This window comes from Metabacillus litoralis (genome assembly GCF_003667825.1).
In the GTDB taxonomy this organism is placed as follows: Bacteria; Bacillota; Bacilli; order Bacillales; family Bacillaceae; genus Metabacillus; species Metabacillus litoralis_B.
In genome coordinates this window covers 3,869,045-3,926,715 of record NZ_CP033043.1, presented here as the reverse complement: position 1 = coordinate 3,926,715, position 57,671 = coordinate 3,869,045, and the positions used below count along the sequence as shown (strand labels likewise).

56 protein-coding genes (2 of these 56 running past the window's edge) are annotated in these 57,671 nt (G+C 38.7%); 47 read left to right on the top strand and 9 right to left on the bottom strand.

All coding sequences use genetic code 11. The features are described from left to right. From D9842_RS19220 to D9842_RS19190, 7 genes are all read left to right on the top strand, one after another. On the top strand, positions 1–53 hold the end of the coding sequence (locus D9842_RS19220; RefSeq protein WP_098795412.1) for a carbohydrate ABC transporter permease. 892 nt of this gene lie to the left of the window's left edge; only the last 53 of its 945 coding nucleotides appear in the window; its start codon lies beyond the left edge, outside the window; the stop codon is at positions 51–53. After that, a complete protein-coding gene (locus D9842_RS19215) occupies positions 53–895 on the top strand; it encodes a carbohydrate ABC transporter permease (protein ID WP_121663911.1) in 843 nt (280 codons plus the stop codon). Before D9842_RS19220 ends, D9842_RS19215 begins: the two co-directional genes overlap by 1 nt. A gap of 124 nt (positions 896–1,019) precedes the next feature. Next, a complete protein-coding gene (locus D9842_RS19210) occupies positions 1,020–2,021 on the top strand; it encodes a LacI family DNA-binding transcriptional regulator (protein ID WP_121663910.1) in 1,002 nt (333 codons plus the stop codon). Positions 2,022–2,047: 26 nt separating this feature from the next. Next, on the top strand, positions 2,048–3,397 hold the full coding sequence (locus D9842_RS19205) for a GH1 family beta-glucosidase (protein ID WP_121663909.1): 1,350 nt from the start codon (positions 2,048–2,050) through the stop codon (positions 3,395–3,397). Positions 3,398–3,513: 116 nt separating this feature from the next. Further along, on the top strand, positions 3,514–5,292 hold the full coding sequence (locus D9842_RS19200) for a methyl-accepting chemotaxis protein (protein ID WP_162987513.1): 1,779 nt from the start codon (positions 3,514–3,516) through the stop codon (positions 5,290–5,292). Between the two features lie 198 nt (positions 5,293–5,490). Continuing rightward, entirely contained in the window at positions 5,491–8,028 is a 2,538-nt protein-coding gene (locus D9842_RS19195) for a carbohydrate-binding domain-containing protein (protein ID WP_257535909.1), read from the top strand. A gap of 280 nt (positions 8,029–8,308) precedes the next feature. Then, a complete protein-coding gene (locus tag D9842_RS19190; RefSeq protein ID WP_121663907.1) occupies positions 8,309–9,421 on the top strand; it encodes an IS110 family RNA-guided transposase in 1,113 nt (370 codons plus the stop codon). A gap of 646 nt (positions 9,422–10,067) precedes the next feature. Here D9842_RS19190 and D9842_RS19185 read toward each other — a convergent pair. After that, the gene (locus tag D9842_RS19185) at positions 10,068–11,249 is read right to left on the bottom strand and encodes an NRAMP family divalent metal transporter (protein WP_121665135.1); all 1,182 of its coding nucleotides are present in this window, start codon (positions 11,247–11,249) and stop codon (positions 10,068–10,070) included. 221 nt (positions 11,250–11,470) lie between these two features. After that, positions 11,471–12,229, bottom strand: coding sequence for a LamB/YcsF family protein (locus tag D9842_RS19180; protein WP_121663906.1), 759 nt, complete (start codon positions 12,227–12,229; stop codon positions 11,471–11,473). A 306-nt stretch (positions 12,230–12,535) separates the two neighbouring features. On the opposite strand from D9842_RS19180, the gene D9842_RS26055 reads away from it, so the two are divergent. The 6 genes from D9842_RS26055 (at position 12,536) to D9842_RS19155 (ending at position 17,234) form a co-directional block, all read left to right on the top strand. After that, entirely contained in the window at positions 12,536–12,679 is a 144-nt protein-coding gene (locus D9842_RS26055; protein ID WP_162987512.1) for a hypothetical protein, read from the top strand. Between the two features lie 97 nt (positions 12,680–12,776). Continuing rightward, positions 12,777–13,493: a 5-oxoprolinase subunit PxpB gene (pxpB, locus tag D9842_RS19175; RefSeq protein WP_121665134.1), complete on the top strand. Its 717-nt coding sequence runs from the start codon at positions 12,777–12,779 to the stop codon at positions 13,491–13,493. Beyond that, positions 13,490–14,497 carry a 5-oxoprolinase subunit C family protein gene (locus D9842_RS19170; RefSeq protein ID WP_121663905.1) on the top strand — a complete coding sequence of 336 codons (1,008 nt, stop codon included), beginning with the start codon at positions 13,490–13,492 and terminating at the stop codon, positions 14,495–14,497. The genes pxpB and D9842_RS19170 overlap by 4 nt, the downstream gene beginning before the upstream one ends. A 15-nt stretch (positions 14,498–14,512) precedes the next feature. Continuing rightward, positions 14,513–14,983 (top strand): acetyl-CoA carboxylase biotin carboxyl carrier protein, encoded by a 471-nt coding sequence (accB, locus tag D9842_RS19165; protein ID WP_121663904.1) that lies wholly within the window; start codon positions 14,513–14,515, stop codon positions 14,981–14,983. Positions 14,984–15,005: 22 nt separating this feature from the next. After that, the gene (gene accC, locus D9842_RS19160; RefSeq protein ID WP_121663903.1) at positions 15,006–16,358 is read left to right on the top strand and encodes an acetyl-CoA carboxylase biotin carboxylase subunit; all 1,353 of its coding nucleotides are present in this window, start codon (positions 15,006–15,008) and stop codon (positions 16,356–16,358) included. Between the two features lie 111 nt (positions 16,359–16,469). Further along, positions 16,470–17,234 carry an IclR family transcriptional regulator gene (locus D9842_RS19155; RefSeq protein WP_121663902.1) on the top strand — a complete coding sequence of 255 codons (765 nt, stop codon included), beginning with the start codon at positions 16,470–16,472 and terminating at the stop codon, positions 17,232–17,234. A gap of 36 nt (positions 17,235–17,270) precedes the next feature. On the opposite strand, the gene D9842_RS19150 is transcribed toward D9842_RS19155, so the two are convergent. Then, complete coding sequence (locus D9842_RS19150) at positions 17,271–17,816, bottom strand: DUF2529 domain-containing protein (RefSeq protein ID WP_121663901.1); 546 nt, start codon at positions 17,814–17,816, stop codon at positions 17,271–17,273. Positions 17,817–18,137: 321 nt separating this feature from the next. Here D9842_RS19150 and D9842_RS19145 point away from each other — a divergent pair, with 321 nt between their 5' ends. The 7 genes from D9842_RS19145 to D9842_RS19115 all read left to right on the top strand — a co-directional run bounded on the left by D9842_RS19145 (position 18,138) and on the right by D9842_RS19115 (position 25,589). Continuing rightward, the gene (locus D9842_RS19145) at positions 18,138–18,512 is read left to right on the top strand and encodes a response regulator (protein WP_098795424.1); all 375 of its coding nucleotides are present in this window, start codon (positions 18,138–18,140) and stop codon (positions 18,510–18,512) included. Between the two features lie 388 nt (positions 18,513–18,900). Then, positions 18,901–19,758: a class II fructose-bisphosphate aldolase gene (locus tag D9842_RS19140; protein WP_121663900.1), complete on the top strand. Its 858-nt coding sequence runs from the start codon at positions 18,901–18,903 to the stop codon at positions 19,756–19,758. Positions 19,759–20,373: 615 nt separating this feature from the next. Then, positions 20,374–21,663: a UDP-N-acetylglucosamine 1-carboxyvinyltransferase gene (locus tag D9842_RS19135; RefSeq protein ID WP_121663899.1), complete on the top strand. Its 1,290-nt coding sequence runs from the start codon at positions 20,374–20,376 to the stop codon at positions 21,661–21,663. A gap of 353 nt (positions 21,664–22,016) precedes the next feature. Continuing rightward, positions 22,017–23,288: a transcription termination factor Rho gene (rho, locus tag D9842_RS19130; protein ID WP_121663898.1), complete on the top strand. Its 1,272-nt coding sequence runs from the start codon at positions 22,017–22,019 to the stop codon at positions 23,286–23,288. A gap of 162 nt (positions 23,289–23,450) precedes the next feature. Further along, positions 23,451–23,663, top strand: a complete 213-nt coding sequence (gene rpmE / locus D9842_RS19125) for a 50S ribosomal protein L31 (RefSeq protein ID WP_121663897.1) — start codon at positions 23,451–23,453, stop codon at positions 23,661–23,663. A gap of 214 nt (positions 23,664–23,877) precedes the next feature. Continuing rightward, on the top strand, positions 23,878–24,495 hold the full coding sequence (locus D9842_RS19120; RefSeq protein ID WP_121663896.1) for a thymidine kinase: 618 nt from the start codon (positions 23,878–23,880) through the stop codon (positions 24,493–24,495). Between the two features lie 659 nt (positions 24,496–25,154). After that, positions 25,155–25,589 carry a hypothetical protein gene (locus D9842_RS19115; RefSeq protein ID WP_121663895.1) on the top strand — a complete coding sequence of 145 codons (435 nt, stop codon included), beginning with the start codon at positions 25,155–25,157 and terminating at the stop codon, positions 25,587–25,589. 17 nt (positions 25,590–25,606) lie between these two features. Here D9842_RS19115 and D9842_RS19110 read toward each other — a convergent pair whose 3' ends face one another. Further along, the gene (locus D9842_RS19110; RefSeq protein WP_121663894.1) at positions 25,607–26,122 is read right to left on the bottom strand and encodes a MerR family transcriptional regulator; all 516 of its coding nucleotides are present in this window, start codon (positions 26,120–26,122) and stop codon (positions 25,607–25,609) included. A 358-nt stretch (positions 26,123–26,480) separates the two neighbouring features. Between D9842_RS19110 and nikA the strand changes: the two genes are divergently transcribed. Genes nikA through nikE form a run of 5 tightly spaced genes read left to right on the top strand, consistent with a single transcriptional unit; the run spans position 26,481 to position 31,645 of the window. Continuing rightward, positions 26,481–28,097, top strand: a complete 1,617-nt coding sequence (gene nikA, locus D9842_RS19105; RefSeq protein ID WP_373995128.1) for a nickel ABC transporter substrate-binding protein — start codon at positions 26,481–26,483, stop codon at positions 28,095–28,097. A 25-nt stretch (positions 28,098–28,122) separates the two neighbouring features. Beyond that, positions 28,123–29,067 (top strand): nickel ABC transporter permease subunit NikB, encoded by a 945-nt coding sequence (gene nikB / locus D9842_RS19100; RefSeq protein ID WP_121663893.1) that lies wholly within the window; start codon positions 28,123–28,125, stop codon positions 29,065–29,067. Beyond that, entirely contained in the window at positions 29,064–29,897 is an 834-nt protein-coding gene (gene nikC / locus D9842_RS19095) for a nickel ABC transporter permease subunit NikC (RefSeq protein WP_121663892.1), read from the top strand. Before nikB ends, nikC begins: the two co-directional genes overlap by 4 nt. A gap of 6 nt (positions 29,898–29,903) precedes the next feature. After that, the gene (nikD, locus tag D9842_RS19090; RefSeq protein ID WP_373995078.1) at positions 29,904–30,731 is read left to right on the top strand and encodes a nickel import ATP-binding protein NikD; all 828 of its coding nucleotides are present in this window, start codon (positions 29,904–29,906) and stop codon (positions 30,729–30,731) included. 17 nt (positions 30,732–30,748) lie between these two features. After that, positions 30,749–31,645, top strand: coding sequence for a nickel import ATP-binding protein NikE (nikE, locus tag D9842_RS19085; RefSeq protein ID WP_121663890.1), 897 nt, complete (start codon positions 30,749–30,751; stop codon positions 31,643–31,645). Positions 31,646–31,789: 144 nt separating this feature from the next. On the opposite strand, the gene gloA2 is transcribed toward nikE, so the two are convergent. Beyond that, positions 31,790–32,176 carry an SMU1112c/YaeR family gloxylase I-like metalloprotein gene (gloA2, locus tag D9842_RS19080; protein WP_121663889.1) on the bottom strand — a complete coding sequence of 129 codons (387 nt, stop codon included), beginning with the start codon at positions 32,174–32,176 and terminating at the stop codon, positions 31,790–31,792. A gap of 150 nt (positions 32,177–32,326) precedes the next feature. Between gloA2 and prfA the strand changes: the two genes are divergently transcribed. From prfA to spoIIR, 3 genes are all read left to right on the top strand, one after another. Further along, a complete protein-coding gene (gene prfA / locus D9842_RS19075; RefSeq protein WP_121663888.1) occupies positions 32,327–33,397 on the top strand; it encodes a peptide chain release factor 1 in 1,071 nt (356 codons plus the stop codon). Positions 33,398–33,404: 7 nt separating this feature from the next. Then, entirely contained in the window at positions 33,405–34,253 is an 849-nt protein-coding gene (gene prmC, locus D9842_RS19070) for a peptide chain release factor N(5)-glutamine methyltransferase (RefSeq protein WP_121663887.1), read from the top strand. 128 nt (positions 34,254–34,381) lie between these two features. Next, entirely contained in the window at positions 34,382–35,035 is a 654-nt protein-coding gene (gene spoIIR, locus D9842_RS19065; RefSeq protein WP_121663886.1) for a stage II sporulation protein R, read from the top strand. 89 nt (positions 35,036–35,124) lie between these two features. On the opposite strand, the gene D9842_RS19060 is transcribed toward spoIIR, so the two are convergent. Then, complete coding sequence (locus D9842_RS19060) at positions 35,125–36,153, bottom strand: hypothetical protein (RefSeq protein ID WP_121663885.1); 1,029 nt, start codon at positions 36,151–36,153, stop codon at positions 35,125–35,127. 44 nt (positions 36,154–36,197) lie between these two features. Then, a complete protein-coding gene (locus tag D9842_RS19055; RefSeq protein ID WP_121663884.1) occupies positions 36,198–37,052 on the bottom strand; it encodes a hypothetical protein in 855 nt (284 codons plus the stop codon). 170 nt (positions 37,053–37,222) lie between these two features. On the opposite strand from D9842_RS19055, the gene D9842_RS19050 reads away from it, so the two are divergent. From D9842_RS19050 to D9842_RS19035, 4 genes are all read left to right on the top strand, one after another. Then, positions 37,223–37,666, top strand: coding sequence for a GNAT family N-acetyltransferase (locus D9842_RS19050; protein WP_121663883.1), 444 nt, complete (start codon positions 37,223–37,225; stop codon positions 37,664–37,666). A gap of 166 nt (positions 37,667–37,832) precedes the next feature. Continuing rightward, positions 37,833–38,879, top strand: coding sequence for an L-threonylcarbamoyladenylate synthase (locus D9842_RS19045; RefSeq protein ID WP_121663882.1), 1,047 nt, complete (start codon positions 37,833–37,835; stop codon positions 38,877–38,879). Positions 38,880–38,955: 76 nt separating this feature from the next. Continuing rightward, on the top strand, positions 38,956–39,516 hold the full coding sequence (locus tag D9842_RS19040; protein WP_121663881.1) for a manganese efflux pump MntP: 561 nt from the start codon (positions 38,956–38,958) through the stop codon (positions 39,514–39,516). A 77-nt stretch (positions 39,517–39,593) separates the two neighbouring features. Beyond that, positions 39,594–40,352: an alpha/beta hydrolase gene (locus D9842_RS19035; protein ID WP_121663880.1), complete on the top strand. Its 759-nt coding sequence runs from the start codon at positions 39,594–39,596 to the stop codon at positions 40,350–40,352. 27 nt (positions 40,353–40,379) lie between these two features. Here the strand turns inward: D9842_RS19035 and D9842_RS19030 are convergent, their stop codons facing one another. After that, positions 40,380–41,348: a CobW family GTP-binding protein gene (locus D9842_RS19030; RefSeq protein ID WP_162987511.1), complete on the bottom strand. Its 969-nt coding sequence runs from the start codon at positions 41,346–41,348 to the stop codon at positions 40,380–40,382. Between the two features lie 230 nt (positions 41,349–41,578). On the opposite strand from D9842_RS19030, the gene D9842_RS19025 reads away from it, so the two are divergent. From D9842_RS19025 to glyA, 7 genes are all read left to right on the top strand, one after another. Beyond that, a complete protein-coding gene (locus D9842_RS19025; protein WP_121663878.1) occupies positions 41,579–42,595 on the top strand; it encodes a permease in 1,017 nt (338 codons plus the stop codon). A gap of 14 nt (positions 42,596–42,609) precedes the next feature. Next, a complete protein-coding gene (locus D9842_RS19020) occupies positions 42,610–43,473 on the top strand; it encodes a TIGR03943 family putative permease subunit (protein ID WP_121663877.1) in 864 nt (287 codons plus the stop codon). A gap of 141 nt (positions 43,474–43,614) precedes the next feature. Further along, the gene (locus D9842_RS19015) at positions 43,615–44,064 is read left to right on the top strand and encodes a low molecular weight protein arginine phosphatase (protein ID WP_121663876.1); all 450 of its coding nucleotides are present in this window, start codon (positions 43,615–43,617) and stop codon (positions 44,062–44,064) included. 24 nt (positions 44,065–44,088) lie between these two features. Further along, the gene (locus D9842_RS19010) at positions 44,089–45,375 is read left to right on the top strand and encodes a methyl-accepting chemotaxis protein (protein WP_121663875.1); all 1,287 of its coding nucleotides are present in this window, start codon (positions 44,089–44,091) and stop codon (positions 45,373–45,375) included. Positions 45,376–45,421: 46 nt separating this feature from the next. Further along, positions 45,422–45,868, top strand: a complete 447-nt coding sequence (gene rpiB / locus D9842_RS19005) for a ribose 5-phosphate isomerase B (RefSeq protein WP_098795452.1) — start codon at positions 45,422–45,424, stop codon at positions 45,866–45,868. Positions 45,869–45,885: 17 nt separating this feature from the next. Next, positions 45,886–46,458, top strand: coding sequence for a TIGR01440 family protein (locus tag D9842_RS19000; RefSeq protein ID WP_121663874.1), 573 nt, complete (start codon positions 45,886–45,888; stop codon positions 46,456–46,458). A 1,815-nt stretch (positions 46,459–48,273) separates the two neighbouring features. Then, positions 48,274–49,515 (top strand): serine hydroxymethyltransferase, encoded by a 1,242-nt coding sequence (gene glyA, locus D9842_RS18995; RefSeq protein WP_121663873.1) that lies wholly within the window; start codon positions 48,274–48,276, stop codon positions 49,513–49,515. Between the two features lie 46 nt (positions 49,516–49,561). On the opposite strand, the gene D9842_RS18990 is transcribed toward glyA, so the two are convergent. Beyond that, positions 49,562–51,787 carry an MASE3 domain-containing protein gene (locus D9842_RS18990; RefSeq protein ID WP_162987510.1) on the bottom strand — a complete coding sequence of 742 codons (2,226 nt, stop codon included), beginning with the start codon at positions 51,785–51,787 and terminating at the stop codon, positions 49,562–49,564. A gap of 184 nt (positions 51,788–51,971) precedes the next feature. Here D9842_RS18990 and upp point away from each other — a divergent pair, with 184 nt between their 5' ends. From upp to D9842_RS18950, 8 genes are all read left to right on the top strand, one after another. Next, positions 51,972–52,601: a uracil phosphoribosyltransferase gene (upp, locus tag D9842_RS18985; RefSeq protein ID WP_121663871.1), complete on the top strand. Its 630-nt coding sequence runs from the start codon at positions 51,972–51,974 to the stop codon at positions 52,599–52,601. A gap of 100 nt (positions 52,602–52,701) precedes the next feature. After that, positions 52,702–54,924, top strand: coding sequence for a S8 family serine peptidase (locus D9842_RS18980; protein ID WP_121663870.1), 2,223 nt, complete (start codon positions 52,702–52,704; stop codon positions 54,922–54,924). A 216-nt stretch (positions 54,925–55,140) separates the two neighbouring features. Continuing rightward, entirely contained in the window at positions 55,141–55,362 is a 222-nt protein-coding gene (locus D9842_RS18975) for an AtpZ/AtpI family protein (protein WP_098795458.1), read from the top strand. Positions 55,363–55,369: 7 nt separating this feature from the next. Then, positions 55,370–55,738 carry an ATP synthase subunit I gene (locus tag D9842_RS18970; protein ID WP_121663869.1) on the top strand — a complete coding sequence of 123 codons (369 nt, stop codon included), beginning with the start codon at positions 55,370–55,372 and terminating at the stop codon, positions 55,736–55,738. Between the two features lie 21 nt (positions 55,739–55,759). Then, positions 55,760–56,494 (top strand): F0F1 ATP synthase subunit A, encoded by a 735-nt coding sequence (atpB, locus tag D9842_RS18965; RefSeq protein ID WP_121663868.1) that lies wholly within the window; start codon positions 55,760–55,762, stop codon positions 56,492–56,494. Positions 56,495–56,571: 77 nt separating this feature from the next. After that, a complete protein-coding gene (atpE, locus tag D9842_RS18960; RefSeq protein ID WP_066230901.1) occupies positions 56,572–56,784 on the top strand; it encodes a F0F1 ATP synthase subunit C in 213 nt (70 codons plus the stop codon). A gap of 295 nt (positions 56,785–57,079) precedes the next feature. Next, a complete protein-coding gene (gene atpF / locus D9842_RS18955) occupies positions 57,080–57,601 on the top strand; it encodes a F0F1 ATP synthase subunit B (RefSeq protein WP_121663867.1) in 522 nt (173 codons plus the stop codon). Next, positions 57,598–57,671, top strand: partial view of a F0F1 ATP synthase subunit delta gene (locus D9842_RS18950; protein WP_121663866.1) — the start only. It continues 472 nt past the right edge of the window; 74 of the gene's 546 nt are visible here — the first part of the coding sequence; the start codon lies at positions 57,598–57,600; the stop codon falls past the right edge of the window. The genes atpF and D9842_RS18950 overlap by 4 nt, the downstream gene beginning before the upstream one ends.

Here is a 57,671-nt window from a genome sequence, read left to right as displayed (position 1 = left end):
ATACGTTAATAACATCTGGGAAGATTGGTAGAAAAAAGGAGGGAGCTAAATAATGGGTGACGTAGCAGGAACAAAAAAGTTTTCAAAAGGTAGAATATTCATCTATGCATTTCTTACTCTAGCATCACTTTTTTCATTGTTTCCGTTTTATTGGATGTTTGTGATGGCAACAAGCCCAAGTTCAGCTTACAACTCCATTCCGCCAACGATCACCCCGGGTAATTTGTTAGTGGAAAACTTCCAAAAGGTGTTGGGTGCCATTGATTTCTTCCAGGCAATGATCAATACTGTAATTCTTTGTACATCAGTAACTATCGTTGTATTGATTATTAGCTCATTAGCAGGATTTGCTTTTGCAAAATTTAAATTTCCTGGGAAAAATGCGTTGTTTGTTTCCATTCTTTTAACAATGGTTATCCCACCGCAATTAGGATTAATTCCGCAATACTACTTAATTTCAAAAGCAGGTTTGCTTGATACATTACAAGGTGTTGCGATTCTATTTTTCTTAAATCCATTAGGAATCTTCCTGATGAGACAATATGTAAGCAATTCGGTACCTGATGAATTAATTGAAGCTGCAAAGCTTGATGGGTGTTCGAATTTCAGAATCTACCGCAGCATTGTGTTACCGATTATTTTACCAGCTTTCGCAACATTAGGTATTATCGTCTTCACAGCTGTATGGGGAGAATTCTTATGGCAATTTACAATTCTAAGAGATCCAGAAATGTATACAATTCAAGTTGCCTTGGCGACATTAAGTAACACATTCAACATTGACTTCGGTATGATTTTATCTGGTGTATTCTGGGCTACAGTACCTTTACTAATTATTTTCCTACTGTTTAACAGATTATTTATTTCTAGTATTACTGATGGTGCGGTTAAATAAAAAATTTCAATTTATTACCTTCCTTTTTCGCCCATTATCAAATTGTAAATTGCTTCAAATAATAGTAATCTAAACAGTAAATAAGCAATCTATTATGAAGGCGAAAGGCAATTGAGGGACCGCTATGAATTTAACGATTAAAGATATTGCGAAGATGGCTGGAGTATCTCCAGGAACTGTATCAAAAATTATTAATAACTATGGTGGCATTAGTGAAAAAACGAAGAAAAAGGTAATGGATATTATCCAGGAAACAGGATATCAGCCTACCTTTTCTGCTAAAGCACTTGCCACCAAAAAATCGAATTTAATTGGGTTAATTTATGCCGGTAAAGTAAATGTTGATTTTACACATCCTTTCTTTAATGAGGTTGTTACTTCGTTTAAAAAAACAATTGGTTCGCTAGGCTATGACATTATCATGTTCTCAAACGAACAATTCTACAAAGATAATGGTAGTTATTTAGCAAGATGTCGCCATTTTCATGTAGATGGCTGTGTCATCATTGCTGGTGAAGAAGTAGAGGATGCGATCTATGAGCTTGTGCGCGAGGAAATTCCTTGTATGGGAATTGACCTTGAGCTTAGCGGACCAAAAGCAAGCTTTGTGATGAGTGATAATGTAAATTTATCAAGAAAAGTGATTCAACACTTTTATTTGCAAGGAACTAGAGACATTGGGTTTATTGGTGGTCAAGAAGATTCTGCGATCACGATGTTTCGCGAAAAAGGTGTAAGAGAAACAATGGATCAGCTTGGCCTTGAGATTCATCAAGAGTGGTTTCAATATGGGGATTTCCATGAAGAAAGTGGATATCAAGCCATGAATAAAATATTAGAAACAAAAGCTTATCCGCGAGCTGTTTTTGCAGTATCGGATATGATGGCTTTTGGTGCAATTGATGCGATTAGAGATAAGGGACTAAGGGTTCCTGAAGATATATCTGTGATTGGCTGTGATGATATTGATGCATGTCGACATAGCAGTCCAAAGCTATCGACTGTAAGGCAGGATAAAGAACAGCTTGGGAAGCTAGCTGCGTATATGCTAAATGACATCATCAATGGAAAATCAGAATTAAAGCCTGTTTTTATCGATTCTAATTTAGTAGTAAGAGAATCATAACAAAAGAATTTGGTGGAGGTACAACAATGGCAATTATACAATTTCCAAAAGAGATGAGATGGGGAGCTGCAACAGCAGCATACCAAATCGAAGGAGCAGCAACTGAAGATGGAAGAGGTCTTTCCATTTGGGATACCTTTGCCAAAACACCTGGTAAAGTATTAAATGGCGATAACGGAGATGTAGCGTGTGACAGCTATCACCGCTATGAAGAAGATATTGCATTAATGAAAGAACTTGGAATTGATATTTATCGTTTTTCTGTATCATGGCCACGTATTTTTCCTAATGGAACTGGTGAAATCAATGAAAAAGGTCTTCAATATTATCATGATTTTGTAGATGCACTGCTAGCAAATGGAATTGAGCCAATGTGTACGCTATATCACTGGGATCTGCCACAAGCTCTTCAAGATAAAGGTGGCTGGGAAAACCGTGAAACAGTAGATGCATTTGCTGATTATGCAGAGCTTATGTTTAAAGAGTTTAACGGAAAAATAAAAAAATGGATTACAATCAATGAACCATGGTGTGTATCATTTCTATCAAACTTTATCGGACTTCATGCACCTGGATTCCAAAATTTACAATTAGCAACAACGATTTCACATCATTTACTACTTGCACATGGTAAAGCAGTATCCCGCCTAAGAGACGGAGGATACGAAGGTGAGATTGGTTATGCACCTAATACAGAATGGAATGAGCCGTTTAGCAACAAACAAGAAGATATCGATGCTTGTAACAGAGCAACAGGCTGGTTTGTTGAGTGGTTCTTTGATCCTGTATTCAAAGGTAGCTATCCACAATTTATGGTAGAGTGGTTTGAGAAAAAAGGTGTAACAGTGCCAATTCAAGAAGGCGACATGAACATCATTAACCAAGAAATTGATTTTGTTGGAATCAACTACTACACAGGCAGTGTGACTAGATACAAAGAAAATGATGGTTTACTAGATACTGAAAAAGTAGATATTGGCTATGAAAAAACTGATTTTGATTGGAATATCTACCCTGAAGGATTTTATAAGGTGTTAACAAAAATAAATGAGCAATACGGGTCAGTACCAATTTATATTACTGAAAATGGTGCCTGCTACAATGATGGAGTTGAAAACGGCAGAGTGAAAGACCAAAGACGTATTGACTATTTAAAACAACATTTAACATCATTAAAACGAGCAATTGACAGTGGTGTAAATATTAAAGGCTATCTTACGTGGTCACTGCTTGATAACTTTGAATGGGCAGAAGGCTATGATAAGCGCTTTGGAATCATTCATGTTGATTTCAACACATTAGAAAGAACAAAGAAAGATAGTTACTATTGGTATAAGCAAACAATTAAAAATGGTTTCTTTGACATGTTTTATTAAGAAAGACGCCCCTTTCGGAAACCGATTTCGGTTAAGGAAGGGGATTTTTATCATTAAGGGGTAAAGAAAAATAGATAAATAGACAATATTATATGGCTGCGGGATGGGGGATCTTTATGCAGAAGCTCTTACATAAATTCAGAAAGAAGAAGAGTAGTACTAGTAATCATCGAAGAACTGTTGTGAAATTACCCTTAAAGCTTACTGTTGGACGAAAAATTTTTACTGTATTTGCTATCATTTTTATCTTAATTGCAGCTCTTAGTGTTTCTACTCTTACTGGATTAAACACAATGAACAAAAAATCCAGTGAAGTAGAGGATGTGTGGCTTCCATCAGTAGAAAGACTCGGTGAAATGAGGTATCTCGTCGAGCAGGTGGCTGCGTTTCAATTGTTTTATGCTAGTGCGGAAACAATTGGGGAAATGAACCACTTTGATGGACGGTTTGACACGATTTTTAGTAGATTAGATGAGCTGTTCGAACAGTTTGAGAATACTATCTCAACTAAAGAGGAAGAAACTATTTATTCAGGATTCCAAGCAGAATGGGATAAATACCTTGTTGTTCATGAAGAAATTCTTGCTCTATCAAGAGCTAATCAAGATGACGAAGCAAGTCAAATGATCAAACAATCCCGACAACAAATTGAAACGGTTGAAGGTTATCTAACGAAGCTTGTTGAGTTAAATCAATCAAAGGCAAAGAAAGCAGCAGAAGATAGACATACTATAACAACAATCGTTTTATCTATTACAGCTATTTTGATTGTCGTTGTATTAGTTATCTCCATTATTATGGGACTTCTTCTTTCAAGAAGCATTTCTCGTCCGTTGATAGAGATGTCAAGAAGTGTGAAGCAGGTAGCTCAAGGAAATTTAATGTTAGAGCCTATTTCGATTAAAAATAGAGATGAAATTGGTAAACTAGCAACAGATTTTAACACAATGACAGACAATCTGAAGAAATTAATCGTAGAAGTAATGAAAAACTCTGAGAGAGTGGCAGCAACATCTGAAGAGCTCACAGTTAGTGCTGAACAAACACAACAAGGAAACAATTCAATCTCTGCTGCTATAAAAGAGGTAGCTGGCGGTGCGGAGAATCAGGTAACACGTGCTTCTGAGGCAAACCGTGTGATTCAAGAAATTTCAAAAGGAATGACACAGGCTGCACATTCTATTCAAGCTGTTTCCGATCTCACATTAGCAACAAATGAAAAGGCAACAACTGGACAGGGAATTGTTTCGCAAACTGTTGTTCAAATGAATGAAGTGCAGCATAAGGTTCAACATACCTCTTCTGCCATGAATTCGTTAAGTAACAAATCAAACCAAATTGGTCAAATTCTTTCTTTAATAACGAGTGTTGCAGATCAAACTAATTTATTAGCTCTAAATGCAGCTATTGAAGCAGCAAGAGCCGGTGAGCATGGAAAAGGATTTGCTGTTGTAGCTGATGAGGTCAGAAAGCTTGCGGAGCAATCTGGACAAGCGGCTGAGGAAATTAAAAAAGTGATCTTTGAAATGCAAGCAGAAGTTGCTCATGCGCTAGAGTCAATGACAGGTGGAATCAACGCTGTTGATGAAGGAATCGTGATGGTCAATAAAACCGGAGATTCTTTTGGGAATATTGTAGATATGGTAGCTGAGGTTGCATCACAATCACAGGAAGTATCAGCTATAGTGGAGCAAGTAAATGCTAGCACACAAAGCATGGTTCATTTAATAGAGGAGATTTCGAACATATCTGTGTTTTCAGCAGGAAATACAGAAGAAGTGGCTGCATCAGTTGAACAGCAAAACACAATTATGGCAAATGTTACTGCATCATCTGAAGAGTTAAGTCAAAAAGCATTGGCACTTCAGGAGCTAGTAAAGAAGTTTAGTGTATAAAATGAGTGAAAAATTAGAATTATTTTACTGTACTGCTTTTCATTAGCAGATAACCATAGTATACTAGATTTGTTGTTAACGTTTTCAAAGGGTGTATATTTTTTTAAGTGAGAAAGAAAACGGTTTCCTAACATCTTTTGTTCTCTTTTAGGAAACCGGTTTCTATATAAGATTCACATCAAACAAGGGGGATTTATTTTGAAGCACAGATTTTTAAAAAGGTTTATGGCACTAATAATGGTTCTTGGGTTATTAACATCATTACTACCTAATTTTGCTTCAGCAGCAGAAGCTGATTACAACAACTTGCTTGTTGGACCAGGGAAAAAACCGTCTCAAGGTGGGGCATTAAGCCTTAAGGTGGTTAATGGTCAAAAAACATTGGTTGATAAAAATGGCCAACCAATCCAACTCCGTGGGATGAGTACTCATGGTTTACAATGGTTCCCAGGAATTTTAAATGAAAATGCGTTTTCGGCTCTTTCAAATGACTGGGGTTCAAACCTTATTCGTCTTGCGATGTATGTTGGTGAAGGTGGATATGCAACAGATCCAAAACTGATGAAGCAACGAGTTATTGATGGAATTGAATTAGCAAAAGCAAACGATATGTATGTGATTGTCGACTGGCATGTCCATGCTCCGGGAGACCCAAATGCAGATGTTTATAAAGGGGCAATGAATTTCTTTAAAGAAATTTCAAGTCTATATCCGAACGATCCTCACATTATCTATGAATTAGCAAATGAACCAAGCAGTAATAGTAATGATGGACCAGGATTAACAAATGATGCAGAAGGCTGGGCAAAAGTAAAATCATATGCTGAGCCGATTATTAAAATGCTACGTGATAGTGGAAATCAAAACATTGTGATAGTTGGTAGCCCAAACTGGAGCCAACGTGCTGATTTAGCTGCTGATAATCCAATTGATGATGCAAATACAATGTATACTGTTCACTTTTATACTGGTTCACATCCAGCAGCATCAGACAGCTCAAATCGCGAAAATGTCATGAGTAATGCTAGATATGCGCTAGAAAAAGGACAAGCTGTTTTTGCAACAGAATGGGGCACAAGTGAAGCAAATGGAAACAACGGTCCATATTTGGAAGAAGCAAATCAATGGATCAACTTCTTAAATGAAAATAATATTAGCTGGGCTAACTGGTCTCTAACTAATAAAAATGAAACATCTGCAGCGTTTACTCCGTTTCAATTGGGGAAAACAGAGGCAACTGATTTAGATCCAGGTGCTGATCAAGTGTGGGCGCCGAAAGAATTAAGCTTATCAGGTGAATATGTTCGTGCTCGTATTAAAGGAGTTTCTTATGAGCCGATCGATCGTACGAAATATTCGAAAGTACTTTTTGACTTTACAGATTCTACACAAGGCTTTGGCGTAAATAGTGATAGTCCAGTAAAAGATGTAACGTTAAAGAGTGTTAATGGAGCTCTACAAATTTCAGGATTAAATGCAAGCAGTGATGTTTCGGCAGACAACTATTGGGCAAATGTACGCCTATCTGCTGATAACTGGGGTGAGTCGGTAGATGTTTTAGGTGCGCAAGAACTATCAATGGATGTGATTGTGGACAAGCCAACAACTGTTTCTGTTGCAGCCATTCCACAAGGACCTTCAGCAGGATGGGCTAATCCGACACGTGCCATCCAAGTAAAAGCGGAGGATTTTGTACCATTCGGAAATCAATACAAAGCAGTATTAACCATTTCAAAAGAAGATGCTCCATCATTAGCAACAATTGCAGAAAGCCCAGACAATAATAATTTAGAAAATATCATATTATTTGTTGGAGCTGAAAATACAGATGTTGTTTCTTTAGATAATGTAACTGTAACTGGAAAAGAAGTTGAGATTGAAGTCATTAATGATCCAGAAGGAACAGCAACACTTCCATCTACTTTTGAGGATGATACTCGTCAAGGCTGGAAATGGAGTGGCGACTCAGGAGTTAAAACAGCATTAACAATTGAAGAAGCAAACGGTTCTAAAGCATTGTCATGGGAATTTGCTTATCCTGAAGTGAAACCAACTGACAACTGGGCATCAGCTCCACGTCTAGACTTCTGGTCAGAAGATTTAAAACGCGGTGACAATGAATATGTTGCATTTGATTTATACCTTGACCCAACACGTGCAACAGAAGGTGGAATTTCCATTAACTTAGTTTTCCAACCAGAATCACTAGGTTTCTGGCAACAATCTTCTGAAACATTTGATATTGATTTAACAGCATTAGATTCTGCAGAAAAAACAGCAGATGGCCTTTATCATTATGAAGCGAAAATTGATGTTACAAATCTTGAAAACGTAAAGCCAGATACAGCATTACGTAACATGCTACTCATTTTTGCGGATGATAACAGTGACTTTGCAGGAAGAATGTTTGTTGATAATGTAAGATTCGATAAAGCCTCTGCACCTGGTACAGGTGACGGAGACGAAGAAACACCAGCTCAACCAGGCACTGGTGAAAACGACGGACAAACACCAACCGACCCTGCTGACGGTGACGAATCAAGCAAAGACCCAGTAGCAACACCTGTAAAAGATAAAGAAAAAGCGAAAGAAAAAGATAAAAACAAAAATGGCGAAAAGCTACCAAAAACAGCTACAAACTCATTTAATACGCTATTAATTGGAGCAATTGTGTTACTTGCTGGTGCTGGAGCTTACTTTTATATAAGAAGAAGAGCTAAATTAGAACAAGAATAATAAATTAAAAAGCTTGTAGAGATGTGATTTCTCTACAAGCTTTTTGTTTAGGTTTTGATTTTGCTTTTAGATAAATTAAAAAGAACAATAGTGTAATGGAGCGGAAGAAACTTGACTCCTGCGGGAGCAGCGGGACAGGTGAGACCCCGCAGGCTGAAAGCCGAGTTATCATGAACGAAACTAGCTCCTTACTCGTAAATTCGTAGGTTAATTTGGTAAGAATGTTTATTGTGAAAAAACAAACCAAATCAGAGCTACATTACGGAAGGAGCTAGTTATTATGAAGGATACCATAAAATATGTGGGTTTAGACGTATCAAAAGAAAAAATTGCTGTCGCTATTGCTGAAGAGGGTCGTGAAGAACCTAGATACTACGGAATGATTCCTCATACAACAGAAGCTATTAGGAAATTAGTGAAGAAACTTGGAGAAGTACACACTCTTCGAATGTGTTATGAAGCTGGGCCAACTGGATACTCATTATATAGATTATTAACTACAATGGGTGTTCATTGTGAAGTAATAGCTCCATCATTGATTCCACAAAAAGCTGGTGAGCGTATAAAAACAGATCGACGAGATTCTATTCGCCTTGCTCGTTTATATCGTTCAGGTGAATTAACTTCTATCTATGTTCCTACAAAAGAAGATGAAGCTCTCCGAGATTTAGTTAGAGCACGAGAAGACGCAAAAGAAGATGAGTTAAGGGCTAAGCATCGGTTAACTAAGTTTTTATTGCGCAATGATATTAAACAGCCAAAAGGAGTAAATAAGTGGACTAAAAGGTATCGTGATTGGTTAGATACATTAAAATTTGAAAGTTCTTCTTTACGAGTTGTGTTTCAGGAATATTATCACCAAATAAAAGAGTTGGAACAACGGATCCGAAGATTCGAAGAGGAAATTAGAGTACAAGCAAATGAAGGTGTTCATGCACCAATTATTCAAGCCCTACAATCATTAAGAGGTGTGGCCCTTATTACCTCTACAAGTCTTGCGGCCGAAATTGGTTCCTTTAAGCGTTTCCCAACACCTAAAAAATTCATGTCCTATATTGGCTTAATTCCGAGTGAACACTCTAGTGGTGAAAAAAGAAGACAGGGGGAAACAACAAAAACAGGAAACCGACATGTTCGACGTTTATTAGTTGAGGCTGCCTGGAGTTATCGATATCAGCCCGCAGTAAAAGGAGAATTAAAAAGGCGGCAAGACGGTCAATCCCCAACAGTTCAGGCGATATCTTGGAAAGCACAAAATAGGCTTCACAAGAAATATTTCAGATTATTATCTAGAGGAAAAGAAAATGGCAAAGCAATTACTGCAGTTGCGAGAGAATTGGCTGGCTTTATTTGGGCTATTGCACAGGAAGTAGATGAGCCTTCAAAAGTTTGATTTATTAGTTAGTTGTTGAATGCAGGTAAGCAGTTTAAAGTGTATTAAAAATAGATAGATGAGAATAGGGCTCGAAGGCAAAGAGAAATACCGGAAAGGAAAATCCACGTGCCTCCTCTGTGCTAGTCTTAAATTAGATAAACGCACGCGGCGAGTTAGTGGATAAGTCCTTTATACGGAAAGATAAAATGTGAAAACCCACGAATATCAGGATGCTAACCGCAGTAGAGATTTTTGCCTTCGTGCCGTGTTCTTAATTATCTATCAAATAAGTAGTTATTAAGGAGGTCACAATATTAAGCCTTCCCTCTTTAGCTTTAAGTAGCTTCTCATCTCCTAAAATAGCAGTCAAGGAGAGCACTTGACAGCCATTCTAGGAGATGAGATTGGGTTAGTAAGCTAAAGAAGGAGATACTCTAGCCAAAAAGGCTAATAGAACAACATAGTAAAGAAGCCGAAAATAGCTTCTCTTCTTAAAGTTGCCAAAAAATATGCATATTACTTATTTTGAGTGGGGGCATTGACAGTTTCGTTCATATCAGGAGGCTCAGCGCACGCCCCGCGGAAAGCAAGTGTCTGCAGTGCAATGGAACGAACTCATTTCTACGCTTTTCTCACAAGCAAACATTAATGTATAAATAGCAAATCAAAACAACTGAGGAAGCGACTTAATAATCGTATAACCACCCATCAACGCCATCACAATCACCACAAGCGCACCTGAAATCGTTAACCATAACGGATGCTTATAATCCCCAACAATACTCTTCTTATAAGCCGCAACAAGTAAGGTTCCAAGCGCTAACGGCAAAATCAAACCATTTAAAGCACCAACCAAAACTAACACTTTAACAGGCTTTCCAATCAACACAAAAGCAAGAGTTGAAACCACAATAAAACCAATTGTAATGACCTTATTATTTCTCTCTAATTTATCACTGAATGTACGAATAAACGAAACAGACGTATACGCTGCACCAACTACTGAAGTAATAGCAGCAGAAAACATAATAATCCCAAAAATTTTATACCCAATATCTCCAGCTGCAAGCTGAAACACAGATGCAGGCGGGTTCGTTGGATCAATTTGTGAACTTAACCCTTTTGAAACAACTCCTAGCACAGCTAGGAAAAGGGCAATACGCATAACAGATGTAAATAATATCCCGACAACAGAGCTTCTTGTTACTTCTGGGATTGCGGCTTTCCCTTTTATACCTGCTTCTAAAAGACGATGTCCACCAGCAAAGGTAATATAGCCACCAACTGTACCACCAACTAATGTTACAATCGCCAAAACATCAATTTGGGCTGGCGCTACCGATCGGATAATCGCTTCACCAACTGGAGGGGCTGTTGTAATCGCAACGTAGATCATTAACCCGATCATGACAAATCCAGCTATTTGTGTGAACCGATCCATTGCTTTCCCTGCTTCCTTCACAACGAAGATAAAGATTGCAATTATTGCCCCAATCACGGCACCAACCTCTGGTGATACACCAGTTATCGCGTTTAGACCAAGACCGGCACCAGCAATATTCCCAATATTAAAGGCAAGACCCCCAAGGACAATCAAGAAAGAAAGGATATACCCGAGTCCGGGAAAAACCATATTGGCAATATCTTGTCCTCTTTTTTCAGAAACAGCAATGATTCGCCATATATTTGTTTGAGCGAAAATGTCTAAAATAATAGAAACTAAAATAACAAAACCAAAACTTGCTGCTAAGGTTTGAGTAAACACAGTTGTTTGTGTTAAGAAACCAGGTCCAATTGCTGAGGTTGCCATTAAAAAGGCAGCACCCATTAATAGCGACCAATTCATTTTTGGTAAAGATGATTTGCTTTTATCATCCTTTTTTGGTGAAACATTAAGTGGCTCCATCTATTTTCCTCCTAACTGAATCAACTCATAATTTATAGTTTGTTACCAAAAAACGTATAAAAACCTTCTTACATCTCATTTCTTCGTATTGTTTAACACTGAGTGATGACGGAGGAAGAATATTCGTTTTTTGATTTAATAGAAATCTTTTTAAATTTAACTCAACTAAATGCGTTGACTTGTATACCTTCAGATTGCATCGACTCTCTTAGCTGCTTAGCGAATACAAGAGCCTCAGGACCATCTCCATGAATACAAACCGTTTGAGCTAAAACAGATACATCAACACCTTGCGTTGAACGAACTTTTCCTTCCTTGATCATTCGAATAACCTGTGAAACAGAATCCTCGTAGCTATGTATAAGTGCATCAGGTTGAGTTCGTGGTGTTAATGACCCGTCTTGCTGATACGTTCGATCAGAGAAGACTTCATTTGCTGTTTTAAGTCCGATTTTTTCACCGGCTTTTACTAACTCACTTCCGGCAAGACCGAAAAGAATCAGCTGTGGATCTACCTTATAAACAGCCTCTGCAATCGCTTCAGATAATTCTCTGTTTTTTGCCGCCATATTATACAAAGCACCATGTGGTTTCACATGCTGCATTTTTTCTCCTTCTGCTTTTAAAAAGCCGGAAAGAGCTCCTATTTGGTAAACAACGAGGTCATAGGCTTCTTGAGGTGAAATGTTCATGTTGCGTCGACCAAAGCCTGCTAAATCAGGTAAACCAGGGTGTGCTCCAATTTTTACGTTATTCTTAAGAGCCAGTTGCACGGTTTTTCGCATCACCGATGGATCTCCAGCATGAAATCCACATGCAACATTTGCTGATGTAATAAATTGAAGAACCTCTTCATCCATCCCAATCTTATAAGCACCAAAACTTTCCCCCAAATCACAATTCAAATCAATTTGATACAAGTAAGATTCCCCCTTTTAAATGAATAAGTATACAAACTAGTGAATTTGATTTTGTTCCCGAATTTAGGAACTGCAGTTTCAATTATTGTAACATGAAATGATGATAATGTATCTCTATAAATTTTTTAACTATTTTGTCATTGAATCTAACAGGGAAAATTAAATACAAGTTTTTTGGTTATTTTCAGTTGTTTTTTAAAGAAACTAAAATTATAATAGCCTCTAAGTCCGATATTAGGAATTAATATTCCGTTTAATGGAACAAGAAAAATAGATTTTAATGAAAATAGCATAGGAGGCTTTCTAATGTGGATCATCACTGTTTATTCAGAGCAAAATCATCCGAAAATGTTTGAGTTTAATAACGAAAAAGAGGCAAAAGAAGCTTATGATAAAATAAAAGGAAGTAAATTTCTTTCTCAAATTGTTTACTATAATGATTTCCAATAGTCATTAAGGAAAATCCCCAAAAGGAAATCTTCTTATTAAAAGATGCCAAGAGGATGTGAGAGGATTGACAAAGACTAATAGATTTGAAGCAAACATAATGATAGAACCTGTTGGAGATGCTGCGATTGTGATTCGGTTTGGCTCTGAAATCGAATATCGTACACATCGTAAGGTACAGATGCTGTCCAATTACCTAACACAAAACAGCTTTAATGGGTTTATTGAATGTATCCCATCTTATACGGGTGTGACCGTTTTTTATGATCCACTTTTAGTAGAAAAAAGTCATGCTTATAAAGCAGGGCAAATTTTCTCTCCATACAAAATTGTCCGTTCCATCATTGAGGATCTTTTAGCAAACCTAAAAGGTGAAGAAGCAGAAGCACACCGGATTGTTGAAATTCCCGTTTGTTATGGTGGTGAATGCGGTCCGGACCTGGAGTTTGTAGCGAAACAAAACAACTTAACAACAGATGAAGTGATCAGCCTGCATTCAGGTGGAGAATATCTTGTTTATATGCTCGGGTTTGCCCCTGGTTTTCCGTTTTTAGGGGGAATGTCAGAGAAAATTGCAACACCGCGACGTTCTACACCAAGAACTAGTATCCCGGCTGGTTCTGTTGGTATTGCGGGAAAACAAACCGGTGTTTACCCAATTTCCACTCCGGGCGGCTGGCAGCTGATTGGTCAAACTCCTCTTCGTCTTTTTTTATCAGAAAAAGAACCCCCAAGTCTACTCCAGGCTGGAGATGTAGTGAAGTTCTATCCTATTTCCTACAAAGACTTTTTGGAATGGAAGGAGGAAAGTAAATGACTATAACCACTCTACGTTCAGGGCTGCTTACAACAATTCAGGATTTAGGAAGATATGGATACCAAAAATACGGAGTCATTGTTAGTGGTGCGATGGACTCCTATTCTTTAAGAATTGCAAATTTATTAGTTGGCAATTCAGAAGGAGAAGCTGCGTTAGAAATCACTCTAATGGGACCAACGTTGCTATTTGAAAAAGATATGCTCATTGCGATCACAGGAGGCGATTTATCTCCAACAATTGAAGGGGCTTCTGTGCCATTATGGCGTCCAGTTTTCGTGAAAAAAGGAAGTAAACTTCAATTCGGATTACAAAAATCTGGCTGCAGGGCTTATTTGGCAGTAGCTGGTGGCTTTGCGGTTAACGAAATAATGAAGAGCAAAAGCACATATTTAAGAGCGGAAATAGGCGGGTATCAAGGAAGAGCGATTCAAGAGGGGGATATTTTAGAAGTAAATTCGATGTCTGAAGGAGCTTTCTCGCAGATTGAAAAACTCAAAAACAAGCAAAATAAAAGACCGTTTCAACCTGCTAATTGGTCTGTTCGTTGGAACGAGTTTTTACCTCTTATAAAAAATCCGAATATTCGTGTTTTACCAGGAGCACAGTACGAAAAATTTACATCACATAGCAAAGAGCAGTTTTTCATCCAATCCTTTAGAGTTTCACCACAATCTGATCGAATGGGTTACCGATTATCAGGACCTGCTATTGAATTAGAAGAAAAATTGGAAATGCTTTCAGAAGCTGTTGCTCATGGAACCATTCAAATCCCTCCCGATGGAAATCCAATTATCCTGCTTGCTGACCGTCAAACAACAGGGGGATATCCGAAAATTGGTCAAGTTGCAACTGTTGACCTACCAGTTGTAGCGCAGGTTATGCCTGGTCAATCCATTTCTTTTACTGAAATAACATTAGAGGATGCAGAAAGACTGTATCTGGAAAAAGAAAAAAACTTAAAGCAACTAGCGGTGAGTATTACCTATAAATTAAAGCAATAAAAGGAGCGACAACTCATGTTTAATATTAATGATATTAAAGAAATGATTAAAGCAATTGATTCTTCATCCATTCAAAAGTTTAAGGTAGAGCACGAGGGAACAAAGGTTGTGATTGAAAAAATCTCTGAAACTGAAGTAAAACCTGTTATCGAGACAGTATCCAGTTCACCTTCACCAGCAGCACCGGCTGTAGCGGAGGCGCCTTTCGTTGAGAAAAAGGAAAAGGTAGAAGAGGTGAAGGAAGATCTTCATAACGTGCTGTCTCCGATGGTTGGCACATTCTACTCTCGTTCAAATCCAGATGCTGATCCTTTTGTGCAAGTAGGCTCAAAGGTTCAGAAGGACACCGTTATTTGTATAGTAGAAGCTATGAAACTATTCAATGAGATTGAAGCTGAGGTTAATGGGGAAATTGTTGAGATTTTAGTAGAAGAAGGTCAGCTTATTGAATTTGGCCAGCCTTTGTTTGCCATTAGAAAATCTTAACTTTTTTAAGGGGGAACATCTTATGTTTAAGAAAGTGTTAATCGCTAACCGCGGAGAAATTGCTGTTCGAATAATAAGAGCATGTAAAGAATTAAAAATTAAAACAGTAGCTGTTTTTTCTGAGGCCGATCGAGAAGCGCTTCACGTAAAGTTAGCTGATGAAGCGTATTGTATTGGAAAAACAGCTTCAAAGGAAAGTTATTTACATATCCCAAATATTCTAAGTGCGGCAACGATGACAGGGGCTGACGCGATTCATCCAGGGTATGGCTTTCTTGCTGAAAATGCTGATTTTGCTGAAGCATGCGAAAAATGCCGTATCACATTTATTGGCCCTGACTCAGAGGCCATTCAAAAAATGGGTACAAAAGACATAGCCCGGGAAACAATGGGCAAAGCAGGAGTACCGACTGTACCAGGAACAGATGGGTTGATCAAAGATGAAGCACAGGCGTTGCTTGTTGCGACTGAAATTGGTTATCCAGTGATCGTAAAAGCAACAGCAGGCGGTGGCGGTAAAGGAATGAGAGTCGCGTACGGTCCAGAAGAATTGAAAAAAGCAATCCGTCAAGCACAGCAAGAAGCAGAAACAGCCTTCGGAAATCCGGGTGTTTATTTAGAAAAATATTTAGAAGAACCACGTCATATTGAGATTCAAATCATCGCCGACCGATTCGGAAACGTTGTTCATCTTGGTGAAAGAGATTGCTCCATTCAACGCCGCCACCAAAAACTGATTGAAGAGGCTCCGTCACCAGCTCTAGATGAAGTGCTACGTAACAAAATGGGTGAAGCGGCTGTAAAGGCAGCTCAATCTGTAAAATACCATGGCGCAGGAACGGTAGAGTTTTTACTAGATAAGCATGGTCATTTTTATTTTATGGAAATGAACACGCGTATCCAAGTCGAGCATCCTGTAACAGAGCTTGTCACAGGAATTGATCTTATTAAAGAGCAAATAGCAGTAGCTGCTGGGTATGAACTATCTTTTAAACAAGAAGAAGTTAAAATTAACGGCTGGGCCATTGAATGTAGGATCAATGCTGAAAATCCTGCCAAAAACTTTATGCCATCTCCTGGCCTTGTAGAAGGATATCTTCCACCAGGTGGCTTTGGCGTTAGGGTAGATAGTGCTGTTTATCCGGGATACACTGTTTCTCCTTTTTATGATTCAATGGTCGCCAAATTAATTGTGTGGGGTAAAGATCGTGAAGATGCCTTGCAAAGAATGAAAAGAGCTCTGGATGAATTTATCATTACTGGGATTAAAACAACGATTCCATTTCACCTTGAACTACTAGAGCATGACGCGTTTGTTTCGGGTGAGTTTAATACGAAGTTTCTAGAAACCTATCATATTTCGATAAAAGAATAGATTCTCTGCGGATCTCCTGGTCTTATACAAATCTTGTAAAAAACAAGAAAAAATATATAATGAATGAAAGACGATTTTTTGTTAGATTGTATCGACTAAGGGGGAGAATTTTTGCAAAATAAGAATAAAACCGTGATTAAATCGATGGACCTCCTTAACCTTTTTTTAACGTATCCTAAACTATCTTTTAATGAAATGATCAAAGTTTCCGGCATGCCAAAAACATCTGTGCATCGTATGCTCGGATCACTCGAGGATATGGGGTTTCTTGATAAAGATGAAGACGGGAAATATTCCCTTGGCTTATTATTTTTACAATACGGTCAATTGGTAGCGGACAGGCTAGACATCCGCCAAATTGCATTACCTTATATGAAATCACTTCGAGATGAAATGGGAGAGGCCGTAAACCTGACGATTCGAGATCAACATGAAGCAATGTATGTTGAAAAGGTGGATACAACCCAACCAGTTAGGCTGTATACTGCAATTGGCAGAAAGTCTCCTCTTTATGCTGGAGCATGCTCAAGAGTTCTTCTTGCTTTTTTACCTGAAGATGAACTAGAGCAATATTTACAAGATGTTGAGCTAAGGGCAATTGGTTCAGGAACGATTACTGACCAAGAAAAGCTCCGTAAAGTATTAAAGGAAACAAAGAGGAATGGCTATACAATTAGTAACTCGGAGCTAGAAGACTATACCACATCAATCGCTGCGCCCATTTTTAATCATAAAAGAGAAGTGGTTGCAGGTATAAGTGTGGCAGGTCCGAATGTTCGTTTCCAAGCAGAAACAATTCCGGTTATTATTGATAAAGTAAAAGAGGTGGCTGAACATATTTCAGCTAAATTAGGATACGATGATAAAAAAGAATGAACTCGCTATAGAGGGTTCATTCTTTTTTGTTGGGAATTAAAGCTCATCATCCTCAAATTCATCTAAAATTTCTTTTAGGATAAAAGTTAGGTTGTAGTACACATATAATGATGTCATTAACGCAGGAAAGCCGTATCTTTCACCATCTTCACCAGGAATGAGCGGCTGCCTTAGCTTTGAATCAATATGTAGGTCTGTAATTTTGTTGAGCCCTGTTTCTTCACCTTTCATCACGGCAGAAACGCCAACTGTTTGAATACCTTTAGAGGACAATTCTTGAGCAAGCTTGATCGCTTCTTCATCTGTTGATCGATATGTAAAAAGTAGAACGCGGTCGGCAGGGGTTAGTTCCTTCATTTCACCTTTTTGATTCAACAACGCTTCTGAACGGATAAGAGGCTCACTGCTATGAACCGCCTCTAACACAATGCCATGTAACTCTTGAAAACCATATATATAAATCTTCCCTTCACCAACTAAAGCCTGGGCAAGCAAGCGCGCACTATCCTCAATACTCAGCTCCTCTTGCTCTACTATCCGGTTAAAATGACCCGTTAACTGTGTGGAGAAAATCTTCATCATAGTATCGAACCTCCTAATGTGACAAACTTCGGGGCGTGCCTGTCACCACCCGAAGTTTCTGCGACAAAATTCGGGAAGTGACAGGCACTACCCAACAAGTTTACCATAACAAACCTTATTATGATAAACTTAACCCAAGCAGAATTTGTCGAGAAAAGAAAATGAAAAAATGAAGGAAATATCAAGGGGGAAACGAATTACTTAGGTGATCGTTTATTTATGCTTAAAGCGCTTTAGGTTAGCGTGAAAATAAATGCAAATTTTTTAATGAAAAGTTCGATATATGTCACAAAAAACAAAAATAACTCAAGAGGTGTAGACATGTTAAAAGAAAAAATCTTAATTGTTGATGATCAATACGGAATTCGCATTTTACTAAATGAAGTGTTTCAAAAAGAAGGATATCAAACATTTCAAGCCGCAAATGGCTTCCAAGCACTTGAAATCGTAGAAAACCACTCTCCTGACCTTGTATTACTTGATATGAAAATCCCGGGAATGGATGGAATCGAAATTTTAAAAAGAATGAAAGTAATCGACCAAGACATCCGTGTGATCATCATGACAGCTTACGGCGAACTTGATATGATCCAAGAAGCAAAAGACCTAGGCGCACTAACACACTTCGCAAAACCATTTGACATCGATGAAATTCGTGAAGCAGTAAAAAAGTATTTACCACTTAAGGCGAATTAATTATCCAATGTTAAAGTGATGAGTTAGTTTTTAGCACATTGTTGATTGGAGCGGAAGACATGAGAGACTCCTGCGGGAGAAGCGTGTCAAAGGGAGACCCTGCAGGCGCACGCCAAGGAGGCTCCCGGACCGCCCGCGGAAAGCGAATGTCTGGAGCGGAAATCAACAACTATTTTTCAAAGCACACATTTTTATCTTGCAAGCACCCTGTAATATTATATTACCCTAATATATGTCGAATTGTTGCCGAAATCTTCATATATTGGTATGCTAGAAGATGTGAAAAGTGATCATGCGAAGTTACATATAAGGAAATTATTTGGTCATGCTAGGTATGATATACTTTTCTGTATAAGAAAAATAAGGTCTATATAGGAGGATTTTTCACATGCCTTTAGTTTCAATGACAGAAATGCTTAACAAAGCAAAAGACGAAGGATATGCAGTAGGTCAATTCAACCTCAACAACCTTGAGTTCACTCAAGCGATCCTGCAAGCAGCTCAAGAAGAAAGCTCACCAGTTATTCTTGGTGTATCTGAAGGTGCTGCTCGTTACATCGGTGGATTCAAAACAGTTGTAAAAATGGTTGAAGGTCTTATCGAAGACTACAGCATCACTGTACCAGTAGCTATTCACCTTGATCACGGTTCAAGCTTTGACAAATGTAAAGAAGCAATCGATGCAGGCTTCACATCTGTTATGATTGATGCTTCACATGATCCATTTGAAGAGAACATTGCAACAACTTCTAAAGTTGTAGAATATGCTCATTCAAAAGGTGTATCAGTTGAAGCTGAGCTTGGAACTGTTGGTGGGCAAGAAGATGACGTTGTAGCAGAAGGCGTAATCTATGCAGATCCAAAAGAGTGTGAAGAACTTGTTAAACGCACTGGTATTGATTGCCTAGCACCAGCACTTGGTTCTGTTCACGGACCATACAAAGGTGAGCCTAACTTAGGCTACAAAGAAATGGAAGAAATCGCTGGCTTAACAAACATGCCATTAGTACTTCACGGTGGTACTGGAATCCCAACTAAGGATATCCAAAAAGCTATTTCTTTCGGAACAGCTAAAATCAACGTTAACACTGAAAACCAAATTGCATCTGCAAAAACAGTTCGTGAAGTGTTAGCTGCGAAGCCAGATGAATATGATCCACGTAAATATTTAGGACCAGCTCGTGACGCAATTAAAGAAACAGTTATCGGCAAAATGCGTGAATTTGGTTCTTCTAATAAAGCGTAATATTATTTTAGGGATAAACCGCCTTGATAAAAGGCGGTTATATTCCGAAAATTAAGAAAGCGCTAACAATTATTGGTGAAATCCTTCCAAACCTTTACCTAGCTGACCATAATTGATAGAATAATAGAAAACGGACTTGCCTTAGCTAGTCCGTTTTCATTTGTCATCTCGAGAATCTCATTCTTTTTCCGCAAATTGTAACCTACAAAACCTTTCGATTCTCCTATGAAAAATCATCATTTTTCACTAAACTCTCAAAAACTCATAGAAAAACAGATTCTTTTACAGTAAATCATTGTTGTCCAACACAATAGATGGTTTAATAATAAGAGGATCTGAAAAAATGATCGCTTCTTTTTTCAGGCGAATAAGTTTTACATATGTAAGAATGTCATGTATTGACTAAGGAATATAAGGCAATAAAATAGATAAACACTTGTAAATGGTCATAGTCGTCTAACATGGTTGCTAATTTTTTTAATTATGTTGACTAGATGTTTTTACTTCGGAAAACATGATGGTCGTGTGATTTTATACATAGCTATGCTTAAAACAGAGCCTAGCTCACCCTTAATGTTCTTTCCGGAAAGTCAACTTCATAGAAGGGAGACTAACATGGAAAAATTAAAAGTTGCCGGTGGAGATTTACTAAAAGGTACAGTATCAATTAGTGGAGCAAAAAATAGTGCGGTTGCACTGATCCCAGCGACGATTCTCGCTGAATCTCCTGTTACAATTGAGGGTTTACCAAACATTTCAGATGTGAATATATTAGGTGATTTATTAGAAGAAATCGGTGGTAAGGTAGAGTTGAAAAACAACGAAATGGTTGTTGATCCTTCTGCAATGATTTCGATGCCTTTACCAAATGGAAAAGTGAAAAAGCTTAGAGCTTCTTATTATTTAATGGGAGCTATGCTTGGGCGCTTCAAAAAGGCTGTAATCGGCCTTCCGGGCGGCTGTCACTTAGGTCCACGCCCGATTGATCAGCATATTAAGGGGTTTGAGGCACTAGGTGCTCAAATTACAAATGAACAGGGTGCAATTTATCTTCGTGCTGATGAGCTAAAAGGAGCTCGTATCTATCTTGATGTTGTTAGTGTTGGTGCAACTATTAACATTATGCTAGCAGCTGTTTTAGCTAAAGGCAGAACCATCATTGAAAATGCAGCAAAAGAACCGGAAATCATTGATGTTGCGACATTACTAACAAGTATGGGTGCGAAAATTAAAGGTGCTGGTACAGATGTAATCCGCATCGATGGTGTTGAAAAGCTCCATGGCTGCCGTCATTCCATTATTCCTGACCGCATTGAAGCCGGAACATATATGATCATTGGTGCAGCAATGGGGAAAGAGGTTATGATCGACAATGTTATTCCTTTACATCTTGAATCCTTAATTGCGAAGCTAAGAGAAATGGGAATGCATATCGAAACAAGCAATGACCAGATTTTAATCGTTGGTGGACAAAAGGAACTTAAAGCTGTTGATATAAAGACGCTTGTCTATCCAGGCTTCCCAACAGATTTGCAGCAGCCGTTTACTTCTTTTTTAACAAGAGCAACCGGAACAAGTATGGTAACAGATACAATTTATTCTGCACGCTTTAAGCATATTGATGAACTAAGAAGAATGGGTGCAACCATTAAGGTTGAAGGCAGATCAGCAATCGTCTCTGGTCCTACGAAGCTTCAAGGTGCAAAAGTAAAAGCGAGTGACTTGCGCGCGGGGGCTGCCTTAGTCTGCGCAGGCTTAATGGCAGATGGAGTAACTGAGATTACAGGTTTAGAGCATATCGATCGTGGGTACAGTCAGTTAGAAGAAAAACTAACAGGCCTTGGTGCAACAATTTGGCGTGAAAAATTAACAGAAAAAGAAATCGAACAACTTCAAAATTCGTAAGCTGTAAAATATATTTGACAAGGATAGGGGGAACCTTTATCCTTGTCAATCTAATAAAACTTTCTTCGTTAATGCTCTATTTTAATGGAAAATTCCAAAAATGATTGATTAAATCTAAGAAATAGGGTAAAAATAAAGAGTGCTGCATTGAATGAATACTACAAAATCTACTTCAAGCTCACCTTCATTTCCTTCTCTATCCTAAAGTGATATGTTTATTCTTCTTTTACAACATAGAGCAAATCATCTTCATCCTAATTTGCTATTAGACAAGTTCTCACATATGAAATGAGTTTGAATGATGAACGTTTGAAAGTATGATGTATTGAAAATTGAAAAAGAGTGGTGTTTTTATGAATCAGGTTTCAATTTCTTCATTGGAACATATGAAATTGAAAGAATTATACGAGCTTGCACGTCACTATAAAGTGTCCTACTATAGCAAGCTAACGAAAAAAGAATTAATTTTTGCGATCTTAAAAGCAAATGCAGAGCAAGAAGATCTACTGTTTATGGAAGGTGTTTTGGAAATTATTCAGTCTGAAGGATTTGGTTTCTTAAGGCCGATTAATTACTCACCAAGCTCTGAGGATATTTATATCTCAGCATCCCAAATCAGACGCTTTGACTTACGTAATGGAGACAAAGTTTCAGGTAAAGTTCGACCTCCTAAAGAAAACGAACGCTATTACGGGTTACTTCATGTAGAAGCTGTAAACGGTGAAGACCCTGAAACAGCCAAGGAACGTGTTCACTTCCCAGCACTAACTCCTCTATACCCAGATAGACAAATATATCTTGAAACAAAACCTAATCACCTATCTACAAGAATTATGGACCTTATTGCACCAGTTGGATTCGGGCAACGTGGTTTAATTGTGGCACCACCTAAAGCAGGTAAAACGATGCTTTTAAAGGAAATTGCCAACAGCATCACAACAAACAACCCTGAAGCGGAGCTAATTGTCCTGTTAATCGATGAAAGACCAGAGGAAGTAACTGACATCGAACGTTCAGTAGCCGGCGATGTTGTAAGCTCTACATTTGATGAGGTTCCAGAAAATCATATTAAAGTGGCCGAGCTTGTTCTTGAAAGAGCGATGCGTTTAGTTGAGCATAAAAAAGACGTAATCATCTTAATGGACAGCATCACACGTCTAGCTCGTGCTTATAACTTAGTCATTCCGCCAAGTGGACGTACATTATCAGGTGGTATCGACCCGGCAGCATTCCACCGTCCAAAAAGATTCTTCGGTGCTGCTCGTAATATCGAAGAAGGTGGAAGCTTAACCATTTTAGCAACAGCTTTAGTTGATACAGGCTCTCGTATGGATGACGTGATTTACGAGGAATTTAAAGGTACTGGGAACATGGAGCTTCATCTTGATCGTTCTCTTGCAGAAAAACGTATCTTCCCGGCAATCGACATTCGTCGTTCTGGGACAAGAAAAGAAGAGCTTCTTATTCCTAAAGATCACCTTGAAAAACTATGGGCGATCCGTAAATCTATGACAGACACTCCTGATTTTGTTGAAAAGTTCTTAAGAAAGCTTCGTCAGTCAAAATCAAATGAGGAATTCTTCAGTAATTTAGATGAGGAAATGAAAAAGGCTCGAAATAGATAAGTAATGAAAATAGTAATATTTAACTTCAGCTTGATTTTAGTTTAAGCACTTGTTATAATTTCATCATGTGCTTTTCTAGGAAACAGCTTGTCAATCGGGCGAGCGAAAGCCTAGATATATAACTCTGTTTCGAAAGATTCAGGGCGGAAGGAGATGAAAAGAATGAAAACAGCAATTCATCCAAACTTTAACAAGGTTATGGTGTCATGTGCATGTGGTAACGAATTCGAAACTGGATCTACTAACAAAGAGATCAAAGTTGAGGTTTGTTCTGAGTGCCATCCATTCTACACTGGACGTCAAAAATTTGCAGATGCAGGTGGACGTGTAGATAAATTCAACAAAAAATACGGCCTTAAGTCACAACAACAATAATAAGGCTTTTTCCAAACAGGCAGGACATTTTGGCTCTTGCCTGTTTTTTCACGCCTAATTTTTCGATTTTCACACTAAAATTTGGTTATCCTACATATATTGGTAGGGTTTTTGAACGATGATACCATGTATAATACATGTCATAATAGATGATCACTGTACCAGGAATCGGTTGCCTGAGTAAACTCGGGCAATGAAGGGAGAGGCCGTTTCAATGTATGTAATGAAGCAAAGTGGATGGCTTGAAATCATTTGCGGAAGCATGTTTTCAGGTAAATCAGAGGAGCTCATTCGCCGCGTAAGACGAGCTCAATTTGCAAAACAAGAAGTGAAAGTATTTAAACCAGTAATCGACAATCGATACAGCGAAGAAAGTGTTGTTTCCCATAACGGAACAGCCATCATATGCAAGCCGCTCGCTGCGTCAGTTGAGATTTTTGAATATATAACAGAAAAAACAGACGTCATCGCAGTCGATGAAATCCAATTCTTCGATGAACAAATCGTAGATGTCTTAACTCTATTAGCCGATCAAGGCTATCGCGTCCTTGCAGCTGGACTAGACCAAGACTTCAGAGGAGAACCTTTCAGCGTGGTTCCTGCCTTAATGTCACTAGCTGAATCCGTCACAAAACTTCAAGCAGTATGCTCAGTATGTGGATCTCCTGCAAGCCGTACCCAACGACTCATCAACGGCAAACCAGCATCCTATGACGACCCAATCATCCTAGTCGGTGCCTCTGAATCCTACGAACCAAGATGCAGACACCACCACGAAGTACCCGGAGCACCGGTGAAGGATTTTAAGAGAGAGAGTAATGTGGTGAAGTAGAGGCGGGGTGGTGCCTCTGGGGTAGGCGGCGCCTGCACGGAGGTGGTGGTGCCTGTCACTTCCCGGATTTTGTCGAATGGCTTGAGTGTTGTTTGATATCTAAAAGAAAATATAGATTGAACAGTTCGATTTTTGATGAAATTGGGCTGTTTTTTTGTTTTAAAGAGCCAAAATAGAGTTTTGCAGGGTGTGAATTATTTACTTGTAGAGATGAAGACCAAAATGACGTTTTGAATAAAGGAAGATAGTCTTCATAGAAGAGATGAAGACCAAAAAGCGTTTTGAATGAAGGGAGATGGTCTTCATAGAAGAGATGAAGACCAAAAAGTCGTTTTGATTGAAGAATGATGGTCTTCTTAGAAGAGATGAAGACCAAAAAGTCGTTTGAATGAAGGAAGATAGTCTTCATAGAAGAGATGAAGACCAAAAAGTCGTTTTGAATGAAGGGAGATGGTCTTCATAGAGGAAATGAAGACCAAAATGACGTTTTGAATGAAGGAAGATGGTCTTCATAGAGGAGATGAAGACCAACATGGCGGTTCGAATGAAGGGGTATAGTCTTCATATATACAGCTCCAACCACATCCAATCCTGCACCCTCATTTCTCCTCATGAAAAGAAAATCATCGGGCATCCTACAGAGTAGGAGGTGCAGAAAAATGAAAAAGGTACTTATTTTATCTATCCTCTGCTTTTGTATGGCTGGTTGCCAGTTCCAAGCAGGAGAACGCTACGAGCCTCAGCAGGAAGACGTGAACGGGTTGAGATTAATGAGGGATGGTCATGGCACATATGATAATCAAGAGCTCGCCGATGAGCAGTTTGTTCCGAACCAAAACCCAAATTTCATTGATCTAACAGAAACAAGACCTGACAAAGGGGATGACCAAAGTAAATTAGAAGAGGCAATTATGAATGACGATACCTTATCGTTAGGAAGAGTCAACATGAATGCAAACCATATAAATGTGACGGTGTATACAACTGAGGATCTTTCAAAAAAGGAAATGAAGAGGAAAACAAAGGAAATTCATGAAAATATGATTACGGCTTTACCGAGGTATAGAATCGACGTAAATTTAGAAAAGAAATAGAGGGCCGTTTTGGCCCCTTAAAATCCTAAAATAGAGCTAATTAGCCCTTTTCTCCGTTGTGGTTTCGAAGGTGTTTTTGTTTGATCAAAAACAAGAGCAGGATCTTTACCGAATTCTTGTTTTTTCGAAAGTTTTTCTCGCTCTAGCTCTTCAATTCGAAGTTCTAACTTTTTGATTGTGCTTTGTAATTCTTCCATTTCTCTTCGATGCTGAAGAAGTTGATAGGATACGACTCCATCAGCCTTGCTTTGAACCTTTCTTTCCACTTCTTCAAGTCGTTGTGTTAAGAAATCTACTTTGTTTTCATCTAGTGATACCATTTGTGTAATAGTCCCCTTTCGTGTTTGCTCATTAGCAGGTGTTGGGGTGCCTGTCGGATTGTTTTGAAGTTGTTTTAATCTCTCTATATCTTCATTTGAAAATTGATAGTGTCCCAGCTCATTTTTCTCTAACTCCAAATCTAACTGATCTACCCATCTCATTAACGTTCTTCTCGAAACCCCAAGTGACTTTGCAACAGCAACTGTACTCATCTTTTCTCCTCCCCTGATACTGATATAAGTACAATTCCAAAACTCCTCGTTGCGCCAATCCAAGAACAGATATTGTTAAGGAACTTACTAAAGTAGATTTTCGACCTAAAAAGGTAGTTCCCTTCACGTTAGACAAAACAAGAACCAATTCGGCAAAGAAAGTGGAAGTTTTACATATTGTGAAGTCTTCGACAAATTTCGGGAAGTGACAGGCACCCCAACCCCGGACCAGGCACCAAACACAAGCAGACCCCAAACCTGAAAATTCCCACAATTCTATTGACAGAACCACCTACTTCCCATACAATTGAAAACAATTATCAATTGCATTTAGGAGGAAACAGCTTTGGTTAAGAAGGTGCAACATCATCGTAAAGTTCTACTATTATCTGTATTTATTTTGATTTTATCGACAATGTTATTTGGGTGTGCAAATAACAATGAAGAAGTTGTGAGCTCAGAGGAAAAAAGCGAAAAGAATATGCTTACGTTCGCTTGGCCTAGAGATATAGGGGAAATGAATCCACATGTGTATAATCCTTCACAATTATTTGCGCAATCAATGGTATATGAACCATTAGTGAGCTACCAAGAGGGTGGAGAGCTAAAACCTCATCTTGCAGAGTCTTGGGATATTTCTGAAGATGGTAAGGAATATACGTTTCATCTTCGTGAAGGTGTAAAGTTCTCTGATGGAACAAGCTTTAATGCTGAAGTTGTGAAAAAGAATTTTGATACCATTTTAAATCATTTAGATATGCATAGCTGGTTAGGTTTTCTATCTAAAATTGCTTCAACTGAAGTTGTTGATGAACATACATTCAAGCTAACTTTAACAGAAGCTTATTATCCAACAATTCAGGAATTGGCTGTTGTAAGACCAGTTCGCTTCTTAGGCGAAGCAGGGTTTCCTGAGGATGGTGATACTTCAAAAGGTGTAGTCGAACCAGTCGGAACAGGTCCATGGGTGCTAGATGACTATAAAGTAGATGAATATGCTGTTTTCAAGCGTAATGAAGAGTACTGGGGTGAGCTTCCGAAAGAAGAAAAAATTACTGTGAAAATCATTCCTGATGCCGAAACAAGAGTGCTAGCGTTTGAAAAAGGTGAAATCGATCTCCTGTATGGAGAAGGAACAATTAGTTTAGATGCTTTCAAACAGTTAGAATCAACAGAAAGCTATGAGTCTAGTATTTCTGAGCCAGTTGCAACAAGACAGCTTGTGATCAATTCGAAAAAAGAACAGCTTTCTGATGAAAAAGTGCGTCAAGCTTTACACTACGCTTTTAATAAGGAAGCTTTAGTTGAGGGTGTTACGTCAGGGTATGAAGAAAAAGCAGATTATATCCTGCCAACAAACTTACCTTATACAAAAGACAATGGTGCAGCTGTCATTGATTATGATGTAGAAAAAGCAAAATCGTTATTAGACGAAGCAGGCTGGACGCTTTCTGAAGGAGAAACAGTTCGTGAAAAAGATGGACAACCCCTTGAAATTGAGCTAATGTATGATTCAGCAGAACTAATTCAAAAAACAATGGCTGAAGTTATTCAATCTGAATGGGCAGCAATTGGTGTAAAATTAAACATTGTAGGAGTTGAACTAACTGAGCAGGTTCAACGCTTTAAGGATAATGAATTTGATGTGAATTTCTTTAGTAACTATGGAGCTCCTTATGACCCACATACGTTCTTAAACATTGTTGCGTCAGAAGGGTTTGGATTTAATGAGGCAATATCAGCTTATCCAAACAAAGCTGAAATATTAAAACAAATTGCAGAGGTTCCTCAGACAACTGATGAGGCACAACGTCAGCAGCTATATACATCAATCTTAACATCGATACAAGAACAGGGAGCGATTATTCCTATTTCTTATATTAAGAAAACAGCAATCTATCAAAAGGATGTAACGAACTTTACTTTCCCTGCTAATCGTGATGAGCATCCATTTACAAACATTAGCATTGAGTAGGAAGTAGCAGTATCAGGAGGTTATTATGGGCACTTTTATTTTAAAGCGAATGTTCTCGATCGTTCCGGTTTTTCTTTTGGCAGCACTTGTGACAACCGGAATGATTCACCTTTCACCGGTAGACCCGGCTGAGGCTTATTTAACTGCGGCCCATATTCAACCAACTGATGAGCTTTTGGAACAAAAAAGACAAGAGTTTGGCTTAGATCAGCCATTTTTCATTCAATATGTAAATTCTATTATGAAGATATGCCAGCTTGACTTTGGCATATCTTATGTTACGAATAAGCCTGTTTGGGATGAGGTCATCACTCGAATACCAGCTACCATTCAGCTAGCACTAGGAAGTATTTTAATAGCGATCCTCGTTAGTGTTCCTCTTGGCTTTTTTGCTGGAATAAAGAAAAATAGCGTTATCGATCATTTTAGTCGATTTCTTTCCTTTATAGGGGCATCCATCCCCTCTTTTTGGCTTGGATATCTTTTTATATTTTTCTTTTCAGTAAAGCTCGATCTTTTTCCGGTTGAAGGTACTGGAACGTGGCAACATCTTGTTCTTCCTTCCGTAACCCTGGCTCTTCCGTTAATTGCAATTTACACAAGATTGCTACGTGCTAGTGTGCTTGAAAATATAAATGAGCCTTATGTGCTTTATGCGAGAACGAGGGGGATTAAGGAGAAAACAATTATGGCAAAGCATGTGTTAAGAATTGCCATTTCACCGATGATTACCGGGTTAGGAATGAACCTTGGAAAACTTTTAACAGGTACCATTATCGTTGAAGCTGTTTTTTCTTGGCCTGGCTTTGGTCGTTACTTTATTGAAGCAATTTTTAATCGTGATATACCGGTTATTCAGTGCTATGTGTTAATTGGAGCAAGTTTGTTTATTATTAGTAATTTACTAGTAGATGTGATTCAAATGGTGATAGACCCTCGCATTTCCAGGAAAGTAGGCTACAAGCAATGATAAGAAGAATACGTCAAATGTTCATCAATCAAAAAATAATTCCGATCTGCTCGGTTATTTTAGGTATTCTTTTCTTCATTGCCATATTTGCTCCTTGGATTGCACCTAATGATCCGATTGCTGTTAATATAGTGAATAAATTACAGGCTCCATCATGGGAATATCCTTTAGGGACAGATCAGCTAGGAAGATGCAATTTATCAAGAATTTTATATGGTGCCCGTATATCACTAGGTTTTGCCCTTTTAATTTTTATCTCATCGATTCTAATTGGCCTGATTGTTGGAACCTTTTCGGGGTATAAAGGCGGTTGGATTGATCATGTTTTAATGAGATTTTGTGATGGCGTGATGGCTTTTCCGAACCTGATCCTTGTTCTTGGTCTTGTCGGTATTTTTGGACCTGGACTGACACAAGTTATTATCGCCATTATGCTTGTGCAATGGGTCTATTATGCGCGGATGTTCCGGGGAATGGTCCTAAGCTTAAAGGAGCAAAACTTTATTGCTGCTGCAAAGGTGAGTGGCTCTTCTCAATGGAAGATTATTAAAAATCATATTGTTCCAAATGTACTTCCACCACTTGTTGTGATGGGGACATTAGAAATGGGCTGGGCAATTATGGATATATCAGCCATGTCGTTTCTCGGATTGGGCGTTCAGGCTCCTACACCAGAGTGGGGGGCAATGATTCATGAAGGAAAGTCATATATACGGACGAATCCTGAATTAATGCTCTATCCAGGTTTGTTTATAATGGTAGTAATCGTTACATTCAATTTATTAGGCGAAGCATTGTCAGAGCGTTACGGTGTAAAACGTAGATTTTAAAAAAGGATGAGAAGGTTGGAAACAGAACAGTCAAATGTGCTACAGGTTAAAGATTTACATGTGAAGGTGAAAACGAAGAATAGTGAGCTTTCTCTAGTTCATGGCCTTAATTTTGAACTAAAGCGTGGAAGTGTTCTTGGTCTTGTTGGAGAAAGTGGATGCGGTAAAACCGTTACAAGTATGGCTATTCTTCAGCTTCTTGACAGAAAAACGTCAACAATTGAAGGAAGTATCACATTACAAGGTCGTGAATTGAACGGTTTAGATGACAAAGACATGCGTAAGATACGTGGCAAGGATATCGCGTTTATTATGCAAAACCCAATGAATGCTTTTACACCTGTTTTTACAATTGGCCATCAATTTGTTGAAACGATTCGCTCTCATACAAATTGTCATAAAAAACAAGCAATAGAGCTTGCGATTGAAGCAATGAATTCTGTTAATCTACCTGACCCTGCCAAACTGCTAAAATCCTATCCTTTTCAATTAAGCGGAGGTATGCTTCAACGTGTGATGATTGCCATTGCAGCATGTACCCATCCAGCTGTTATTATTGCTGACGAACCAACTACCGCACTCGATGTTAAAAATCAAAAAACAGTGTTGGGTCATTTAGATTCAATTCGTTCTAAATATGGTTCGGCTATTCTGTTAATCTCCCATGATCTAGGGGTGATCTCAGAAATGGCAGACGACGTAGCGGTCATGCAAAATGGTAGAATTGTTGAAAAAGCAGATGTGTTTCAGCTATTTGATGAGCCGCAGCATGAATATACAAAGAAACTATTGCAGGCACGCCCACTACTACATGTAAACGAAACTGTCTTTTGAGATTGAGGGGGAGAAAAATGAGTTTATTACAAGTAAATAACGTAACTCATAGCTACGGATCTCAATCATTTTTTAAATGGAAAGATCGTTCGAAAAAGGTCCTTTCCGATATTTCTTTTTCTATTGAAGAAGGAACCTGTCTTGGGATGCTTGGATCAAGCGGGGCTGGTAAAAGCACTTTAGGTAAAGTAATACTTGGATTAGAACGACCACAAAAAGGTGAAATTCTTTTTCAGGGCCAAGATCTTTATAGCATTGAAAAGCGTACTCTTCATAAAATTCGCCGAGATCTTCAAGTAGTATTCCAGGATTCCTATTCTTCTGTTAATCCTCGAATGACGGCAGAGCGTATTATTGCAGAGCCTCTAGAAAACTACGAAAAGCTAACGGTGAATGAACAAAAGCGAACGATTATTGAGTTGCTAGAAAGAGTAGGTTTAAGCGAACAGGACCTAAAAAAATACCCGAACCAATTTAGCGGTGGCCAATTGCAGAGAATTAATATTGCACGAGCCATCTCTCTAAAGCCAAGGTTGATCGTATTAGATGAATCTGTAAGCAGTCTTGATATGGTCACTCAAACACTTGTTTTAGAATTACTAAAAGAATTAAAGAAAGACTTTGGCTTATCTTACTTCTTTATTACACATGACATAAAAGCAGCATATGAAATTAGCGATAAAATGGGTTTACTGGAAAAAGGAGAACTCGTAGAACTCTACCACGACAAAACTCAATTCTTCACCTCAAACCATCCTGTCGCAAAGGAAATGAGAAACTCTATCCTTGCCGAGCACCCACGAAACCGCACAGTAAGGGATAGCGGCTCGTTTGGTGACAAAGGGACGGGTCCCGCGTACAGGATCCTACGACAAAGAAGGGACGGAGGGACAGGTTCCCTGACCCGCTTATAGATCCTACGACAAAGAATAGTAAAGGAAAAGGAGTGCCTGTTTTTGCACTCCTTTTTTATATTGTATAACTCGGGAGGTGACAGGCACCACAACCCCAAATTACCTGTTTTGTTCGACAAAAACCGGGAAGTGACAGGCACCAAATCACCCCTCATACAACTCCAACGGAAGTCCATCCGGATCTTTAAAAAATGTGTACTTTTTGTCGGTAAATGGATCGATCCGAATTTCTTCTACTTCGACACCTTTTCCTACTAACTCAGACACGGCTTCATCAATGTTGTCCACTTCAAAAGCGAGGTGGCGTAGACCTGCTGCTTCAGGCTGGTTAGGTCTGCTAGGGGGATCTGGGAAAGAAAATAGTTCAATTTGATAGGTGTCATGAACAATCAAATCTAATTTATAAGACTTCCGTTCTTCACGATAAACTTCCGATAAAACAGGAAACCCAAGTACCTCTGTGTAAAACCTCTTTGATTTTTCATAATCAGAACAAATAATCGCAACATGGTGGATTTTATTAATTTTCATATTTTACCTACTCCCCCTAAATATGTAATAAAGTAACGGTTTTTCACAAATCATATTATAATGAGCTATATTTAGTCAATTTGCTTTTGACGCTTATTGTGACCTATACTATAATTATAATGTTATGCATGAAAATTGAGGTGAACATGTGTGTTAGATCGTTTACAGTCGGTAGAAGACCGTTATGAAAAGTTAAATCAGCTTTTAATGGATCCAGATATTATTAACGATTCAAAAAAGCTACGTGAATATTCAAAAGAACAATCAGATTTACAAGAAACTGTGGAAGCTTACCGCGAATACAAAGAAGTCCGTGAGCAAATTTCTGATACAAAATCAATGCTTGAAGAGAAGCTTGATGCAGAGATGCGTGAAATGGCGAAGGAAGAGCTTTCCGAGTTAGAAGAACGTGAAGAAGAATTAACAGCTCGTCTTAAGCTTTTACTTGTTCCAAAAGATCCTAACGATGATAAAAACGTTATTATGGAGATCCGTGGAGCAGCAGGTGGAGATGAGGCTGCATTGTTTGCGTCCGATTTATACCGAATGTACAGCCGCTTCGCTGAGATGCAAGGCTGGAAAACAGAAGTAATGGAAGCGAACGCTACAGGTACTGGTGGCTATAAAGAGATTATCTTTATGATCAATGGGAAAGGTGCTTATTCAAAATTAAAATTTGAAAACGGTGCCCATCGTGTACAACGTGTTCCTGAAACAGAATCAGGCGGTCGTATCCATACGTCAACCGCGACAGTTGCTGTTTTACCAGAGGCTGAAGAAGTAGAAGTAGAAATCCATGAAAAAGATATTCGTGTTGATACGTTTGCATCAAGTGGTCCAGGAGGACAAAGTGTTAATACAACAATGTCAGCTGTTCGTTTAACACATTTACCAACTAATACTGTTGTATCGTGTCAGGATGAAAAATCACAAATCAAAAACAAAGAAAAAGCGATGAAGGTCCTTCGTGCTCGTGTTTATGATAAATTCCAGCAAGAAGCACAAGCTGAGTACGATCAAAACCGTAAGCTTGCGGTTGGAACTGGTGACCGTTCAGAGCGTATTCGAACATATAACTTCCCGCAAAACCGAGTAACAGACCACCGAATCGGTTTAACGATTCAAAAGCTTGATCAAATTCTTGAAGGTAAGCTTGACGAAGTCGTAGAAGCACTTATCGTTGAAGATCAATCAAGCCGCCTTGAAGCTGCGGAAGATTAAAATAAGCATGAAATTTGTGTACGAAGCCCTGAACTGGGCTTCTTCTTTTTTAAAGGAAGCGGGAAGAGATGAAAATGCCGGAGAATTGTTACTACGACACCATCTAGAGATGGAGCGCGCAACATTATTGTCTAATTTGAGACTGGTCCTCTCAGAGAAGCAAATCCATGCATTTCAAGCGGATGTGAAAAAACATGCTGAAGGACAGCCTGTTCAATACTTAATCGGATATGAAGAGTTTTATGGCAGACGTTTTATTGTCAATAAAGAGGTATTAATACCACGGCCTGAAACAGAGGAGCTTGTTGAAGGGATTTTACATAGAGCCTCTCAGCATTTTGAAGGTGAGAAAGAACTAAATGTCGTCGATGTCGGGACGGGCAGTGGTGCCATTGCGATTACCTTGGCTCTTGAAAACCCGAAATTCCGTGTGTCAGCTGTTGATATTGCAGAGGAATCTCTTCAAGTAGCACAGCAAAACAGCAGAGAACTACATGCAGAAGTAGAGTGGCTTCACGGAGATTTACTAGAGCCTGTTAAAAATAAAATCGATATCTTAGTGTCAAATCCACCTTATATTCCAGATTGGGAAATCGAAACACTATCACCTGTTGTGAAGGATCATGAACCAATGCGCGCATTAGCTGGTGGAGAAGATGGTTTGGATTTTTATAGAAGGCTGATAAACGACATGAGAAGCTTGCTGAATCCCAAAGCGTTAATTGCGTTTGAAATTGGGGCGGGGCAAGGGAAGGATGTTAAGGCTCTTCTTGAACAAGCACTTCCAATAAAGGCAAAAGTGGAAGTTGTTTACGATATTAATGGTAAAGATCGCATGGTATTTGCAACAGTTTAAAGAACAGAACCCTTGGTAAAACTGGGGTTTCTTCTTTTTAAAAACTATAAAACTATTTTTTTAAAAAAATATAGTTTAAGAATCTCTCACGCTGACTATACTGTCTACTACAAGGGAGGCGTGAGGAAATGAAAAAACAACAATTAGCACTTATATATATATTCTTATTATTCTTTGGGGCAATAGCAAATGTTTATAAAGAGCCGGTGGAAGCTAGCACACAGGAGCCGGTAGTGATACCAGATGAAGCAATTCGCTTACGAATTCTAGCAAATAGTAATTCTGATGAAGATCAAGAGTTAAAGAGAAAAGTTCGTGACGAAGTAAACAAGGAAATCACAGAATGGGTTGCAGAATTAACTTCAGTAGAAGCAGCTGAAGAGTTAATAGAATCAAGACTTCCAGAAATCAAAAACATCGTTGCACGTGTACTAAAGGAAGAAAATATGGAGCAAGAGTATACAGTAGATTTTGATCATGATGTAAGTTTTCCAACAAAGCTTTATGGTAACTTCATTTATCCAGCAGGTGAGTATGAAGCAATCTTAATCAGCCTTGGTGAGGCTAAGGGCGCTAACTGGTGGTGTGTCCTATTCCCGCCACTATGCTTCCTAGACTTCTCAAACGGAGAAGCCGTACAAGCCGAAGAAACAGAAAAAACAAACGAAGCAAACAAAACAACAGAAGAAGTTGCATCTCTAGTTGTCGACGAAGAAGAAGACAAACAAGAAGTAGAAGTAAAATTCTTTTTGGTAGAGTGGTTCCAAGGGTTGTTTTCGTAGGTGGGGCTGTGGTGGTGCCTGTCACTCCCCGAAGTTTGTCGAATACAAAAAAGCCGGAGTGTTAATCACTCCGGCTTTTTTGTATAGATTTATTCTACCGTTACTTCTACTTCGATTTCTTCATCTGCTACAACTGTTTCTTCTTCCACAGCTTTTGCATGAACAGCAGAGTTTGCATGTGCGTGTAATTTTGCCATGTCACTAGCGTGTTCATTTGCTTTTGCTGCCGCTTTATTTTTGTTAGAAGTATTCACTTCAACAGCTTCACTAGCTTCATCTTCAGTAGATTCTGTCGTTTCTTCTTCAATTGTAGCTTCTTCTACAGTATCTTCGTTAACGTTAGTAGACTCTTCCGTTCCTTCTTTAGTTGAACCTTCTTCTACAGTCGTCTCGTTTTCTTCGTTAACAGCAGTAGACTCTTCTGTACTTTCTTCAGTTGTGCCCTCTTCTACAGTCGTTTCGCTATCTTCATTAACGTCAGTAGCCTCTTCTGCATCTTCGTTAGTTACAGCATCGTCTTCTACAGTCGTTTCACGATCTTCGCTATCATCTGTAGCTTCCTCTGTACCCTCTTCAGTTGCATCAGTTTCTACAGTAGTAGAATCGCTATCTTCATTAACATCAGTAGCCTCTTCAGTCGTTTCTTCAGAAGTATTTTCTACTACATCTGTTGTAACTTCTTCTTCAGCTACAGCGTGAACAGCAGCGTTTTTATTTGCATGCAATTTCGCATTGTCATTAGAATTCTCATATGCTTGTGAGTTTGCTTTGTTTGCTGCAGAATTATTTTGCTTTTCTGTTTCTTCCACAACTTCTGTTTGTTCTGATTCCGTTCCTTCAGGTTGCACTTCTTCTTCAGTTTTTTGAGCCTTTACTTTCGTTTTTCCGTGTACAGCTGAATTTGCCGCAGCATGTTCTTTTGCTGTTGCACTAGCCTTTACACTAGCCTGTGATTTACCAGCTTTCACTTCAACCTTTTTAGCTTCCACAACATTTACCGTTTTTACTGCTTTAGCATCCTTCGGTCCTGCTGCTTCACTAATTTGACCTCCAGCAAAAATTCCAACTGAAACAATTCCTGCTAATACCGCTGTTTTTACCACGTTCATTTTTAACATATTTTTCTCTCCTTTTTCTATTAAAAAATGTATTTACACTAGTTTTAGAAAAAAGGAGTATCTTGTGGTGGCGGCGATGGAGGTGCATGATCCCATTGATTGCAGAATTCAAGCTGCTTAGATATAAGTGGCTGAACCCGCTTAACGATCAAGTATGCTTCTGCATTTACTATGAATTTATCAAATGTACTATTTGCATTGGATCCTTTGCTCGTTCTGTCCTTTGAAGATTCTTCAGAAGATTTTTGAGAAACAGAAGAGTGAGGGTTGATCGCCTTGATTGGAACATTGTTTTCCTTGTTAACAGGAGTTTCATCTTCCTTCTTAGGTTCCACACTCACTTCCTCTTTACTAGTCTCAACAGGTTTAACGTCATCAGCTTTTTCGGAAGTGTTTGAAGTAGACTCTTTAACAGAAGGTGTTGTAGTAACAACAGTCTGTAGAGATGCTTTCACTTCAATTTCGGCCTTCTGTTCAGTAGCAGATGATTTCTTCTTTTCTGTCTGTTCTGAAGGCTGGGTGCTGTTAACCATTTTTTTCTTATCTTCTTTCACTTTGTTAACAGCTTGTTTTGCCTGATCACTAGCCTTCTCAGGAAGCTGCTTAGTGTTGCTCGTTTTATCACTAGCTTTCTCAGGAAGGGGCTTTGCTTTACTAGCTTTTTCACTTGCCTGAGCCGGAAGATTTTTCTCCACCTTATTTTGTACAGGTTTTTCCGGTTTTGCTTGTGGTGATGGAGTAGGTTGGGAAATTTCCTTTTTTACCGTGTCCACTTTTTGTTGAGCATTCTGGGCATTACTATTCTCAGCCTGACCGTTTTCCCTAGCAAAGGTATCATCAGGAAAAGCAAAGGCTACAAAACTGACCAAAGCAACAAATAATAAATGACGGAATTGCATGATTTCACCACCTTTCCGTTGAAAAATGCACCATATATACTCTTCGGTTAGGAACGTAGAAGTCTGTACGTAGTGCCTGTCACTTCCCGAAGTTTGTCGAACAAAATCTATGAATAAATCTAGCTTTCGCCTCATAGAGTTTAGTAGAGAATACAAAATGGGGTGAAAGTATGTTGTTTCAGTTAAAAATAGCAGAGGAAAAAGATCTTGGTAGATTAACAGATTTTATTGAGAAGGCAGGGCTTAGTTCAGAAGGTTTGGATCATATAATAGATTATTTTGTAATGTTGGAGGATGGTAATCATGAGGTTGTGGCCTGTATTGGGGTGGAACCGCTGAATACTCATGGATTGCTGCGGTCTCTTGTTGTTTCGGACAAGCTGAAGCAGGCACATATTGTGACACTTTTTCAAAGCATTCAAACGTTAGCGGAGAAAAAGGGAATCTCGAGTTTATACCTTGTTACAAACAAAGAAGCTTCTGTCCATTTTTTAACATTAATGGGCTTTAGTCAAATCGAATCCGATGTGATTCCGGATGAAATGTTAACCTTAGATCATATGAGTGGTTCACTTGAAGATCCAAATGCAATGATTATGGTGAAATCATCTTAATTTTCCAATATCCACATAGTTATTCACAATTATAACAGCCTTATCCACAATTTGTGGATAAGGCTTGTTTTATTGTGAGTCTTCTTTTATACTTTCTAGAGTTAAATCTCTACATTTAGGCAAGATATGTAGGTGAAAGTACGGATATTAAGGGAGTTAATAAAAAATGAACACAAATCTTTGGACTGTGGATGACTTAACAGACTTATCCACTAGTTATCCACAAATTGCACAGGCAGCAAAAATGTTGAAAGAAAACGAGGTTGTTGCCTTTCCTACCGAGACTGTTTATGGACTTGGGGCAAATGCGTGCTCTGATGAAGCGGTCCGTAAAATATTTGAAGCAAAGGGACGTCCAAGTGATAACCCCCTGATCGTCCATATTGCTTCACAAGAAAAGCTAAACGATATTGTACAGGATATCCCTGACTATGCAAAGCAATTAATCAAAGAATTTTGGCCGGGACCGTTAACATTAGTTTTGAATAAAAAGGGAGAGCAGCTATCTGACTTCGTTACAGCGGGTCTTAATACTGTTGGGGTGAGAATGCCAGATCATCCAATAGCCTTAGCGTTAATAAAAGAAGCAGATGTCCCAGTCGCGGCACCAAGTGCAAACCGATCCGGAAAGCCGAGTCCAACCCAAGCTACACATGTATACCACGATCTTAAAGGAAGAATTAGTGGAATTGTAGATGGAGGTCAAACTGGGGTTGGTGTTGAATCAACGGTTGTGGATTGTACAGCAGCCATTCCAACAATCCTAAGACCTGGTGGAGTAACGAAGGAGCAATTGGAAGCCGTTGTTGGAAAAGTGGGTGTGGACCAGGCATTACTTGAAGAAGGCCATGCACCAAAGTCTCCTGGCATGAAATATACACATTATGCTCCAAACGCACCTGTTATTGTGGTTGATGGAAGCCGTTCATTTTTACAAACTCTCATTAACCAATACGAAAAGGACGGAAAAAAAGTAGGCGTGTTAACAACAGAGGAAGGGAAAAGTGAGCTTCTAGCTGCAAAGGTCATAGCATGCGGAACACGGGAAAACCTCCAAACTGTCGCAGCCAATCTTTATGATGTGTTAAGAAAATTTGATCAAGAGGATGTTGATCTTATTTTAAGTGAAAGTTTTCCACAGGCTGGTGTCGGTGAAGCTGTTATGAACAGGCTTTTAAAAGCAGCAGGAAACCAAGTTATTGTAGAAGAATAAACAAGCTCCTAATACGATGTTCTAATCAGAATCGGGTGCGCATAAGGTTAATTAGGCGTGTCCGAGGAGGGGGAAAATGAACATAGAATCAATTCTAGGAGAACTTGTTACTTTATTTATTATGGCACTAGCTCTAGGTATGGACGCATTTTCGGTCGGCCTTGGCATGGGCTTAATTAAGCTGCGAATGCGGCAGATTTTTTACATAGGAATCACAATTGGCATTTTTCATATATGGATGCCACTTGTCGGTATGTTAATTGGCCGTCTTCTAAGTGATACGTTTGGAACGATTGCCACTTTATTAGGCGGTACTCTACTGATCTTATTAGGCATTCAAATGATTTTTGCATCGTTTAAAAAAGATGATGAGCCACTCATTACACCAGTAGGCTTTGGTTTAATCGTTTTTGCCTTAAGTGTGAGCTTAGATAGCTTTTCAGTTGGTTTAAGCTTAGGAATTTACGGAGCAAAAACATTTCTAACAGTAATGATGTTCGGAGTCGTTAGCATGGTGTTAACGTGGATTGGTTTATTAGTTGGAAAACGTGTCCAAAATTGGTTAGGTGCCTACAGTGAAGCGCTAGGTGGAAGTATTCTGCTTGCGTTCGGTTTAAAGCTTTTGTTTCCTTTTTAAGTTTTCAAGGGTTCAAATCATTTATGGTTTGGGCCTTTTTTAAAATACATAAACATGAAAGTGAATGGTGAACAAACATGGTTGAAATTTTCTCCCTATATATGACAGCTCTTAAGCAACAACGAACAATTCGAGTCTATGTACCGAAGCATTATGATAAGGGAGAAAAACGTTATCCTGTGTTGTACATGCATGACGGTCAAAATGTGTTTAGTGATGATGAAGCGATTGGCGGCATATCTTTAGGGCTTGAACAGTATCTTAATGAACAGGAATATGAGTTGATCGTGGTGGCCGTTGATCAAAACCCTGAGGAGCGAATGAATGAATATTGTCCTTGGGAAATTGGTGATTATAGCAAGAAGCATTTTGGACAGGTTGATTTACCAGGTGGTAAGGGGAAAGACTATGTTGATTTTATCATCAATGAACTTAAGCCATTTATTGATAAAAAGTACCGCACATTAAACAATCAAAACTCAATAGCAGGTATTTCACTAGGAGGGTTAATATCGGTTTATGCTGCTTGTAGTTATCCACAGGTTTTCCACAAGGTTGCTGCATTATCCTCAGCCTTTTTACGAAATCAGGAAGAAATCGAAACATACATTCAACATTCAAATTTGTTTGGTGTAAAAGGCGTTTATATGGATTGTGGTGACAGTGAGACAAATGATGAAGGAAAAAATAAAGAATTTATAGCATCAAACAATAGGGTTTATGAATTACTGAATAACAAAGTGCCGAATATAAAATTTGATATTATACCTAAAGGTCGTCATCACTATGAGGATTTCAAAAAGAGGGTGCCGACTTTACTTGAATTTATAAAGTAACAAAGAGGTGAGTGCACCTCTTTGTTTTTATTTGGATAGCTGTAAAAATGTTTTTTCGTACGATAATCGGATTTCTTCAATGTTTAAAGAATTCCCAATCAATATCATAATTGGCTTTTGGCTAGTTGTTCCCTCTACTTTATCCACTGCAAGCTTTTTTGAAGCAAATTGGAACGAATATAGAGCAGAGTCACCTTTAAATTGAATGATTCCCTTCCCGCGTAACACGTCATTAGGTAGCCCTTTCAGCCACTTCTCGAATTCCTTTTTCTCCACAACAGGTAAATCCTCAAGCTTAATCGCCTTAATTGCAGCATGATTTACATGATCGCAGGTAGAAGAACAGCCACAAGTTTTAGCTTCTTGGGATAAGTTCAACGTTCTAATTCTTGTTTGAAGAAGCACATCAGCTAAAACCTCACCAAAGCTAGATTTCACAACAGGTACATCATGGGTGATCAGCTTGCTTATTTGTGAATTGATTTTTTCCAGCTTTTTCTCTGAAACAAGATCCGTTTTATTTAAAATAATCAGTGATGCACTTGTAATTTGTTCCTTTAATAACGTACGAATTTCCTTTGAACTAGAAAAAATACTTTGATAGTCAAGGTAATTGCTAGCATCAACTAAACTAATAATCGAAAGCAGAGAAAATCTATCAATAAATTCCGGAGTGGCCAAAGCCTCTACAATTTCATTCGGATTTGCTACACCAGTTCCTTCAATAAGTAATACATCAACAGGATTTTCCACAAATTGATTCAAGGTCATCTTTAAGTCATCCTGAATCGAGCAGCAAATACAGCCGTTAAGGAGCTCGTACATTTTTTCATTTTCAAAAAGATGATTTTCTACATTTGTATCGCCAAGCTCATTTAAAATAATGCCGAGCTTTTGGTCACGTTTTTTACATTCATCTACAATTCTCTTCAGAACAGTAGTTTTCCCGCTTCCTAAAAAACCGCTTAGTATATAGACTTCAACAGGTTTGTTCATCAAATCCCTCCATTTAGTAGGAAACATAACGATTCTATTTCTATCATCATATTTTATTCTAGTATCTTCGACAACGTTATAGCAGAAATTTACAAAAACTTTACGAAATCTACAAATTATGTAAAAGATTCCTTAACATTTGAACTCTATCATAAAGACATATGCAGAAAAAGATAAAAAAATACCTGGATCTAGTTGGATGAAAAACAAGAAAACGAAGGGGTTTTAGAATGAAAACATCACTATTAAATCAGTCAAAAGAGATAATCGGATTAGCTTTAGTTGCCGTGTTTATCTATTTCTTTCTCTTTTGGGATTACGAAACGTTACAAAGGCAATTTACCATTCCTCAAAATCTATTAAACTTAAATACAATCTTTTTAAGTATTGTGATCGAGGCAATACCATTTATATTGTTAGGTGTTTTTGTTTCATCTCTCATTCAAGTCTTTGTCTCAGAAGAAACTGTTCAAAAGTATATCCCAAAGAATATGATCGTTGCTGTTTTGCCGGCGGCATTACTAGGAGCAATCTTTCCAGTCTGTGAATGTGCAATTGTCCCTGTTGTGAGAAGACTTATTAAAAAAGGGATGCCATTGCATGTTGCGTTCGTCTTTTTAGCTTGTGCTCCGATTCTAAATCCTGTTGTTGCTGCTTCCACTTACTTTGCTTTTCGAAACAATACGGATATCTTAATTGGGCGGATGGCTTTGGCGTTTTTATTATCAATGGTCATCGGGTTAATTTTATATGCTCTATTTAAACAAACTAATCAATTTAAAGTAACATCTGAAGAGTTAATTGGAAGAGGAGCTGACCCATTAGAAACACCTGTGAAAGTAAATCGATTAAAAGCAACGATTTACCATGCAAGTGATGAATTTTTCGATATGGGTAAATATTTAATTATTGGTGCTCTAATTGCTAGCGTATTCCAGACATTCTTAGATCGAAGCATTCTTGTAAGTTTAGGCTCAAATGAATTTTCTTCACCAATTGTCATGATGGCTTTTGCATTTCTTTTATCACTTTGCTCAGAAGCGGATGCATTTGTTGCGGCTTCATTTGGAAGTGCGTTTGCACCAGGTGCCCTTTTAGCATTCCTGGTTTATGGACCAATGCTGGATTTAAAAAATACCGTCATGCTATTTGCGTATTTTAAAGCAAAATTTGTCCTTGTATTTATCGTAGTTGTGACAGTTGTTGTATACGTAGGTGTTCTTATCTATCAAGCAATACTATTTTAATAGGAGGAATCTAGATGGAGCAGTCAGATCACTTAGGGTTTCAAAAGTTTATTCGCGGAATTATCTTAGTCGGCTTTACGATGTTATTGTTTAAACTAATCATTTCAGGAGATATTACTAACTTTATTGCACCAAAAATGCTGCCGTTTATTTACTTTGCTACCGGTACATTCTTAATACTTGGAACCATTCAAATTTTTCGTAGTGATTCTAAAAAAGATATGGAGCTTTTTTGTGATTGTGGACTAGATCACGCTGCGAAAAGCTCACCAATCAAGTCTCTACTCATCTATTCAATCTTTTTGTTTCCGATCTTAACTGGATTTATGTTTCCGGAAGTTATTTTGGACAGCTCGATCGTAGCGAAAAGAGGTATTAACCTAGGGACGTCTTCTGTAGCAGCGGAAGAAAATCAAAACACTAACACACAAGAGAAATCAACTGGCGAAAGCACTGCAGCAGATGATACTCAGCCAAAAAGTGTTGATGATCTTTACATCGAGGGACTTTTAAATAGTGAGAAAATAGTTGTCACAGATGTAGAGTATCAAAAAATATCTGGATATCTTGAAACGCATCTAGATGAGTTTGTCGGTAAAGAAATTGAACTAACCGGCTTTGTATACCGTGAGCCTGATTTTACTCAAGACCAAATGGCAGTTTCCAGATTCACCGTATCCTGCTGTGTGGCAGATCTTCAAGTAATGGGAACTCTCGCAACTGGTGATGAAGTAAAGAATTTGAAAAATGATGAATGGGTTAAGGTGACAGGAGTCATTGAAAAAGCTGACCGAAATGGAGTAACAATCCCATCTATCGGAATTAGCTCGTTAGAAAAAGTTGAAGCACCTTCTGATCCATATATCTATATTTATTAACATGTAAAAGTGTAGACCTTTGTTCTACACTTTTTTATTTAAAGAATATGAAAATCCCATCACACATTTGTCGAATTATTAACACTCACGACTACTTTCAGCTCCATTTTTTTATTATAATAAAAGAAAGGAGTGTTTTATATGACAAATGTACTATTTGTTTGTACGGGGAATACATGCAGAAGCCCGATGGCTGAGGCTCTTTTAAATCACTTAAAAAACTCAGATAACATTAGCGTAAAATCTGCAGGAGTTTTTGCTTTTGATGGCAGTACAGCATCTCCAAACGCAATTGAGGCCTTAAAGGAAAAAGGGATTACATGTGAACATCAATCCTCAAGTTTGACAAAAGACCTAGTTGAATGGGCGACGATTATTTTAACGATGACAAATCAACATAAACAATCGGTCATTGATCAACATCCTTATGCAGGGCGTAAAACATTTACACTTTCAGAATATGTTTCAGATCAGGATGGAGAAAAACGAGATATTTCAGATCCATTCGGGGGACCGCTCCCAATGTATCGTCAAACCTTATCGGACCTCGAAGAACTTATTTCAAAATTAGTAGATAAGCTTAACAAATGATCCACATGCAGAGGAGAAACCATCATGGAACAGAAAAAGTATAAGTTTAGCTTAAGATTAAAGCTGGTCATTTTTACAACCGTACTTGCGATTATTACGTATTCAACAAGTGCGATCTTTATCTCATTTTTAGTTGAATATGTGGATCACCTTGTGTCACCAGGAATCTTTACACTTATTACATTAGTAATGGGAATCTTCTGGTCAGGGGTCTTAGCTTACTTTGGATCAGGATTTTTGACTAGAGCATTACAAAAGCTTGAAGTTGCTGCATACAAAGCGGCACAAGGAGATATAAATGAAGATGTTCCTGTTTCAACTAGTGATGATGAAATTCGAGCACTAAGTGTAGCCTTTAACGAAATGCTGCACAACATGAGAACTATGGTTCAAAGCATTGAGTCAAACTTTCACTCAACTAATGAACAAGTTAGCCAAATGGCAACGGCATCTAGTAGCGCCTCAAATCAGGCGGATGAAATATTAGTCACTGTTCAAGAAATTGCACGTGGTGCAGACCAATCGGCAACGGCTATTCAGGAAACTGCTACAGCTGTTGAAGATATTATTGAATTTGCTACACAGGTAGAAGAGAAAGCAACAACATCAGAGAAGCTATCGAATGAAATGGTGTCCTCATTAAATGAAACGAAAGAAGTTTATACATCACTAATCGGTGGAATTCACACACTAGCAGAAGAAAATGAAAAATCCATGACAGCTGTGCGTCGTTTAGAAGAACACGCAAATGAAGTATCATCGATCGTATCACTTGTTGGGGAGATTGCAAACCAAACAAATTTACTCGCACTAAATGCATCAATTGAAGCTGCTAGAGCAGGTGAGCATGGTAAAGGCTTTGCTGTTGTTGCTGATGAGGTTCGTAAACTGGCTGATGAAAGTGCAAAAGCCGTTCAAGGAATAACAGGTCTAATACAAAACATTCAACAAGAAGTTCAAAATGTTGTTGGGCAAATTGGGGAACAAGTTGAAACGGCTAGAAACCAAGCAAAAAATGGACAAGTATCGGCTGAAATCCTAAGTGAATCAAGTCAAGCTATCTTAGATGTGGCAACTGCAGTTAAGCAAATTAGTGAGCTCATTCATCAACAAATGGATTCATTACACAAAACAGGTGCGCAATCTGAGGAAGTGGCCGCTATTGCCCAGGAAACATCAGCAGGTGCGCATGAAGTCGCATCGTCCATTAAAGAGCAGTCCGAACAAATTAATCACATGAACGATTTAGGAAAGAAACTAGCAGAAAGTTCAGAAGAATTAAGGAAAACAATTGATCGTTTTATTATTTAAGAGATAGAATAAAAATGGAAGAAATACGTAACCATAGGAGGGCACGATGAGAGTAGCAATTGCATCAGATCACGGTGGAATCAATATTAGAAAAGAAATCATTGGATTACTTGAAGAATTAAATATCGAATTTGAGGATATGGGGTGTGAATGTGAAACATCCGTTGATTATCCTGATTACGCTCTACCTGTAGCAGAAAAAGTAGCAAACGGTGAATTCGATCGTGGCATCTTAATCTGTGGAACTGGCATTGGCATGAGCATCGCTGCCAACAAAGTAAAAGGCATCCGCTGTGCACTTGTTCATGATACATTCAGTGCTCAAGCAACTCGTGAGCACAATGATACAAACATGCTCGCAATGGGTGAGCGCGTAATCGGTCCTGGCCTAGCAAGAGATATAGCTAAAATCTGGCTAACAACGGACTACCAAGGTGGGCGTCACGCAACACGTGTAGGCAAGATCACTCAATACGAAGAGAATCAAAACTAAAAGGAAGTCGTAAATTCATGACAAATCTCCAAAAATGGAAGCAAGATTTATCTGAGTTATTAAATGACTTATCAAATCAAGCCGAGCTTAATGCAGGGGATCTCCTTGTGGTAGGCTGTAGCACTAGTGAAGTAATCGGTGAAAAAATCGGTACGGCCGGTACAGAAGAAGTAGCCGAAATGATTTATGAAACCTTCCATACTCTGCACCAAACAACAGGTGTGCACCTAGCCTTTCAATGCTGTGAGCACCTAAACCGTGCGCTTGTTGTAGAAAAAGAGGTGGCACGAGCAAAGGGATTTGAAGAGGTAACGGTTGTTCCTGTGAGAAAAGCAGGTGGTGCAATGGCCACCTATGCATACCAGCACATGCAAAACCCGATTGTGGTGGAATTTATCAAAGCAGATGCGGGAGTCGACATTGGTGACACCTTTATCGGAATGCACTTAAAACATGTTGCCGTCCCACTCCGTAGCAAAATAACGGAAATCGGCTCTGCCCATGTCACAATGGCCAAAACTCGTCCAAAACTAATCGGCGGCGCACGAGCCGTTTATGAAAGCACAACAGAAAATCAATCTTGTCGATAGAAAAGGAACTAACTTTGGTTGGTTCTTTTTCTTTTTGGAGGTCGCGGTATACTGTTAGGGATTGTTCTGAAGGGGGAGTAGGATGCTGACTCATAGATTGTGACTGGATAAGCGGGAGGCGGGATGAAAACTTGTGTGCTATGCAAAAATGAGTCCCGATAGTGCGAAAATCGGGACAGAAACAGGTGTGCCAAGGGGAAATGAGTCCCGATAGTGCGAGAATCGGGACAGAAACAGGTGTGCCAAGGGGAAATGAGTCCCGATAGTGCGAGAATCGGGACAGAAACAGGTGTGCCAAGGGGAAATGAGTCCCGATAGTGCGAGAGTCGGGACAGAAACTTGTGTGCCAAGGGAAGATGAGTCCCGATAGTGCGGGAATCGGGACAGAAACTGGTGTGCCAAGGGGAAATGAGTCCCGATAGTAAGGGAATTGGGACAGAAACTGGTGTGCTAGGCAAAAATAAGTCCCGATAAAGCGGGAATCGGGACAAAAACCAGAGTGCTTAGCAAAAATGAGTCCCGATAAAGCAGGAATCGGGACAAAAACTGGTGTGGCAAGCAAAAATGAGTCCCGATAAAACAGGAATCGGGACAAAAACAGGTGTGCCAAGGGAAAATGAGTCCCGATAGTGCGAGAATCGGGACAGAAACAGGTGTGCCAAGGGAAAATGAGTCCCGATAGTGCGAGAATCGGGACAGAAACAGGTGTGCCAAGGGAAAATGAGTCCCGATAGTGCGGGAATCGGGACAAAAACTGGTGTGCTAGGCAAAAATGAGTCCCGATAAAGCGGGAATCGGGACAGAAACAGGTGTGGCAAGCAAAAATGAGTCCCGATAGTGCGGGAATCGGGACAAAAACTGGTGTGCTAGGCAAAAATGAGTCCCTATAAGGCGAGAATCGGGACAGAAACTGGTGTGCTAGGCAAAAATGAGTCCCGATAGTGCGGGAATCGGGACAAAAACTGATGTGCCAAGGGAAAATGAGTCCCGATAAAGCGAGAATTGGGACAAAAACCAGTATGCCAAGGAAAAATGAGTCCCGATAAAGCAGGAATCGGGACAAAAACTGGTGTGCCAAGGGAAAATGAGTCCCGATAAAGCAGGAATCGGGACAAAAACTGATGTGCCAAGGGAAAATGAGTCCCGATAGTGCGAGAATTGGGACAAAAACCAGTATGCCAAGGAAAAATGAGTCCCGATAAAGCAAGAATCGAGACAAAAACAGTGTGCCAAGGAAAAATGAGTCCCGATAAAGCAGAAATCGAGACAAAAACCAATGTGCCAAGCAAAAATATGTCCCGATAAAGCAAAAATCGGGACAAATCCCAGTCTGCCAAGCAAAATCATATCCCGAAAAAGAAGAATCAACCCAGTGCCACAATAATAAATCCGACCACCAAACTACACTACCTTAAATCAAAAAAATCCACGAACACCCCCGCGTAATCTCCCCACCCCAAGCCATACTAAAACCGTCAACAATCCCTTGCAAACGGTTACTAGCCAACATTTTTAAAAAGTCTCGAAATATTCCATTATTATGGTTGACATTGTGAGAAAAAGTGACGACAATAGGTTGTATATTATAAACAAGTGAATGGTAGTCAGCCGAATATTCATGCTATCACCAACAAGGAATATTCGCCTTTAACACAAAGTTTGACACGAAATCCGAAAAACTTCACAATTATTTCAGAAAATCTTTTACATTCCAACGCATTAGCGTGTAAAATATAGATGGAATTATACGTTGTGAAAGAGTTCGATGAAAAACCAATACCAACCGTTTTTTTAAATGAAGGGAGATACGAACGAATGAAACATTTACCAGAACAAGATGCAAAAGTATTTGAAGCCATTCAGTTAGAACGTACTCGTCAAGAAACTAAGATTGAACTTATTGCCTCTGAAAACTTTGTTAGTGAAGCAGTAATGGAAGCTCAAGGATCTGTTCTTACAAACAAATATGCAGAAGGTTATCCAGGTCGTCGTTATTATGGTGGTTGTGAGCATGTAGACGTTGTTGAAGATATCGCAAGAGACCGTGCGAAGGAAATTTTCGGAGCTGAGTATGTAAACGTTCAGCCTCACTCTGGTGCACAAGCAAACATGGGTGTTTATTTCACAATTTTAGAGCATGGTGATACAGTTCTTGGAATGAACTTATCTCACGGTGGTCACTTAACACACGGTAGCCCTGTTAACTTCAGTGGTGTGCAATATAACTTTGTTGAGTATGGTGTAGACGAAGAGACTCACCGCATTAACTATGAAGATGTGTTAGAAAAAGCTAGACTTCATAAGCCGAAGTTAATCGTTGCTGGTGCTAGTGCATACCCAAGAGCAATCGACTTCAAAAAATTCCGTGAAATCGCTGATGAAGTGGGTGCTTACTTCATGGTGGATATGGCTCATATCGCTGGACTTGTTGCTGCTGGACTTCATGAAAACCCAGTGCCATATGCAGATTTCGTTACTACAACTACTCACAAAACACTTCGTGGACCACGTGGTGGAATGATTCTTTGTAAAGAAGAGTTCGGTAAAAAAATTGATAAGTCAATCTTCCCTGGAATCCAAGGTGGACCGCTTATGCATGTTATTGCTGCTAAAGCTGTATCATTTGGTGAAACTCTTCAAGATAGCTTTAAAACATATGCTCAAAACATCATTGATAATGCAAAACGTTTAGCAGAAAAGCTTCAATCAGAAGGTTTAACGCTTGTATCTGGTGGTACTGATAATCACTTATTATTAGTGGATGTTCGTTCTCTTCAGTTAACTGGTAAAGTTGCTGAGCACGTATTAGATGAAATCGGAGTGACAGTTAACAAAAACACAATTCCATTTGAAACAGAAAGCCCATTTGTAACTAGCGGTATCCGTATCGGTACAGCTGCTGTAACAAGCCGTGGCTTTGGTTTAGAAGAAATGGATGAGATCGGAAGTATTATTGCATTTGCTTTAAAAAATCACGAAGATGAAGTGAAACTTGCTGAAGCGAAACAACGCGTTGAAAACTTAACTAGCAAATTCCCTTTATATCGTAATTTATAAAAAAGAAAGAGACTGACTTCTTATGATGAAGTCGGTCTCTATTCATTTATGTTATGTTCAATGGTAATTTAATTTCAACCGTTGTACCGGCATTTTCTTTACTATTAAATTGAATTTTCCCTTTATGTGCCTCGATAATACGAAAGCTTACCATTAGTCCTAGTCCTGTTCCTTTTTCTTTTAATGTGTAAAAAGGCTCCCCTAGTCGGCTGATCATATGTTCAGGAATGCCGCAGCCAGTATCTTTTATGTTGATGGTCACATAACCGTTTTGAGCGAGCTCTACTGACACATTAAGCTGACCGCCTGATGGCATTGATTCTAGTGCATTTTTGATTAAATTTATAAACACTTGCTTTAACTGGTTTTCATCACATATGATGAGAATTTCTTCCTCAGACGTATTTCTGCTAATAATCTCTATATTGTTTAGGATCGCTTGAGGTTCAATGATGGCTAAGACGTGATGAACAATCTTTCTTAGATCATGTTCTTGGTATTTGATTGCTTGTGGCTTTGCAAGAATCATAAAATCATTGGTAATAAGTTCGATCCGACTTAACTCTGATAGCATAAGATCAACAAATTGCTTTTCTCTCTCTTGAGCATCCTTACCTAAGATTTGGGTAAAGCCCTTTAAGGTTGTTAGCGGATTTCTAATTTCATGGGCAATGCCGGCTGCCATCTCTCCAACTACAGCAAGCTTTTCCGATTTTCTTAAAAGATCCTCGGTTTTCTTTAGTTTTGTAATGTCTATGCAGGAGCCGATAATTTCTTGTACTTCAAAGTTACGAAGAATTGGTTTAAGAGTTACGGCATAAATGCCTGTATGTCTTTCAAACTCGAAGGTTCTTTCGTTTCCTTCCCATGCTTTTTGTAAATTTGAATAGATTGTTGTGCCGAGATGACCACAGCTTTCGGGACGTAAGGAAAAGCCAACAATATCTTCTGAGATTCCCATATCATGTAGAAGTTCGCCGTGGCAAAGAGTAATCGTAAAATAATCATCAATCTTTTTAAATTTAGCAAAAACTCCTTGATGCTCTTGAATCATTTCTTTTAACTCTTCTTCAACTTTCTTAAGCTTTTCTTTAGCGAGTCTTTCCTCAGTTATATCCCTTGCAATAGCGGCAAATTGAATATACTCATCGTAATAAATAGGGTATATCGTAAAGTTTACTCTAATTGAACTAGGAGGTTCTGCTCCAATTTCATAGTCTATGATTCGGTTACCATCTAACACTTGCTTCACTAAGACATTCAATTCCTTTTCAAATAGTGGAAATGTTTTTGAAAGTGGTGTTCCTAACACCTGTCCGGCCCTTAATTTAGTAAGCTTTTCGAAGCCTTTGTTCACTTTAACAACATTTCCGTTTCGATCACAAAGGGCAATGCTATCAGGTGTGTGTGTGAAAAATGATTCTAATATTCCTTGTGTAACGGCTAGGTTCTTCTCTGCCTTTTCTTTATGTATAAACGTTAAGTGAAGGTTAGAATAGAAAAATGCCCGGTAAATAAAGGTATAGGCAATCGCTTTGTAAACATGTCCAATAATATTTACTAAATCATGTACGCTTTGATATAACGTAATTTGAAACCCGCCTATTATTAAAAGAACAAAAGCGAATAGTAAATAGACGTTCGAATCTGTTTTCACATGTTTTAATTTGCGTAAAACTAAAATAAATGAGAGGAGATGCAAGCCATTAAAAACATATTCAAGTAAATTTTTTAAAGGTGTTGGTCCGATTCCTTCAATGACTAAATGGGGAGCTTGAGGTCCAAAGGTATAGATCAAAACAGTTAGTAATGCAAGAAAAATAACCGTACCTAATAGGATCAACCTTCTGTTAAGGTTTCTTACAGTTTTCTCATCAAAAAAGAATAATATTGCCAAGGAAATGGCTTCGGTTGCTCGTGCAACGACCCAGAACCAAACAGTCTTATTTATTGAACTCTCAATAAATAACGGTGGCATGCCCGAATAGGTTAGTGTATGCATAAAATCAAAATAGCCGACAGCTAAAAATACAAAGGGCACAAAAAGCAAGGTAGTAGGAGGATTATGACCAAAGGCCTTCCAACCAAAAACAAAAATAATAAATGAGATAAACACACTATACATTTCAAGGATAAGATGTATGCTTAAATGATTTTGCGGATCATAAAAGGATTGAAATTGAAATTGAATGAGGTATAACAAGAGTAATGGTACGAAAGTATAAATAAATGAGATTGTATAGGCCTTATGGTGGTCCTGGTATGCTTTCATGATCATCAGCCTTTCTTAACTAACGATAAACCTTATATATTGAAATTTTCGACAATGATAGAGTGTTTTCCTTCAGATTCTTCCATGTTTTTTCAATATATGTAGAAATAAGACGAACTCGCTTGAAACTATGCTTTTTTTTCTGTAAAATCTATTGAAGTGTCAAAGAAAAGGAGATGATTTGATGGGGAAAGTATACGTGTTTGATCATCCATTAATTCAACATAAACTTACATACATTCGCGATGCGAAAACTGGAACAAAGGAATTTCGTGAGCTTGTTGATGAAGTAGCAAGCTTAATGGCATTTGAAATTACAAGAGATCTTCCGCTAACAGAGGTGGATGTTGAAACTCCTGTAACAACAGCAAAGTCAAAGGTACTTGCCGGAAAAAAACTAGGAATCATTCCGATCCTTCGTGCGGGATTAGGTATGGTTGATGGGATTTTAAAACTGATTCCTGCTGCAAAGGTTGGTCATATTGGTTTGTATCGTGATCCTGAAACATTACAGCCAGTTGAATACTATGCAAAGCTTCCTTCTGATGTAGAAGAGCGTGATTTTATCGTTGTAGATCCAATGCTTGCAACAGGTGGTTCGGCAGTGGAAGCCATCAACAGCTTGAAAAAACGCGGTGCAAAAAATATCAAATTTATGTGCTTAATTGCGGCTCCTGAAGGTGTAGAAGTTGTGAAAAAAGCTCATCCTGATGTTGATATCTTTATTGCAGCTTTAGACGAAAAGCTAAACGATCACGGGTATATCGTACCAGGCTTAGGTGATGCTGGAGACCGTTTATACGGAACAAAATAAAAATTATAAAAGGTCAGATCTAACAAGGCTGTTAGATTCTGGCCTTTTTTTGTACATGTTTTTTCCATGAGCGAACAAACTATAAAGGAGGTGGAACAAGATGGGGATAAAAAAAGTACTTTACATCATGCTGATGACAACAATTTGTTTTCCTAACATGGCAATAGGAGAAACCTTTCCAAACAGGCCTCCACTTCCAAATCAAACACAAGAAGAAATTCAGAAGGTTATGGTAATCGTCAAAAAAGAGGATTTTCATTCTTTTCAAAAAAAGATAGAAAGCTTCCCTCAACTAAAGATCAATCAAACCTATCAGAATGTTTTTTACGGCTTTTCAATTGAAGGTCGTACCGATAATATCATGACCTTAAAAGAGGATCCGGCCGTTATTCATTCGAGTCCTGTTGTTTCTTATGCATCACAGATTGATGAAAGTGTTCCGTTCATCGGTGGTGAAGATGTAAGAGGCTTATTTGACCGAAGTGATCACCGCTTAACTGGTGAAGGAATAAAGGTTGCTGTGATTGATACGGGTGTTGATTATCATCATCCTGATTTAAGAAGAAGTTATCATGGTGGCTTTGATGTTATAGATGGTGACCAAGATCCGATGGAAACAATGGCTCAGGACGGAAGTGAAACCATTCACGGCACACATGTAGCCGGAATTATTGCCGCTAACGGAAAACTAAAAGGTGTGGCGCCAGAAGCAGAAATTGTTGCTTATCGCGCGCTCGGACCTGGTGGCATGGGAACATCTGATCAAGTGATTGCAGCGATTGATCGAGCGATAAAAGATAAAGTAGATATTATCAACTTATCGCTAGGTAACAATGTGAATGGTCCTGATTGGCCGACAAGTCTGGCGCTTGATCGAGCGGTTGAAGCAGGAATTGTGGCTGTTACCTCTAGCGGAAACTCAGGTCCAGGCCTTTGGACAGTCGGTTCTCCAGGAACATCTTCAAAAGCAATCTCTGTTGGTGCGTCTTCACCTCCACTTCAAATGCCATATTTAAAAGTGGGCGGAATAAAAGAAGGTATCTCTATTCACTCACTGCAAGGAGCCGAGCCATGGCAATTAAAAGGGCTAGAAGAAATTGTTGATGCAGCACTTGGTTATAAAAAGGATATGAAGGATTCAGTGAAAGGAAAAATTGTTTTAGTGGAAAGAGGGAAAATCTCTTTTACCGAAAAGGTGCTAAATGCGAAAGAACGAGGAGCAAAAGCGGTGCTAATTTCTAATAATGTAAAAGGAAACTTTGCAGGGGCTTTGGAAATACCGCTCGATATACCGGTTGCCTCCATATCGAAGGAAGATGGAGTAAAGATTAGAAAGCAGCTGAAGCAGCATCCTAGTATACGAACAGAGTATAAAAAAGAAGAAGACCAGCTTGCTGATTTTAGCTCAAGAGGACCTGTTACAAGTACATGGGCGATAAAGCCAGATATTGTCGCACCGGGTGTAGCGATTGAAAGCACGGTTCCAGATGGATATTTAGCATTACACGGAACGAGCATGGCAGCGCCACATGTGGCCGGAGCATGCGCTCTAATCAAGCAGGCCCACCCAGATTGGAATCCAGAGCAAATTAAAGCGGCCTTAATGAACACGGCAACCAAATTAACAAATGATAATGAAAAAGTGTTAAAGCCAAACGAGCAAGGTGCTGGAAGAATTAATATAAAAGAAGCTGTTGAGGCAGAAGTTCTTGTCTATCCTGGTTCATTAACGTTTGGACAGTATGAAACAAATCATCCACGAACGAAGAAAACAGCAACTATTACAATTGATAATCAATCGAGCGAAGAGGAACATATCTACTTTGATATGCCAAAAAATCAACCTGGAGTTAGGTGGAAGCTGCCGAAAACCACAAGCATCAAACCTGGTGAGAAAAAACAAGTGGAACTAAGTCTAGATCTTACTCCAAGTCAGCTAAAGCCGGGCATCCATCAAGGATGGATAATGATCGAGCAAGATGGAAATGATATTGAGGTTCCTTATACGTATGTCGTAGATGAGCCGAATTATCCGAGAATTATGGGCTTTGAATTTGCCTATAGTGATGAACCTGAGGTTTATAAATACCGGATGTACTTACCGGGTGGAGCGGATGAAGTGGGGATTGCCTTATACGATCCAGATACTCTGGCATTTGTCGGCTATTTAGATTGGTTGCATGATGCTCCCCGTGGATTAGTTGAAAAAGAAGTAAAGCTAGAAGAACTTGATATACCTGAAGGGAATTATAAAGGAGTCATCTTTGCAAGTAAAAGTGGGAAAGAGGACTTGATAGAAACCGATATTTTACTTGGTGAATAATTAAGTGCATTTATTTAGTCAAGGGGTTATTGAGGGTAATTGTGAACGATTTGTGATGATTCGATAAGATTGTGAACATTTTAACTTTAAACACATTGACATCACATATACGCTATTGTATGCTAAACGAGGGTATAATGATAAGGTTTACAATTCTGACAAAAACCCGTAAATAACCCCTTATTCCGTTATAAATCTACAGTGAGGATTTATAAAATGCGACAAAAAAAACGCCATCCGTTACACGCGATGGGCCTCATGTCAGCTATCCTTTCCCAATTAGTTGGCTCCATTTTAATTGGTATTTTTGCTGGGAAGTGGGTAGATGATTATTTTAAAACAGAACCGTTGTTTTTAATCATAGGCCTTCTGCTAGGACTAGCTGCAGGTGTATACGCCATGCTTAAGTTAGTCAACCACTATTTCTCAGGAGAATAAAGATTTCATGTTTGATATGCATCTGATGTTTCGCAGATATCGAAAATACATATTTTATCTACTGGCCATTTACGTTTTAGGTTGGGGGTTCACGGAATATCAGTCTGTTTTCCTAGGATTAATATTGGGAACGTGCATCACACTATACAATCTCTGGATCATGGTGAGAAAGCATAAGCAGTTTGATGACGCATTAACTGAAGGTAGGAAAGCGGGTTCATTAGGGACAACTTCACGAATGGCAGCAGCCGGGGTCGCCGTTTTTTTTGCGATAAAGTTTCCCGAGTATTTTGATTTGATTAGTGTTATTTTTGGATTAATGACGATGTATATCGTTATTATGATAGATTATGTAATTCAACATTCACGCGCTTAGCTGGGAAGAGAGGTGAATCTATTGGGTCACGAAGCTCCTGTGGTAGAGTTTTTAGGTCTAAATTTTAATTTATCCAACGTTTTAATGATTACGATTGCTAGTTTAATCGTTTTTCTCATTGCATTTGCGGCAACACGTAATTTAGCAATGAAACCAACAGGGATGCAAAACTTTGTTGAATGGATTGTCGATTTTGTAAAAAATATTATCGGCAGTACGATGGATTGGCAAACAGGCGGACGTTTCTTAACGTTAGGTATGACATTATTAATGTATGTATTCGTAGCAAATATGCTCGGATTACCTTTCGCAATTGTTGTGGGTCATGATTTATGGTGGAAATCACCAACAGCAGATCCTGCCATTACATTAACTCTTGCAATTCTAGTAGTAGCATTAACACACTACTATGGAATCAAGATGAAAGGTGCATCTGAATATGGTAAGGACTTTTTAAAACCGATGCCATTTATGTTCCCATTAAAGATTATCGAGGAATTTGCCAACACATTAACGCTTGGTCTTCGTCTTTACGGGAATATCTTTGCAGGTGAGATTTTATTAGGCTTGCTTGTTAGTCTAGCAACAAGCGGTTATGCTGAAAGTTTTGGAAGTGGTATTATCGGCTCTCTTGTAGCAGCAATACCAATGCTAGTATGGCAAGGATTTAGTATCTTTGTCGGTGCAATCCAAGCATTTATCTTCACTATGTTAACGATGGTTTATATGGCGCACAAAGTGAGTCATGACCATTAATCAATATATGTTCAATTATTTGAACGAAATATAAAGTACTATTATTTTTTTCATACATTAAAGGAGGAAATTAAACAATGGGTTTATTAGCAGCTGCAATTGCAATTGGTTTAGCGGCACTAGGTGCTGGTATTGGTAACGGTCTTATCGTATCTCGTACAGTAGAGGGGATTGCACGTCAACCTGAAGCTCGTGGAGTTCTTCAAACTACAATGTTCATCGGGGTAGCATTAGTAGAGGCGATTCCAATCATCGCGGTAGTTATCGCATTCATCGTAATGGGTCAATAATTCGATAAGTTAAAAGAATTCATATGGCGAAGATCATTCAAAGCGAACCTTCGCCATTCCTTTATGCACAGATAAGTAAACTGGTTATAGATAAACTTAGTTTACTTTAAAACTATGTAATGAATAAAAGGGTTTCAAGGAACGAGTAGTTCAAGGAAGCGACTGAGGAGGTACCGGAGCGTACGACCGTACGTGAGGATGCCGACGAAGAAGCTGACGCAGAAATACGACGTTCATCGGAAGCCGTGAACTTACTAACCCATCATGGAACTCTTGAAGGGAGTGAAACCGAGCAATGTTAACATTTGATCTTGCTTTAGGTGCGTCTACAGGCGGCCTTAACACAGGTGATATCATATTTCAGCTTTTAATGTTCTTAATCCTTCTTGGATTACTTGGTAAGTATGCATTCGGACCAGTTATGGGCATTATGAAGCAACGTGAAGAGCATATTGCAAATGAAATTAATAGTTCTGAAGATAGAAATAAAGAAGCACAGAAACTAGTTGAAGAGCAACGTGAGTTATTAAAACAAGCACGTCAAGAAGCTCAAACTCTAGTGGAAAATGCGAAAAAGCTTGGTGAGCAACAAAAAGAAGAGATTATCCAAGCAGCTCGTTCTGAAGCAGGACGTCTGAAAGACTCTGCACTAAAAGAAATCGAGCAAGAAAAAGACAATGCTGTTGCTGCGTTACGCGAACAGGTTGCATCATTATCAGTACTTATTGCTTCTAAAGTAATCGAAAAAGAGTTGAACGAACAAGAACAAGAAAAATTGATTAACGACTACATCAATGAGGTAGGCGAAGGTCGATGAGTAATGGAATCGTTGCAAAACGTTATGCGGTAGCTCTTTTTCAACTTGCGAAAGAACAAAATGTTATTGA

Excerpts from the sequence above, each read along its gene's own strand:
- D9842_RS19215 (WP_121663911.1), top strand. The coding sequence starts at position 53 with ATGGGTGACGTAGCAGGAACAAAAAAGTTTTCAAAAGGTAGAATATTC.
- upp (WP_121663871.1), top strand. The coding sequence starts at position 51,972 with ATGGGGAAAGTATACGTGTTTGATCATCCATTAATTCAACATAAACTT.
- nikD (WP_373995078.1), top strand. The coding sequence starts at position 29,904 with ATGAGAAGGTTGGAAACAGAACAGTCAAATGTGCTACAGGTTAAAGAT.
- D9842_RS19210 (WP_121663910.1), top strand. The coding sequence starts at position 1,020 with ATGAATTTAACGATTAAAGATATTGCGAAGATGGCTGGAGTATCTCCA.
- D9842_RS19000 (WP_121663874.1), top strand. The coding sequence starts at position 45,886 with ATGACAAATCTCCAAAAATGGAAGCAAGATTTATCTGAGTTATTAAAT.
- nikE (WP_121663890.1), top strand. The coding sequence starts at position 30,749 with ATGAGTTTATTACAAGTAAATAACGTAACTCATAGCTACGGATCTCAA.
- rho (WP_121663898.1), top strand. The coding sequence starts at position 22,017 with ATGAATCAGGTTTCAATTTCTTCATTGGAACATATGAAATTGAAAGAA.
- gloA2 (WP_121663889.1), bottom strand. The coding sequence starts at position 32,176 with ATGAAAATTAATAAAATCCACCATGTTGCGATTATTTGTTCTGATTAT.
- nikB (WP_121663893.1), top strand. The coding sequence starts at position 28,123 with ATGGGCACTTTTATTTTAAAGCGAATGTTCTCGATCGTTCCGGTTTTT.
- D9842_RS18975 (WP_098795458.1), top strand. The coding sequence starts at position 55,141 with ATGCGACAAAAAAAACGCCATCCGTTACACGCGATGGGCCTCATGTCA.
- prmC (WP_121663887.1), top strand. The coding sequence starts at position 33,405 with ATGAAATTTGTGTACGAAGCCCTGAACTGGGCTTCTTCTTTTTTAAAG.
- D9842_RS19115 (WP_121663895.1), top strand. The coding sequence starts at position 25,155 with ATGAAAAAGGTACTTATTTTATCTATCCTCTGCTTTTGTATGGCTGGT.
- spoIIR (WP_121663886.1), top strand. The coding sequence starts at position 34,382 with ATGAAAAAACAACAATTAGCACTTATATATATATTCTTATTATTCTTT.
- D9842_RS19020 (WP_121663877.1), top strand. The coding sequence starts at position 42,610 with ATGGAGCAGTCAGATCACTTAGGGTTTCAAAAGTTTATTCGCGGAATT.
- D9842_RS18990 (WP_162987510.1), bottom strand. The coding sequence starts at position 51,787 with ATGAAAGCATACCAGGACCACCATAAGGCCTATACAATCTCATTTATT.
- D9842_RS19190 (WP_121663907.1), top strand. The coding sequence starts at position 8,309 with ATGAAGGATACCATAAAATATGTGGGTTTAGACGTATCAAAAGAAAAA.
- D9842_RS19200 (WP_162987513.1), top strand. The coding sequence starts at position 3,514 with ATGCAGAAGCTCTTACATAAATTCAGAAAGAAGAAGAGTAGTACTAGT.
- accB (WP_121663904.1), top strand. The coding sequence starts at position 14,513 with ATGTTTAATATTAATGATATTAAAGAAATGATTAAAGCAATTGATTCT.
- D9842_RS19170 (WP_121663905.1), top strand. The coding sequence starts at position 13,490 with ATGACTATAACCACTCTACGTTCAGGGCTGCTTACAACAATTCAGGAT.
- D9842_RS19025 (WP_121663878.1), top strand. The coding sequence starts at position 41,579 with ATGAAAACATCACTATTAAATCAGTCAAAAGAGATAATCGGATTAGCT.
- rpiB (WP_098795452.1), top strand. The coding sequence starts at position 45,422 with ATGAGAGTAGCAATTGCATCAGATCACGGTGGAATCAATATTAGAAAA.
- D9842_RS19110 (WP_121663894.1), bottom strand. The coding sequence starts at position 26,122 with ATGAGTACAGTTGCTGTTGCAAAGTCACTTGGGGTTTCGAGAAGAACG.
- D9842_RS19045 (WP_121663882.1), top strand. The coding sequence starts at position 37,833 with ATGAACACAAATCTTTGGACTGTGGATGACTTAACAGACTTATCCACT.
- nikC (WP_121663892.1), top strand. The coding sequence starts at position 29,064 with ATGATAAGAAGAATACGTCAAATGTTCATCAATCAAAAAATAATTCCG.
- D9842_RS19055 (WP_121663884.1), bottom strand. The coding sequence starts at position 37,052 with ATGCAATTCCGTCATTTATTATTTGTTGCTTTGGTCAGTTTTGTAGCC.
- atpF (WP_121663867.1), top strand. The coding sequence starts at position 57,080 with ATGTTAACATTTGATCTTGCTTTAGGTGCGTCTACAGGCGGCCTTAAC.
- accC (WP_121663903.1), top strand. The coding sequence starts at position 15,006 with ATGTTTAAGAAAGTGTTAATCGCTAACCGCGGAGAAATTGCTGTTCGA.
- D9842_RS19145 (WP_098795424.1), top strand. The coding sequence starts at position 18,138 with ATGTTAAAAGAAAAAATCTTAATTGTTGATGATCAATACGGAATTCGC.
- rpmE (WP_121663897.1), top strand. The coding sequence starts at position 23,451 with ATGAAAACAGCAATTCATCCAAACTTTAACAAGGTTATGGTGTCATGT.
- D9842_RS19015 (WP_121663876.1), top strand. The coding sequence starts at position 43,615 with ATGACAAATGTACTATTTGTTTGTACGGGGAATACATGCAGAAGCCCG.
- D9842_RS26055 (WP_162987512.1), top strand. The coding sequence starts at position 12,536 with ATGTGGATCATCACTGTTTATTCAGAGCAAAATCATCCGAAAATGTTT.
- D9842_RS19205 (WP_121663909.1), top strand. The coding sequence starts at position 2,048 with ATGGCAATTATACAATTTCCAAAAGAGATGAGATGGGGAGCTGCAACA.
- D9842_RS19030 (WP_162987511.1), bottom strand. The coding sequence starts at position 41,348 with ATGAACAAACCTGTTGAAGTCTATATACTAAGCGGTTTTTTAGGAAGC.
- atpE (WP_066230901.1), top strand. The coding sequence starts at position 56,572 with ATGGGTTTATTAGCAGCTGCAATTGCAATTGGTTTAGCGGCACTAGGT.
- D9842_RS19050 (WP_121663883.1), top strand. The coding sequence starts at position 37,223 with ATGTTGTTTCAGTTAAAAATAGCAGAGGAAAAAGATCTTGGTAGATTA.
- pxpB (WP_121665134.1), top strand. The coding sequence starts at position 12,777 with ATGATAGAACCTGTTGGAGATGCTGCGATTGTGATTCGGTTTGGCTCT.
- D9842_RS19010 (WP_121663875.1), top strand. The coding sequence starts at position 44,089 with ATGGAACAGAAAAAGTATAAGTTTAGCTTAAGATTAAAGCTGGTCATT.
- D9842_RS18970 (WP_121663869.1), top strand. The coding sequence starts at position 55,370 with ATGTTTGATATGCATCTGATGTTTCGCAGATATCGAAAATACATATTT.
- glyA (WP_121663873.1), top strand. The coding sequence starts at position 48,274 with ATGAAACATTTACCAGAACAAGATGCAAAAGTATTTGAAGCCATTCAG.
- D9842_RS19140 (WP_121663900.1), top strand. The coding sequence starts at position 18,901 with ATGCCTTTAGTTTCAATGACAGAAATGCTTAACAAAGCAAAAGACGAA.
- D9842_RS19120 (WP_121663896.1), top strand. The coding sequence starts at position 23,878 with ATGTATGTAATGAAGCAAAGTGGATGGCTTGAAATCATTTGCGGAAGC.
- D9842_RS19150 (WP_121663901.1), bottom strand. The coding sequence starts at position 17,816 with ATGATGAAGATTTTCTCCACACAGTTAACGGGTCATTTTAACCGGATA.
- D9842_RS19035 (WP_121663880.1), top strand. The coding sequence starts at position 39,594 with ATGGTTGAAATTTTCTCCCTATATATGACAGCTCTTAAGCAACAACGA.
- D9842_RS19060 (WP_121663885.1), bottom strand. The coding sequence starts at position 36,153 with ATGTTAAAAATGAACGTGGTAAAAACAGCGGTATTAGCAGGAATTGTT.
- D9842_RS18980 (WP_121663870.1), top strand. The coding sequence starts at position 52,702 with ATGGGGATAAAAAAAGTACTTTACATCATGCTGATGACAACAATTTGT.
- D9842_RS19185 (WP_121665135.1), bottom strand. The coding sequence starts at position 11,249 with ATGAATTGGTCGCTATTAATGGGTGCTGCCTTTTTAATGGCAACCTCA.
- D9842_RS19135 (WP_121663899.1), top strand. The coding sequence starts at position 20,374 with ATGGAAAAATTAAAAGTTGCCGGTGGAGATTTACTAAAAGGTACAGTA.
- D9842_RS19040 (WP_121663881.1), top strand. The coding sequence starts at position 38,956 with ATGAACATAGAATCAATTCTAGGAGAACTTGTTACTTTATTTATTATG.